This window comes from Trinickia sp. (assembly GCF_035492435.1).
In the GTDB taxonomy this organism is placed as follows: Bacteria; Pseudomonadota; Gammaproteobacteria; order Burkholderiales; family Burkholderiaceae; genus Trinickia.
Window position 1 is genome coordinate 1 of the sequence record NZ_DATJJF010000103.1, and the last position, 51,526, is coordinate 51,526.

Here is a 51,526-nt window from a genome sequence, read left to right on the forward strand (position 1 = left end):
CCAGAGTCATCGCTTGCGAGGCAGCGGCGCCTCTTGCGCCGGTACAATGGGCGTTTCTGAATTCTTCAGGCAGCGCCTTCTTATGTCGCTTTACTCCATCGCCGATGCTCAGCTCGCGTTCGGTCACTTCCCGCTGCTCGATCATGCGGATTTTTCACTCGAAGCAGGCGAGCGGGTCGGACTCATCGGCCGTAATGGCACCGGCAAGTCTTCGCTCCTGGAGATCATCGCGGGCATTGCGCACCTCGACGACGGGCTCGTGACGCGCCAGCAAGATCTTTTGACCGTTTATGTGCCGCAGGAACCCGAGTTCGATTCCGGCGCCACGGTGTTCGATACGGTCGCGCTCGGCCTGGCCGAAGCGCGTGGGGCGCTCGATGAATACGATGTGGTGGTGCACGAGCTCGCGCAGACACCCGAGGGCGCCGCTCACGACGCGCTGCTGGCACGCATGACCACGCTGCAATCGAAGCTCGATGCGACCGACGCCTGGAACTGGCGCACGCGTGTGGCAACGACGCTCGCGCAGTTGAATCTCGATGGCGACGCGCGCATGGGCCAGCTTTCGGGGGGCATGCAAAAGCGCGTGGCGCTTGCCCGAGCGCTGGTTGTCGATCCCGATGTTCTGCTGCTCGACGAGCCGACCAACCACCTCGATTTCGAAGGTATTCGCTGGCTCGAGGATCTGCTCGTCGGCGCGCGGGCTGGCTTGCTTTTCATTACGCACGATCGCGCGTTCCTCGATCGCGTCGCAACGCGTATCGTCGAGCTCGACCGCGGCAGGCTCCTCTCCTATCCGGGTAATTTTTCGGCCTACCAGACTCGCAAGGCGCAGCAACTCGAAATCGAGCGCGTGGAGAACGAAAAGTTCGACAAGCTGCTCGCGCAGGAGGAAGCGTGGATCCGCAAGGGCGTTGAGGCGCGCCGCACGCGCAGCGTCGGGCGCATCGCGCGGCTCGAGCAGATGCGCGGCGAGCGCGCCGAGCGGCGCAACGCGCAGGGCAATGTCAAGCTCGATGTCGGGCAGGGCGAGCGCTCGGGCAAGATCGTCGCCGAGCTCGTCGACGTCAGCAAGCGCTACGACGCGCGAACGGTGGTCGACTGCTTTTCGACGACGGTCATGCGCGGCGACAAAATCGGCTTCGTCGGCCCCAATGGCGCGGGCAAGACGACGCTGCTCAAGCTGATTCTCGGAGAAATCGCACCCGACGAGGGCACGGTGCGCGGGGGCACCAATCTGCAGGTCGCTTACTTCGATCAGATGCGTGCGCAGCTCGATCTCGACAAGAGCCTCGCCGATACGATCAGCCCGGGCAGCGAGTGGATCGAAGTCAATGGCACGCGCAAACACGTGATGAGCTATCTCGGCGACTTCCTCTTCGAGCCCGAACGTGCGCGCTCCCCGGTGAGGTCGTGCTCGGGCGGCGAGCGCAACCGGTTGCTGCTGGCAAGGCTCTTTGCGCGTCCCGCAAACGTGCTCGTGCTCGACGAACCGACCAACGATCTCGACATTCCGACGCTCGAGTTGCTCGAAGAGCTGCTCGGCGACTACGACGGAACGGTACTGCTCGTCAGCCACGACCGCGCGTTCCTCGATAACGTCGCCACTTCGGTGATCGCAGCGGAAGGTGACGGCCGGTGGCGCGAGTCCGTGGGGGGCTTCTCCGATTGGCAGAGGCAAACCGAGCGTGCAGCCCGGCTCGCCGAGGAGGCCGCCAAGAGCGCGCCGAAAGAAGCGCCGCGCGCGGCTGTGGTCGCGCAGAAAGAGAACGCGGCATCACGCAATGCGCAGCGTGCGGCGAAACTCTCGTTCAAGGAGCAGCGCGAGCTCGAAGCGCTGCCTGAACAGATCGCCGCGCTGGAGGCCGAGCAAAAGGCAATTGGCGCACAGCTCGAGGACGGCTCGATCTTCGCCAAGGATGCGCGCGAGGGCGCTCGGCTCACGGAGCGCTATGCCGCGATCGACGACGAGCTCCTCGCCGCGCTCGAGCGATGGGAGTCGCTCGAAGCGAAGCGCAAATGACGACCGATCCGGATGATCTGGCGGTGCGGGTAGAACGCTACCGCTGCGACGTCGCAGCGAGTCGCCCTCAATAGCCCCGTTATCGGCCGTTCGGCCGAATTGCTCATCAGGGCGAAACCAGTAAAATACGCCGCGCGCCGTCTGCGCCCTCTGGCTAGTGGGCGCGGCAGGTCGATGAAGAGCAGAGTGTTCCGGGCTGGGTGCATGAGCGCCGCTATGGCGGTGGCGTTTGCCCATCCCGCTCGTTTCACGGGCATGCCCGTCACACGCTTGTTCTGATTCGCTTTTTTTGAACTTTCAACGCTTTGTCCACGCGGATATCCACATCGGCTGTGGACAACGATGACCAACACGACACGATGGCCACGAAAAAGCCAAGCGCCGCATACAGCGAGGCGTCGATCAAGGTGCTCAAGGGCCTGGAGCCCGTCAAGCAGCGGCCCGGTATGTACACGCGCACCGAGAACCCGCTGCATGTCATCCAGGAAGTCATCGATAACGCGTCCGACGAGGCCCTCGGCGGCTACGGCCGCCAGATTACGGTAACGCTGCACACCGATCACTCGATCTCGGTCGAGGACGACGGCCGCGGCATTCCATTCGGTCTTCACCCCGAAGAAAATGTGCCCGTTGTCGAAATCGTGTTCACGCGCCTGCACGCGGGGGGCAAGTTCGACAAAGCCACAGGCGGCGCCTATTCGTTCTCGGGCGGTCTGCACGGCGTCGGGGTTTCGGTGACCAACGCGCTCGCGTCGCGGCTCGATGTGATGGTGTGGCGGGATGGCAAGGTCGCCGAGCTCGGTTTTGCCGACGGTGATGTCGTTCGCCCTTTGAAAGTCCGTGATGTCGAGAGGGGCGGCAAGCGCTCGGGCACACGCGTCACGGTGCTGCCGAACGCCCAGTACTTCGATTCGCCTAACGTGCCGATCGGCGAGCTGCAACGCCTCTTGCGCTCGAAGGCAGTGCTGCTGCCGGGCGTGGAGGTGGCGCTCGTCATCGAGAAGACGGGCGAGCGCCAACGCTGGAAGTACGAGGACGGTCTGCGCGGCTATCTGCTCGAAGGCATGGGCGGCAGCGAGCTGCTGATCCCGCTCTTCGAGGGCGAGCGCTATGCAGATAGCGCGCGCGCGAGCGAAGATGCATTTGCCGAAGGCGAGGGCGCGGCATGGGTTGTTGCCTGGAGCGAAGAAGGCACGCTCATGCGAGAGTCTTACGTCAACCTGATTCCCACACCGGCGGGCGGCACCCATGAAGCCGGGTTGCGGGACGGGCTTTTTCAGGCCGTCAAAAGCTTCGTCGAATTGCACAATTTGCAGCCGAAGGGCGTCAAGCTGCTGGCCGAAGACGTCTTCGCGCGCGTGTCGTTTGTGCTGTCTGCGAAGGTGCTCGATCCACAGTTCCAAGGGCAGATCAAGGAGCGCTTGAATAGCCGCGATGCAGTCAAGCTCGTCTCCACGTTTGTGAAGCCTGCGCTCGAGCTTTGGCTCAATCAGCATGTCGAATATGGCAAGAAGCTCGCCGAGCTCGCCATCCGGCAGGCCCAGGCCCGCACGCGCGCAGGCCAGAAGATCGAAAAGCGAAAGAGTTCCGGCGTTGCGGTGCTGCCGGGCAAGCTGACCGATTGCGAATCGACCGATACGTCGCGCAACGAGCTCTTTCTCGTCGAAGGCGATTCGGCCGGCGGTTCGGCGAAGATGGGCCGCGACAAGGAGTATCAGGCGATCCTGCCGTTGCGCGGCAAGGTGCTCAATACTTGGGAGACCGAGCGTGACCGGCTCTTCGCAAACAACGAGGTGCATGACATCTCGGTGGCGATCGGCGTGGATCCGCATAATCCCGACGACAGCATCGATCTTTCGAATCTGCGCTACGGGAAGATCTGCATCTTGTCTGATGCGGACGTCGACGGCTCACATATCCAGGTGTTGCTGCTGACGCTGTTCTTCAAGCATTTCCCGCAATTGATCGAACGCGGTCACGTGCACGTGGCGCGGCCGCCGCTATTTCGTGTCGATGCACCCGCACGAGGCAAAAAGCCTGCGCAAAAGCTCTATGCGCTCGACGCAGGCGAGCTTGAGGCAACCCTCGACAAGCTGAAAAAAGACGGTCTGCGCGAGTCGCAGTGGACCATCAGCCGCTTCAAAGGGTTGGGCGAAATGAGTGCCGAACAGCTCTGGGACACGACGATGAACCCCGATACGCGGCGTCTCATGCCCATCGAGCTCGGCGAGCTCGATTACGATACGACCGTCTCGCGCATGACGATGCTGATGGGCAAAGGCGAAGCGGCGGCGCGCCGCAGCTGGCTCGAAGAGAAGGGCAACGAAGTCGAGGCCGACATCTGAGCGGCAGCGACGCAATCGATTGCCCGACTGCCTGACTGTCAACACGCGCCTTTCTGAATACGGACTACCCCCTCGATGGCTCAAGAAGACGATTTGTTTGCCCCGGCCGTCGTACCCGACGGCGAATCCCTGACGCTCGGCCGCTACGCCGAGCGTGCCTATCTCGACTATGCGGTGAGTGTCGTCAAGGGTCGCGCGCTGCCCGATGTGAGCGACGGCCAAAAGCCCGTGCAGCGACGCATCCTTTTTGCGATGAGCGAGATGGGGCTTGCGGCCGACGCAAAGCCGGTGAAGTCGGCGCGCGTCGTTGGTGACGTGCTTGGCAAGTACCATCCGCATGGCGACCAGTCGGCCTACGATGCGCTCGTACGTTTGGCGCAGGGCTTTTCGATGCGCTACCCGCTCATCGACGGTCAGGGCAATTTCGGTTCTCGCGATGGCGACGGCGCTGCGGCAATGCGTTACACGGAGGCGCGCCTCACGCCGATTGCCCGCCTGTTGCTGGAGGAAATCGACGAGGGCACCGTCGATTTCATGCCGAACTACGACGGCTCGTTCCAGGAACCGAAGCTGTTGCCGGCGCGGTTGCCGTTTCTGCTGCTCAACGGGGCATCAGGCATCGCCGTGGGCCTCGCCACAGAGATGCCATCCCACAATTTGCGCGAAGTGGCGACCGCAGCCGTCGCGATGATTCGGCATCCGGACATTTCGCACAGCGAACTGATGACACACCTGCCGGGGCCGGATTTCCCCGGCGGCGGGCAGATCATCTCGAGCGCGGCTGAAATCGCCGCGGCTTACGAGACGGGACGCGGCAGCCTCAAGGTGCGGGCACGCTGGAAAATCGAGGAGCTTGCGCGCGGGCAGTGGCAGCTCGTCGTCACTGAGTTGCCGCCGAACACATCCGGGCAAAAAGTCCTCGAGGAAATCGAGGAGATCACGAACCCGAAGGTGAAGCTCGGCAAAAAGACGCTCACGCCCGAGCAATTGCAACTGAAGCAAACCCTGCTCGCGCTCGTCGATACGGTGCGCGACGAGTCGGGTAAGGATGCGCCTGTGCGGCTCGTCTTCGAGCCCAAATCGAGCCGCATCGATCAGGCAGAGTTCGTTAATTCGTTGCTCGCGCATACGAGTCTCGAATCGAATGCGCCGCTCAACCTCGTGATGATCGGGGCCGACGGGCGGCCGAAGCAGAAGGGTATTGCCGACATCCTGCGGGAATGGATCGGCTTCCGCTTTGCGACAGTGACGCGCCGCACTCGCCATCGGCTGGCGAAAGTCGACGATCGCATCCACATCCTCGAAGGGCGGATGATCGTCTTCCTCAACATCGACGAGGTGATCCGGATCATCCGTGAGTCGGAGGAACCGAAGGCGGCGCTCATCGCGGCGTTCGGTCTTTCGGATCGGCAAGCCGAGGATATTCTCGAAATCCGATTGAGGCAGCTCGCACGGCTCGAAAAGATCAAGATCGAGAAAGAGTTGCAGTCGCTGCGCGATGAAAAGGCGAAGCTCGAGGAGTTGCTCGCGAGCGACACGGTGATGAAACGCCAGATCGTCAAGGAAATCGAAGCCGACGGAAAGCAGTATGGCGACGAGCGACGCACGTTGATTCAGGAAGAAAAGCGCGCGACGGTCGAAGCGCGTGTCGTCGACGAGCCGGTGACCGTCGTTGTGTCGCGCCGTGGCTGGGTGCGCGCGCTCAAAGGCCATGGGCTCGATGCGGCCGGTTTCTCGTTCAAGGATGGCGACGGCCTTTATGCCGCGTTCCAGTGCCGCACGCCCGACATGCTTGTCGCCTGGGGCAGCTCGGGACGCGTCTATTCGGTGGCGGTCGCCGCGCTGCCGGGGGGGCGCGGCGACGGTCATCCGGTCACTTCGTTGATCGAGTTGGAGGCCGGCACGCACCTGCTCCATTACTACGCCGCGAGCGCGGATCAGGCACTCCTGCTCGCGTCGAGCAACGGGTTTGGGTTCATCGCCAAACTCGGCGATATGGTGAGCCGTGTGAAGGCGGGTAAGGCGTTCATGACGATCGACGCGGGGGCCAAGCCGCTCGCGCCGATGCCCGTTCTGCCGGATGCAACGCACGTCGCCTGCCTTTCGAGTGCGGGGCGCCTGCTCGTGTTCGGGCTCGATGAGATGAAGACGCTGTCCGGCGGTGGGCGCGGCATTACGCTCATGATGCTCGACGAGAAGGAGACGCTCGTGCAGGCGCTCGCGATCGGTTCGGCGGGCGTCGTGCTGCTGGGTACCGGGCGTGGCGGCAAGCCGCAAGAGGAGAAGCTTGCAGGCGCTGCGCTCGAGGCGCATATCGGCAAGCGCGCCCGCCGCGGGCGTGCACCCGACACACGCATCAAGATTTTTGATTCGCTGCGTCCCGCGCTCGGCTGATGAAGCGGCGCACCGCGAGTGCGCCGTATCCACCATTATTTGATTAACCCAATTCTTAGCAGCGAATTAGCAAAGAATTAACAGAGAAGCCTCACCATGCCTATTGCCATCAACGTCGCCTTGTTCCTTCATTTGATTGCTGTAATCGTTTGGGTCGGCGGCATGATCTTTGCGCATTTCTGCCTGCGCCCGGCGCTTCTGGACGTGTCGCCGCAGTTGCGCTTGCCGCTCATCGAAGCCGTTTTCGGACGATTCTTGAATTGGGTTGGCGCGGCAGTTGTCGTTATCCTGCTCTCCGGCGGCTTCCTGCTCCATGTATTTGGCGGCGGGCATGCTCCGTGGCCGCTGAATCTGATGGCTGCACTGGGCGTTGTCATGATGCTCGTGTTCGGGCATTTGCGCTTTGCGGTGTTTCCGCGCATCCGTCGCGCCGTGCAGGCACAGGTATGGCTCGATGGCGCCCGATCCGTCGAAACGATGCGCAAGCTCGTGCTCGTGAATCTCGTGCTCGGCGTCGTCACGATTGCTGCTGCGGTCTATTCGCGCGGTTTCTAACCGCGCATAGCCGAGCGGCCGGTCCCTGGCTGTTCTGGTTTTGACATCCTCCCCGCCATGAATGACGGGGATTCCTACTGCGCTTAGGCCGCGAAGGCTGGTGCCTAAGTGGGTTCCTGCTTCACCGGGCGGCCCGACTGCGCCGCTCCTCCACAGGCCATAACAGCGTGCCCCCCCGCTAAAAGTTCAGCACACCGACGTGATCGGCGTTCGCGGTGTGGCCGCACTTCACACACGCGAAGAGCGGGATCAAACTTCAAACGACTGGCCGCGCGTCCGGTTCCGCGTGTCGCCCAGGAGCGCCATCGATTCGCGCATCCCGCATGCGCCGAAGCGCTCGAGGAGGGGAGCGACGCCCTCGGCGGGCACGGGGCGCGAGAACAGAAAGCCTTGCGCCTGAATGTTCCCGAGTGCCGAGAGCCACGCAATCTGCTCTTCGGTTTCAGTGCCTTCGACGACCACCGTGAGTCCGAGTGAACGAGCGAGGTTGACGATCGCGGATACCATGACGCACACGCTGTGGTCAGCGGGAATCGCCTGCACGAACGAGCGGTCGACCTTGAGTGTGTCGACGGAAAAACGGTTCAGGTACGAGAGCGATGAGTACCCCGTTCCAAAGTCGTCAAGCGCAATGGTGACGCCGAGGCCTTTCTTGAGCGCAGCGATTTTTTCGGCCACGAGGTCGGGGTACTCCATCATGGCGGTCTCGGTGATCTCGAGTTCGAGCCGATGGGCTGCGATGCCGGTCTCCCCGATCGTGCGTGCGATGGTTTCATAAAGATCGCCGCGCCAGAACTGCATCGCGGATATGTTGACGGCAAGCGTCAGCGTCTCGAAGCCCTGCTCTTGCCATATTGCCAGCTGCCTGCAGGCTTCGCCGATGACAAAGTCGCCGATCGGCACGATAAGTCCGGTGGATTCGGCAACAGGAATGAAATCGCTGGCTGCAATGAGGCCATGTTGCGGATGGTTCCATCGCACGAGTGCCTCGAAACCGGTGATGCAGCGCCGGGCGAGATCGATTTTGGGTTGATAGACCAGAAAAAGCTGCTGCTCGGCGAGCGCGACGCGAAGCTGCTGCTCCCATTGCATGAGATGGTCGGCGCGATGCGACAAGTGCGGCATATAGAACTGATAGCAGTTCTTGCCGGCATCCTTGGCACTGTACATGGCGAGATCGGCCTTTTTGAGCAGATCGATTTCACTTTCGCTGGCGACCGAATAGAGCGCGATGCCGATGCTCGCATGCAACACGAAGGAGCTGCCGCGGACGTCGAAAGGCTCCTCGAATACGTCGCGCATCTTCTCGGCCAGTTCGACCGCCTGCTGCTCGACGTCGGCGCCCTTGAGCACAACGACGAACTCGTCGCCGCCGATGCGCGAGAGCTCGCCGGAGCTACCGACGGCATTGGCCAGGCGCGACGCCGTCATCTGGAGCACGATGTCGCCGGCGTTGTGACCGAGCGTATCGTTGACCGTCTTGAAGTTGTCGATATCGATGAAAAGGATCGCGAGGTGGCCGACGTTGGCTGGATCGGCAACGTCATGCCGCAAGCTCTGCAGCGTGGCGTACCGGTTGCGCAGGCCGGTCAGCAGGTCGCATTGCACGAGATGCGTCATTTCGCGCTCGCGGCCGAGCAACCTGCCAATGAGCCCCGTTGCTACGGCGAAGAACCCGAGCATCACGAGCGAGATGAACCCTGCCATCAGCAAGTAGATATCGCGTGTGTGGCGATAGTCGGCAAACTCCTCGGTTTTGGACAGGCCGACGAGCACGGCCATCGGATAGCCGTCGATATGGCGGTAGGAAACGATGCGCTTGACGCCATCGATTGGATCGACCAACGTCCCGGACGCCTGCTGCGAGATCGGATAGACGCCGCTTGCCGAAAACGAGCCGAGCGGGTCGTTGACTGCGCCGGTACGGCGAGCGAGTACGGCGCCGCTGTCCGCGATGACCGCGATGACTCCATCCTTGCCAATTGCTGCGTTGTTATAGAAGTCGCCCGTGAAATAGCCTGGGTTCTCGGACACGACCACCACGCCCGCGAATGACCCGTCGCGGTGATTCAGGCGCCGCGTCATTTGCAGGGTCCACTGGCGAGAAACGCGGCCGAGCACCGGCGTGCTGATATAGAGATGGTCGTCGTTTTCATGCTCGTGCACTTTGAAGTGCATGCGATCGGAAAGGTCGACGGGTAAGGGATTCGCCTCCGCCGTTGATGCGATCAAAAGGCCATGTTCGTCGATCAACGAAACTTGTACGAGCGTGTCGCTTTGCACGACGCCCTTTTCGACCGTACTGCGCAAATCAAAGTTGCGGGGGCTTTTCTCAAATTCGAATTTGACAAAGCGTGTGATTTGATCGACTTGGTGTATCGCTTTGATCGTGTGCTGCTCGAGCGCGGCTGAAAGAATGGCAGCCGATGCTGCGGCTTCTCGATTTGTCGATTCGCGCTCGACTGAAAGGCGCGCAGAGATGACGGTCCACAGCAGTACCAGCACGAGCAGACCAAGTACCGGGATTGCGATCAGAGCCCGCCGCCGCGGGTCGTGCCCCGCGCGTGCATCACGGGCTAAATGGGGCCGGGGTAGGTTCATCGGGCGTCAGCGGATGTCGACAATGGGGCTGCGTATATGAGCTGCATGGCGAGCATTGTGCGTGGCCGGGCTGCGGCGCGATTTAAGAATAAGTGCAAAGTTTCCAGGGTTTCCCGGTTTATTCCTCGCCGAACGTTGTTCAGCAGGGATATTACTGAATGGTCAGCGCTTTAGATAGTCTCGCTTAATGGGGTTTACCTGTGGATACCCTGGCATGTTTTCGGCAGAAAGCCAGATTTCTTGACCGAAAGACGCGTGCATTTGATTTCATTTTCTTTCGAGAATACTGTCCGCGTGCTGTATTGCGTGTGCGATTTGAGCATCGGTGGGCGCGGCGAGCGGCCGTCTGGCGCTCGTGGGCGAGCGGCGCAGGAGCGCAGGGTGGGGGAGGGACTGGAGCCGGTGCCGCGACGAGGTGGGCTCGCGACGGCGGCCGGCTGGGACGAAAACAGCAGGCGTGGCGTGAAGGCCGTGCCTGCGGCTTCAGGAGGAGAGCTGAATCGTTCCTGCGACGACCGTAACGGCAGCGCCGCCGATCCAGGTTTTGCCGCGGGCGTCGTCGTAGTCGACGAAAACCCGGCCGTCGCGCCCGAGTGCCGTGCCCTGACGAACGGTGTAACGTGCGCCCGGGCGGCATCCGCACGTTGCAAGCAACGCGGCGAGCCCTGCGTTGGCACTTCCGGTGACCGGGTCTTCGTAAACCGAAGACTGGCCCTCGGCGACAATGCAGCGCACTTCGAGCGTGGCCGGCCCGTCCTCCGGGTGCGGCGCATGAAGCGCAAAGCCCGTTGCGCCGATGCGTTTGGCGAAAGCCAGCAGCGAGGTGGGCTCCGGGTTGACGGCGAGGCAGGCCGCGGGCGATGCCATGCCGACCACGAGCCAGCTCGGCCCGTTGTTGACGACGCTCGGCGCCGCGCGGCTCAAATCGATCGCATCGGTGCCAAGGAGTGCCTTCAGCGTCCCGTACTCGCTTTCGGCCAGCGGCGTCATGCGCGCAGGCGGCGCGGCGAAGGCACGCAGCCCGCCTGCGCGCTCCTCGATTTCGACGAGGCCAACGCCACACTGTTGAACCAGCCTGCCTGCCTGCTTGGGCTGGTAGCCGCTTTCGATCAGGGCGTGAGCCGTGCCGAGAGTCGGGTGGCCCGCGAACGGCAGCTCGGAATCGGGCGTGAAGATGCGCACGAAATAATCAGCAGACGGGTCGGTCGGCTTGCAGATGAACGTGGTTTCCGACAGGTTCGTCCACCGGGCGATGTCCTGCATGGCGTCGGTACTCAACGAGTCAGCGTCGAAAATGACGGCGAGCGGATTACCCTTGAACGGTACAGCCGAAAACACATCGACCTGCTGGAAGCGGACGGGGTGCGAGGGCATCGGCGCGTCTCCTTTATGCCACTTCGGCGATGAGTTCGATTTCGACGCAGGCGCCGGTCGGAATCTGCGCGACGCCGAACGCCGAGCGGGCGTGCTTGCCTGCATCGCCGAACACCTCGACCAGGAACTCCGATGCACCGTTGGTCACGAGGTGCTGCTCGGTGTAGTCGAGCGTCGAATTCACGAGGCTCATGAGCTTGACGATCCGCTTGACGCGATTGAGGTCGCCCGTATGCGCATGGAGCGTGGCGAGCAGATCGATTGCGATTGCGCGGGCGGCTTGTTTGCCTTCATCGGTGGTCATGGTCGCGCCGAGCTTGCCGACCCAGGGCTTGCCGTCCTTCTTCGCAATATGCCCGGATACATAGACCGTGTTGCCCGATTGCGCGGACATCACGTAGGCGGCCGCCGGGCTGCCGGCTTGTGGGAGCTCGATGCCGAGCGTCTCGAGCTTGTCGTAGATGTTGTGCTGAGTCATGGAATGTCCTCGGTGAGTGAATGAACTGAAAAACGTGAACTGAAAATGAATCGAAAGGCATGCTTCGCAATGCGCATAGCCGTTGGCCCACGCCGCCTTGCGACGCGAAGCTCGCCACTAACGCTCGGGACGCACGGTGGCAGGCGTTGGCACTGCCGTGCGCACGCCGGCTTTGCGGCCAACGAGCACCGTCGCGATCACAGCGGCAGCGAAGAGCCATGTTGAAGAATTGACCGATTCGCCAAAGAATAGCGCGGCCAACGCCATTGTGAAGAAGATTTGGAGTAGTTGTACCTGCCCGACGCGCGCGATGCCGCCGCGGGCAAGCCCCGCATACCAGGCGAAAAAGCCGATGAGCTGCGAGAAGAGCGATATGTAGCCGAACGCCAGCCAAGTCTTGAACGCGACGGGGCCTGGGTGATGGAGATGGGCTTGCCAAGCGAGCCAGACGACGGGCAAGAGGATGAACGGTGCGGCGATGACAAGCGTCCAGCAGATTACCTGCCAGCCGCCCATCTGGCGCGCGAGGCGCGCCCCTTCTGCATAGCCGAGCGCGCCGATGGCCACGGAGAGCAGCATCAAGGCGTCGCCGGGCGCCGGTGTTCCGCCGCCTGCATCGATCGCATAGGCGACGACGAGCGCGCTGCCGAGCACCGCGCTCGCCCAAAACCCTGCCGATGGGCGCTCGTGCGCAAGCCATGCCGCATAGACCGCGACGAAGAGCGGCTGCAACCCCATGACGATCGCGCCATGCGACGACGGGACCGTCTTCATCGCCCAGGCCGATAGCACCGGGAAGGCGATGATGACGCCGAGCGCGACGACAGCAAGGCCTTTGAGTTGCACAAGCGTCGGTCGTCTCTCTCGCCGCCATGCGAGCAAGGCGCCTGCCGGCACCGCAGCGACGAGCGCGCGGCCGAGCCCGCTCAGGACGGGTGAAAACTCGTGGACGACGATGCGCGTCATCGGCAACGTCAGGCTGAAAATCAGCACGCCGACGAGACCAAGCATCATGCCCTGCGATTCGCGTGAATTCATCGTATAGCTGACTCCGGTTTGACGTCCGGCCTTGTCCCCTAAGGGACTTCCTTCGAACGTTACCAAGGGGACAACCCTTTGACTTTAATCGCTGCGGCCAGCACAGTAACGGTACAATCGCTGCGATACTTTTCGGTACAGTCGGGGTGTCGGCATGTCAGTTCCACTTGATCTCATTCCCGCGCCGCACGGCACGTCGGCCCTGACGCTGGTCGAACAGCTCGTGCAGTGGGCTCGTCGGCGTATCGAGGAGCGGGTGTTCCGCCCTGGCATGCGCATGCCATCGATCCGCAAGCTCGCGCAGGACAAGGGCATTTCAAGGTTCACCGTCGTCGAGGCTTATGAGCGGCTCGTCGCACAGGGGTATCTGGAGTCCAGGCGCGGCTCGGGCTTCTATGTGCGTGACGGCGCAGCGGGGGACCCCGAGGTGCGGCCCAGGCAGCCGGCGCGCGTCGAGCCGGCTCCGAGCACGATCGATGTTGCCTGGCTCTTGCGCAACACGCTGCACATGAGCAGTCCGGAAAAGGGGCCGGGGCTCGGTCATCTGCCGGGGCGCTGGCTCGATGGCGACCTCGTTGCAAGCGCGCTGCGCACGCTCGGTCGACAAAGCGCCGGGCAGTGGGTCGGCATGGGCACGGCGCAAGGGTTTTTGCCGCTGCGTCAGCAACTGCAAACGCGCCTTGAGGAGCTCGAGATTGGAGCTGCACCCGAGCAGATCGTGCTTGTTTCGGGCATTACACAGGCCATCGATTTGATCGCGCGCCTTTATGTGCAGCCGGGCGATGCCGTGATCGTCGGCGATCCGGCCTGGTTCCAGATGTTCGGCTGTTTTGCTTCGCAGGGCGCGCGGCTCGTCGGCATGCCGTACACCGCGTGCGGTCCCGATGTCGACGCGCTCGAATCGCTCGTCGCCACCTGGCGGCCAAAGATGCTCGTGATCAACTCGATGCTGCACAACCCGACCGGCACGTCGGTGACGCCCGCGCAGGCATTTCGCATCCTGCGGCTCGCGGAAGCGTACGATTTCATCGTTGTCGAGGACGACGTCTCCGGCGATCTGTGCCCACCCGGCTATCCAGCAACGCGCCTTGCCAGCCTCGATCAGTTGAAGCGCGTCATCTACCTCGGCAGTTTTTCGAAGACGCTCGCGGCCAACCTGCGTGTCGGCTTTGCCGCGTGTGCGCTTGACGTGGCGCGTTTGCTTGCTGACCAGAAGCTGCTCGTCGGCATGACGACGCCCGAACTCAACGAGCGCTTGCTCTACAAGGTGCTGACCGAGGGTCACTACCGGCGACATGTCGAACGATTGCGCGCGCGTCTTGATGGCGTGCGCGACAAGTGCGCCCGGATGCTCGAGTCAGCCGGGCTCAAGCTCTTTACCGCACCGACGGCGGGGATGTTCCTATGGGCCGACGCCGGCGTTGACGCGGACTCTTTCGCCGCTGCTGGTCAGGAGGCCGGCTTTTTGCTTGCGCCGGGAAGCCTCTTTTCGCCACACCAGTCGCCCACGTCCTGGATGCGCTTTAACGTTGCCAACTGCGGCGATCCGGCGCTGCCCGGATTCCTGGCCGGCTATCTCGATGGCAACCGCGTCGACGGCAATCGCGTTTCGGGACACTTGAAATCGGTGGCGAGCGTCCCCAATTGAGTGCTCGTTCGCGGCCAGCACGCATCGGCATTGGCGATGCGCTGTCGGGCTGTGGGGCTCGCACGAGCGAGTGCGCCGCGTATCGCACGCGTTACCGTCATCCACCAAGAAACTGGGAACCGAGAGCATGGCACAAGAAACCCTGAGCTTTCAGGCAGAAGTGAAGCAGCTTCTGCAACTGATGATCCATTCGCTTTACAGCAACAAGGAAATTTTCCTGCGAGAGCTGATTTCGAATGCGTCGGACGCTGCCGACAAGCTTCGCTTCGAGGCAATCGCCAAGAGCGAACTGTTCGAGGACGATTCGAATCTGCGCATCCGCGTGTCGTATGACAAAGCCGCGCGCACGGTGATCATTGACGACAACGGTATCGGCATGAGCCGGGATGAGGCAATCTCGCATCTCGGCACGATTGCGCGCTCGGGGACGAAGGAATTCTTCTCGCAACTGTCGGGCGACCAGCAACAGGATGCCGCGCTCATCGGCCAGTTCGGCGTTGGTTTCTACTCCGGCTTCATTGTCGCCGACAAGATCACCGTCGAGACGCGCCGCGCGGGTTTGGCGGCGTCCGAAGGCGTGCGCTGGGTCAGCGCGGGCGAGGGCGACTTCTCGGTGGAGACGATCGAGCGCAAAGCGCGCGGCACGACGATTACGCTGCATTTGCGCGAAGGCGAGGACGAGCTGCTCTCGAGCTACCAGCTGCGCTCGATCATTCGCAAGTATTCCGATCACGTGGCGCTGCCGATCCTCATGAAGAAAGAGGAATGGGACAGCGAAAAGGGCGAGATGGTCGAGAAGGACGAGGACGAGACCGTCAACCAGGCAAGCGCATTGTGGACGCGCCCGAAAAGCGAGATCACGGATGAGCAATACCAGCAGTTCTATCAGCACATCTCGCATGACCACGAGAATCCGCTGACCTGGACCCACAACCGCGTGGAAGGCCGCAGCGAATACGTTCAGCTGCTCTACGTGCCGCAGCGCGCGCCATTCGATCTGTGGAACCGCGATCGCCAGGGCGGGCTCAAGCTCTACGTCAAGCGCGTCTTCATCATGGACGACGCCGAGCAACTGCTGCCGTCGTTTCTGCGCTTCATCAAGGGCGTTGTCGATTCGAGCGATTTGCCGCTCAACGTCTCTCGCGAAATTCTGCAAGAAAGCCGCGACGTGAAGGCGATTCGTGAGGGTGTGACCAAACGCGCACTCTCGATGCTCGAGGAGCTCGCAAACGCCGAGACCGATGAAGGCAAGGCCCAGTATGCGGCGTTCTGGAAGGAGTTCGGGCAGGTTCTGAAGGAAGGGCTTGGCGAAGACTTTGCGAACCGCGAGCGGATCGCGAAGCTTTTGCGCTTTGCCAGCACGCACACCGATTCGGCGGAGCAGACGGTCTCGCTCGCCGAGTACGTCGCGCGCATGAAGCCCGAGCAGACGAAGATTTACTACGTCAGCGCCGACACTTGGCAGGCGGCAAAGAACAGCCCCCATCTTGAGGTGTTCCGCAAGAAAGGGGTCGAGGTCTTGCTGCTGTCCGATCGCGTTGACGAGTGGGCGCTCTCGTACTTCACCGAGTTCGACGGCAAGCCGCTCGCGAGCGTGGCGCGCGGGGACCTCGACCTTGCTGCCTTCGACGATGAGGAAAAGAAGGCGCACGAGCAGCTGGGCGAAACGATGAAGCCGCTCGTCGAGAAGATGAAGGAGGCGTTGAAGGACAAGGCGAAGGACGTGCGGCTCACGTTCCGCCTCACGGATTCGCCTTCGTGCCTCGTCGCCGACGAAGGGGAAATGAGCGGATACCTGCAGCGCATGTTGAAGGCCGCTGGCCAGCAGGCGCCCGATTCCAAGCCGATCCTGGAAGTGAATCCCGAGCACGCGCTCGTCAAGGGCTTGACACCCGAGCATGGGGATTTCGACGACTGGTGTCATCTGTTGTTCGATCAGGCGGTGCTCGCGGAAGGCGGGATGCTCGAAGACCCGGCCAGCTTCGTCAAGCGCACGAACTCGCTGCTGCTTACGCGATGATGCACGCGCGCCCGCTTCGTCTCGCGGCGGCAAGCGCGGCGTGGCGAGCGGCGCTGCGCCCGTCGCTCACCTTCGATCAGAAGGACTGGCTCACGCGTGGCAGCTCCCTCACGGCGCACTTGCGTACGCTCGGCGCTGTGACGGTGCGCGTGACGCGTGAGGCCGTCGCGCCCGCGTGGGCCGATGAGCACACGGCGCTGGGCGTCGCTTTGCGCGAGCCCGTGTGGGTGCGCGAAGTGGTGCTGCTCGTGGACGGCGTGCCGTTCGTCGTAGCGCACAGCGTCGCGCCGCTCGCGACGAGCCGCGGCGTCTGGCAATCGATGCGCCGCCTTTCGGCGCGTCCGCTTGCCGAACTGCTTTACGACGACGGGGCGGTCTCGCGTTCCGGCCTCGTCAGTGCAAGGCATACCGCGCGTCATCCGCTTTTCGCGTTGGCGCGCCGCGAGTTCGCAAGCAAAGTACCCCACGCGCTGCTCGCGCGCCGTTCCGTGTTCATGCGCCATGGGGCGCCGCTGATGGTGACCGAGTGCATGCTGCCGGCGCTGTGGGCGTGTCTCGCTGAGCGGCGCAAGCTGCCAAGCGGGCAGGCGGGGGAGGCGATGGCGCTCGCGCACGATGTCGATCGGGGTGAGTGCTCTTCGCATGTGCCCGATGCGTCGCATCCTCATCCTCCTTCGCTTGCAACATGATGCTCAAGCGCTCGTTCGCGCCTGTCGTCGATGAGCGCACGCGTGTGCTTATTCTCGGCAGCTTGCCCGGCGAGGCGTCGCTCGCGCAGGGACAGTACTACGCGCATCGGCAAAACCGATTTTGGTCGCTGGTCGGCGATGTGATTGGGGCAAACCTGCGGGACATGCCCTACACCGACCGTTTGGAAACCTTGCTCACTCATCGCATCGGGTTATGGGACGTGATCGCCGAGGCGCGTCGTGAGGGCAGCCTCGACAGTCGCATCCGCGATCATGCGAGCAACGACCTCATCACGCTCATCGATACATTGCCGAACCTTGTTGCCGTGGCATTCAATGGTGGCACCGCCGCGAAGATCGGCATGCGTGCGCTCTCAGCGCGCCCGAGCGTGATCGCCTGCTTGATCCTGCCTTCCAGCAGTCCGGCGCATGCGGCCATGCCCTATGTCGACAAGCTACGCGCTTGGGAGACATTGCGCGGGTGGTTGCCAGTCGAGTAGCGGGCAAGCGCAAAAACGGCACGCGAACGGCGCAATGCTATCCTCTCGTCCGTTTCAACCATCGCGCGCCTGACGCGCGACACCACCTAGTCATGACCACTCTCATCAAGCGCGCGTCGGCTGAAGCTCGCGCCTTTAGCAGCAGCGACAAACCGCAAAGCAAGCGCGGCCAGATCGACCGCACCGAAGACGACATCGCCGTGCACCCGGATGCAACGCCTAAGCGAAAGCGGGCGAACGGCAAACACGCACCGGGACTGGAGGATGCGCCGCGCATCGATATCCCGCGCAAACCGCGCTTCGCGCCTGTCACGTTCTCCGAAGAAGGGGGCGTGCGTTATTTGCATTTCGGCACGGAATGGGTACAAGGCGCGATGCGCCTCAAGAAGCCCGATGTGCTCGAGCTCGAGTACGCGCAGCAAATGATGGCCTGGCTGCTTTTTCTCGAGACGCCCAAGCGCATCGTCCAGTTGGGTCTCGGTGCGGCATCCCTGACGAAGTTCGCCTACCGCTTTTTGCCGCGCGCTAGCGTGGAGGCGGTCGAGCTGAACCCGGCTGTCGTCGTCGCCGCGCGCACGATGTTCGCGCTTCCGCCTGACGACGCCCGTCTCACCATCCACGAAGCCGACGCGTGGGATTTCGTCAACGATCGCACTCAGCACGGCACGATCGGTGCGCTTCAGATCGATCTCTATGACGCGACGGCGCGCGGCCCGGTACTCGATACCGTCGCGTTCTACCGCTCCGTGCGCGCGTGTTTGACCGAAGCCGGTGTCGTCACGATCAACCTCTTTGGCGACCATCCGAGCTTCGTGCGCAACATGAAGCATCTGAACACCGCTTTCGATGGCCGCGTCATTGCGCTGCCCGAAGTGCACGATGGCAACCGCATCGCGCTCGCCTTCTCGGGGCCCGCGCTTAGCGTCCCGTTTGCTGCACTCGAGCAACGCGCGAAGCTCGTTGCAAAGACGCTAGGCCTGCCGGCAGGCAAGTGGGTCGAGGGCTTGCGTGCCTCGCTCGACGCCAAGTCCGACACGTTCTCGATCTGACGCCTTCAGGGGCCGTGCCGGCCGCGATGCGTTTACGCGATGCGGCCGGCACAGTGCGCGCGCTCTTACGCCGATGGACGTCTTTTCGGCGCTTGGGCCTCTGACGCCGCTGCTCAGCTCCACCGGGCCCACCGGCCTGCTGACGTAAGCCATGACCTAAGCCATAAGCTTTGCGCCGATCCGGTTTAAAGCTGGAAAGCACGCACAGCCTGCCGGAGCGCCGCGGCCTGTGACTTCAAGGCACCTGCTGCCTGCGCCCCGTCCTGAACAAAGGCGGCATTCTGTTGGGTGACCCGGTCCATCACAACGACCGCAAGGTTGACCTGGTCAATGCCCGCGCTTTGCTCATTGGATGCATCGGCAATCGATTCGACAAGATCGACGACGCCTCGTACAGCACTCAGCAAGTCGACGATCGTCTTCCCGGCAGCCCCCACGGCAACGCCGCTGCGGTCTACCTCGCCCGTCATCTCCTTGATCAGCACGCCAATTTCCTTTGCGGCGCTCGAGCTGCGTTGCGCAAGGGCTCTGACCTCCTGGGCCACCACCGCAAAGCCACGTCCCTCACTGCCCGCACGCGCAGCTTCCACCGCGGCGTTCAGTGCAAGCAGGTTCGTCTGGAACGCGATGCCTTCGATGACCGATGTAATGTCATGGACGCGCGCTGAGCGTTCTGCCAGTGCGCTCATTCGCTCAGTGGCATCCTTTGCCGCGCGGTCGCCGTCACCGGCTTTCTCGGAAGCGATGCCGGCAAGTGCGCGGGCCTGATTGGCATGCTCAGCATTCGCCCTCACCATCGATGCCAGCTCCTCCATGCTGGAAGACGTCTGCTGGATGCTCGCTGCATGCTCGTCGGTGCGGGTGGCGAGGGTGCTGTTGCCCGAGGCGATGTCTGCGCTAGCTTCGGCAATGCCTTCCGCTGAATGGCGGATTTCACCAATCATCAGCGCGAGCCGCTCGCGCATTGCCTTCATGGCGAAAAGCACGCTGTGCTGATCCCCCGGCTTCACCGACACCTCAACGGACAAATCGCCCCCAGCAATGCGCTTTGCAATGTCGGCCGCCGTGCTCGGCTCCCCGCCCAATTCTCGAAAAAGACTTCTGGCCATCGACGCGCACAGGACAGAAACTACCAGCAGTCCGGCGACGATGAAGATGACCATGAGCATTTCGACGACGTGTCCAAGGCTCTTTGCCTGCTCAAATTCGCCCTGAGCGCCGACGAGCTCCATTTTGCGGAGCTCAGCGCCTTGTGCTTTTACGGTTTGGGAAACCTGGTCAATGCTTTGGGTCTCTACCCACTGCGCTTCAGAGAGATTGTTCGCGGTGAGCAGTTGGACGGCGGGTCGAAGGCCCTTGTCACGCAATTGATTCCAGTTGGACGCAAATTCGGATGCACGCTTTCGCTCATCGTCCGAATGGATGCTGGCAAGGTACTCCTTCATGAGCGCGTCGACTTGATCGATGCGATCGGGCGTGCTCGATGCCACGAGCTGCGTCTTCTGAGCCGACGGGTCAAGGATGGCGTCACTCACCGAAAAGGTGGCCTCCGTGACCAACTCGTTGATCGTCGATATCTCCTCAAGAGGTTGCGCCCGTCCTTCGAACATCTGCTGGAGTGCCTGGATCGATTTCACCACGCCAACCAGACCGACCGCACCGACGCCGAGCGAGATGACGGCGACCGCCGAGGCCAAAATGAAAAGACGAGCTTTGATGGTGAGCTTGCGCATCGGAGACCTACTAAAAGATTGCGCCGGCTAGCAGACGTGTCGCAAGGGCGCGGCAAAGACCGCCTTGGGCTGATTCATCTGTTTATATGCTGCTTAAGCGAAGATTGTGTGAAGCCAAGCATCGATGTGGAACTTCTTTTTGCGTGGGACGACAGCTGACACACGTCTTTTCACTTGTGTGCGACACGCTTCGGCCGCGCGTAAGTCCCGGCGCAGCCCGGCTTGACCGGCCGCGCGGCACTCCATTAACCTTGCGAGGCTTTCAGGGCGCTTGCGCACCGCTTAAGGGAAGTGCTTTCGAAGCAAGGGTAAGGACAAGGGCAATGGCAGGGGCAGGGGTATAGGTGGCAGTCACCTGACAACAGCAAAAAGAGAAGGAGGCGTCATGGCTTACGAAGCCGACGCGAACCGAATCGCCAGACGTTGGCTTGGGTTGCTCGTCATCCCCTGGATCGCGATGATCTGGGTGCCGTCCTATAACAGGGTTGACCCTCAACTGTGGGGCTTCCCGTTTTTCTATTGGTATCAGCTTCTTTGGGTGCTCATCGGCGCGGCTATCACCGCGCTCGTCTATTTCAAAACGAAGGACATATCGAAGCGGGGTAGAGGCCAACGCGAGGGGGGCGAACCATGAACGCTGCCGCAACCCCCGTCTTTGTGCTCTTTTTCGTCGGCGTCACGATCCTCGGCTTCTTTGCGGCACGCTGGCGGCGCGGCGATTTGGCTCACCTCGACGAGTGGGGGCTCGGCGGACGACGCTTCGGCACGATCGTCACCTGGTTCCTGCTTGGCGGCGACTTATACACCGCCTACACCTTTGTTGCCGTGCCCGCGCTCGTGTTCGCCGCCGGCGCCACCGGTTTCTTCGCGATTCCCTATACGATCCTCATCTATCCGTTTGCGTTCGCCGTCTTCCCGAAGCTTTGGGCCGTTGCCAAGCGCCATGGCTACGTGACCGCCGCCGACTTCGTGGCCGCCCGCCATGGCAGCAGGTTGCTGGCGCTTGCCGTGGCCGTCACGGGGATTGTCGCAACGTTGCCTTACATTGCGTTGCAACTCGTCGGCATCGAAGTTGTCATCGGCGCCCTCGGCTTCAATACGACGGGCTTCGCCGGCGACTTGCCGCTCATCATCGCGTTCGCGATACTCGCGGCCTACACCTATACGTCAGGGCTGCGAGCGCCGGCGATGATCGCTGTCGTCAAGGACGTGCTGATCTACGTCACCATTGCCGCCGCGGTCATTGTGATTCCCGCCCAACTAGGCGGCTTCGGCCATATCTTCGGCAATGTGCCGCACGACAAGCTGCTGTTGAAGGCGCCTGACACGGCGAGCCTGAACGGCTATAGCGCCTATGCGAGTCTCGCGGTCGGCTCCGCGCTTGCTCTCTTTCTTTATCCGCACTCCGTCACTGCGATGCTGTCCTCATCGTCCGGTGGCAGCATTCGCCGCAACATGGCATTGCTGCCCGCGTACTCGCTGGTGCTCGGGGTGCTTGCATTGCTCGGCTACATGGCGCTTGCGGCTGGCGTCAAGGATATGCCCCAGTACGCGCCATACTTCAAGGTCTACGGTGCCAACTTCGCTGTTCCCGCGCTGTTCCTTCACTTCTTCCCGTCCTGGTTCGTCGGCGTCGCGTTTGCGGCCATCGCCATCGGCGCGCTCGTGCCGGCGGCCATCATGTCGATTGCGGCAGCCAACCTCTATACGCGCAACATTCACCGCGCGTTCGTGAACCGCAACATGACACACGATCAGGAGACACACGTTGCGAAACTCGTCTCGCTGCTTGTGAAGGTGGGGGCGGTTGCGTTCATCATCGGTCTGCCACTCACTTACGCGATCGAACTGCAACTGCTTGGCGGCATCTGGATCATCCAGACGCTGCCCGCCCTTGTGCTCGGCCTTTATACGCGCCTCGACTACCGAGGCCTGTTATCGGGCTGGGCCACCGGCATCGCAGTGGGCACCTGGATGGCAGCTTCGCTCAACCTGAAAAGCTCGATCTACACGGTGCATCTCGGCGGTTACGGCATTCCCGGCTACGCGGCGCTTTGGTCACTGGCCGTGAACGTCATCGTGGCCATCGTCGTCAGCGTGCTTGTGCGCGTGGCCGGCATGGCGGCCGCCGAGGACCGTACGCGACCAGAGGACTATCTGGACACAATCGAGAACTGAGGCATCAACTCGACGACGGCGTTGCTTTCCTCGACAATCAATCGTTATGGCCATGCTTTTACCCATCCGTATTCTTGCCGCGCGTGCCACGCGTGCGCTCGCCTCTCCCTATTACCGTTACCGATACGCGAAGGTCTTGCATGGCGTGCGCGTGGGTCTTGCGATGCTCGTGTCGATTCTCGTGACCACCGGCATCGACGTGCCAAACGGCATCTGGGCCTCCGTGACGGTACTGATCGTGATCGGCGGGCTGCAGCATCACGGCAACATTCGCAAGCGGGCCGCCGAACGTGCGCTCGGCACGGCGTTGGGGGCCATCATCGGTCTCTTGCTGCTGATTCAGCTTGATCTGATCGGATCGCGGCCGCTCACGTATGTGCTGATGTCGGTGGCTGCTGGCATATGCGGTTACTTCGCGATTGGCCGCCCTGGCTATGTAGCATTACTGACGGCGATTACGATCTGCATCGTCGCAGGGCATGGCGACAGCACCATCGCCACGGGCCTTTGGCGCGTGCTCAACGTACTCATCGGCATTGCCATTGCGCTTGCTTTTTCGTTTGCGCTGCCGCTTTACGCCACTTATTCGTGGCGGTACTTGTTGGCGCGCAATCTGCGCGAGTGCGCGCGTGTTTATATGCGAGCGGCAACTGGTGTGCCGATGGAGCCGGACGAGCAATTGGCGACCTTTGCGGCGCTGGGGGAGCGGCTCGTCAAGCTGCGTTCGCTGATGCCTTCCGTGGCAAAGGAGATTGACATCCCGCTTAAGCAGCTCGAGGAGATCCAGCGGCTGCACCGCTCGCTGATCAGTGCGCTCGAGATGATCTCGATGGCGGCTAGCGCCGAACCGGGCCGTACCAGCCTTACCGTCAGCACGGGCAAGCGCAATTCGCAGGCCTACGCGGTTCGGGCGACATTGCTTGTGATGGCGCGTGCGCTGCGATTTGGCGTGCATGCCCGTGACTGGATGCCCGTCGACAGCCGGCAGACGCCGGACTCTGCCTCCACAAGCGCCGCGCTGGATTCGAGCGCGCACAGCGGGCCCGACTGGCTTGCTCAGCGCTTCGCCGAAAAGGTCGAGCGCCTGCGTGCGTTGTTGGGGCAGACTGAGGCGCAGTGGAACATCGAGCACCGGGCGGCACCGGCGGTGCGGCAGCCTTAGGGCGCTGGACGCAGGGCCGCCACGCTTCGCGTCGGACGGCCCTTCTTCAAGTCAGGCCTTGGATTCTTCGTGGGCGACGTTCACCATCCATGGAATGCCGAACTGGTCGGTCAGCATGCCAAAGCCTTCCGTCCAGAAGGTCTTTTGCCATGGGAAGCTGACCTCGCCACCCGTGGCGAGTGCGTCGAACATCCGCTGGCCTTCGGCCGCATCGGTGGCCGAAACCGACAAGCTGAAGCCCGAGTGCGGGGTCGGCGGCTCGTCCGGCTTGCCGTCGCTCGCCATTAGCGTCGTTTCGCCGATACGGAACGACGCGTGCATGATGCGCTCGCCGTGTTCGCCCTCGATCGCGTGGTCACCGGGCGCGTCTTTGGCTCTCAGCTGGAACAGAACCTGCGCGCCAAGCTTTTCCCTGTAGAAGGCCAGTGCTTCCTCGCAGCGGCCATCAAAAAAAAGGTACGGCTGCACAATCATGGTCATCTCCTCAGTTGGACGGATCAACGCAATGATTCAATGAGCTTTTCCAGCTTTACGGCATCGGCGGCGAAGGCACGAATGCCTTCGGCAAGTTTCTCGGTTGCCATCGCATCGTCGTTGAGCTGGTAACGGAACGCGGCCTCGTCGATGGCAAGCCGCTCGATGGGCTCCTGCGCCAGCGCTTGCGCGGAAAGCTTGCGTTGGACCGCCTCCTCGCTCTCCTGCAGCTTTTGCAGCAGATCGGGGCTGATCGTCAGCAGATCGCAACCCGCCAGCTCCAGAATTTGGCTCGTCGTGCGAAAGCTCGCGCCCATCACTTCGGTTTGGTAGCCAAACTTTTTGTAGTACGCATAGATGCGCCTCACCGATTGAACCCCGGGATCGTTGGCGCCCCCCATCGTCGCCTCATCCCATTCGCTGCCGGCTTGCTTCTTGTACCAATCGTAGATGCGGCCGACGAACGGCGAGATCAGCTTGGCGCCGGCTTCGGCGCATGCGGCCGCTTGCACCGGCGAAAAAAGCAGCGTCATGTTGCAGTTGACGCCTTCCTTTTGCAGCACCTCGGCAGCCCGCACGCCTTCCCACGTGGATGCGAGCTTGATCAGCACGCGCTCGCGATCGACGCCCGCTGCTTTATACAGGCCGATCAGTTCATGTGCCTTATCGATCGAGCGCTTTGTATCGAAGGAGAGGCGTGCGTCGACTTCCGTGGATACGCGGCCCGGAATGATCTTAAGGATCTCGCAGCCGAATGCGATCAGCAGGTGATCGATGATCGCGCCGGCCGGCTTGGCGGCGTGCTCGCGCACGGTCTGTTCGAGTAACGGCCTGTACGCGTCCTTCTGCACTGCTTTCAGGATCAGCGACGGGTTGGTGGTCGCATCGCGCGGCTTGTATTGAGCAAGCTGTTGAAAGTCGCCTGTGTCCGCGACGACGATCGTGTACTGCTTCAGTTGGTCGAGAGCGTTTGTCATGGCAGAAGTTGGGGCGCGCTCGCGCCCTTGGCAGAAAAACGGTAAGGGTCGTACGGCGATTGAAGGCCGCTTGCCGCACCGCGGCCTCCGGCATTTACTATTCTATTGCGGCTCGGAGCTATGGTGCGGCTCCCACTCGGGAATGTCGGGTTCGCGCTGACGATGGGGCAGGCACCCCGATATCAACGGCGGGCTAGGCAGCACCTGCCTACTTGCTGAGCAGGCCCATCGCTGCTTCCAGACCCGCGAGCGTCAGCGGGTGCATACGGTCGCCGAGCAACTGGCGGACGATCGCAACCGACTGACGGTACTCCCAAATGCCTCGCGGCTCAGGGTTGAGCCAGACATGATGCGGGAACTGATCGGCGAGGCGACGCAGCCAGACGGCACCCGCTTCCCGGTTGTTGTATTCGACTGATCCGCCCGGCTGCAGCACCTCGTACGGGCCCATGGTGGCGTCGCCGACGAAGATGAGCTTGTAGTCGGAGGTGAACTTGTGAATGATGTCCCACGTCGGCACGCGTTCGACATGGCGACGGCGGTTGTTTTTCCAGAGAAAGTCGTAGACGCAGTTGTGGAAGTAGTAGAACTCGAGATGCTTGAACTCGGCTTTGGCGGCGGAGAAGAGCTCCTCGGTGCGCTGGATGTGGTCGTCCATCGAGCCGCCGACATCGAGCAGCATCAGCACCTTCACCGAATTGTGGCGCTGCGGCACCATCTTGAGATCGAGCCAGCCGGCATTGGCGGCAGTGCTGCGAATCGTGTCGGGCAGGTCCAGCTCTTCGGCCGCGCCTTCGCGCGCGAAGCGGCGCAGCCGCCGCAACGCGACCTTGATGTTGCGCGTGCCGATTTCGACTTGATCGTCGTAGTCGCGGTAGCCGCGCGCCTCCCAGACCTTGACGGCGGTGCGGTTGCCCGCGGACTCGCCGCCGATGCGCACGCCCTCGGGGTGATGGCCGCCGTTGCCGAACGGGGAAGTGCCGCCCGTGCCGATCCATTTGCTGCCGCCCTGGTGACGTTCCTTTTGCTCACGGAAGAGTTCGTTGAGGCGCTCCATCAGCTTGTCGAGTCCGCCCATCGTCTCGATTTGCGCCTTTTCTTCGGGCGTGAGGTCCCGTTCGAGGCGCTTTTTAAGCCACTCAAGGGGGATATCGAACGCACTTTCGGTGAGCTGCTCGACTCCCCTGAAGTAGGCGCCGAAGGCTTGATCGAACTTGTCGAAGTGGCGTTCGTCCTTGATCAGCGTCAAGCGGGCCAAATAGTAGAAATCGTCAAGCGACGGCGCGATCACGCGCTCGCGCAGCGCTTCGACAAGCGTCAAATATTCTTTGACGGAGACGGGCAGGCGCGCGTCGCGCAGCGTGTAGAAAAAGTCGATCAGCATGTGTCACCCGTCCCTCGGTCGTGGCCGGTCTCGTGTACCGTTTGCGGTGTGCCGTAGCGTGTCAACTGCGTTCGAGCTTGAAGCGTAGATGGGCTCGCACGGCCGGCCATTCGGTCTCGATGATGGAGAAAACGACGGTGTCGCGCACCGCCCCGTCGCGCCCGATCTGGTGACTACGCAGAATGCCGTCTTGTTTGGCGCCGAGTCGGGCGATGGCGGCGCGCGACGGGTGATTCATGAAATGAGTGCGGAACTCGACGGCGATCGCCTTCAGCGCTTCGAACGCATGACCGAGCAGCAGCAGCTTCGCCTCAGTATTGAGCGCCGTGCGCTGCACGCGCTGGGCGTACCACGTGTAGCCGATTTCGAGGCGCCGATGGGCAGCTTCGACATTGAAAAAACGTGTGCAGCCGACGATTTCGCCGCTTTTCGCGTCGCGCACGACAAAGGGCATCGCCCCGGTGTCTTCGCGCATCGCAAGCGCCGTCTCGACATAGGCGCGCGTTTGCTCGGGCGCGGGCACGCTCGTGTACCAAAGCTTCCAGAGTTCGCCGTCGGCCGCAGCCTTCGCGAGCGCCGCATCGTGCTCGAGGGCGAGCGGCTCCAACACAACGTGTTTCCCCGTCAACGTCACCGGTTCAATCCAGCGGCTCATGCTCCCGATCTCCTCATGTTGTTATAAACAGCGTTAGCGGCTCTGGCGATTCATGGCGATGAGCCGCTCGAAAAGGCGTAGATCCTGTTCGTTTTTCAACAGCGCGCCTGCAAGCGGCGGAACGAGCGATTCGTGTTCGGACGAGCGCAGGGCTTCAGGGGGAATCTCTTCGGCGAGCAGTAGCTTGAGCCAGTCGAGAAGCTCGGACGTCGATGGCTTTTTCTTCAGCCCGGACACTTGGCGCAGCTCAAAAAAGCTCTCGAGTGCGGCGCGCAGCAAGTCCTTGCGGATGTTCGGGAAGTGGACGTCGACGATTTGCTGCATCGTCGCGGGGTCGGGAAACTGGATGTAGTGGAAGAAGCACCGGCGCAAGAAGGCGTCGGGCAGCTCCTTCTCGTTGTTTGATGTGATGACGACAAGCGGACGGTGCTTCGCGCGCACGACCTCGCGCGTCTCGTAGACATGAAACTCCATGCGATCGAGCTCGCGCAACAAGTCGTTCGGGAATTCGATGTCGGCTTTGTCGATTTCGTCGATGAGCAGCACCGCCGGCACATCGGATTCGAAGGCTTGCCAGAGCACGCCCTTGACGATGTAGTTGGCGATGTCCTGCACCCGAGCGTCGCCGAGCTGCGAGTCGCGCAAGCGCGAAACGGCGTCGTACTCGTAAAGCCCTTGCTGCGCCTTTGTGGTCGATTTGATATGCCACTGAAAGAGCGGCATGCCGAGGGACGCGGCTACCTCCTCCGCGAGCATGGTCTTGCCCGTGCCTGGCTCGCCTTTGATGAGTAGGGGGCGCTTGAGCGTCATCGCGGCGTTGACGGCAAGCTTCAGATCGTCGGTGGTGACGTAGTGCGACGAGCCTTCGAATCGCATGGCGGCATGCTCTCTCGATAAAACTCGAGTATAAGTCGAAGGCATGAAGCGCTGCGGCATGATGACGCGCTTGCGTAGTGTGGCTCGAGAGAACGCGCGAGGCGCGGTGGGGAGGGCGGGCAGGTGGGGGCGCTGGCGCAAGGGCGGGCGTCCCCTTGTGGACCGCGACAGAACGTCGCGGTACAATTGCCGCGATTTTTTGGACCTTTCTCGAGCCCGATCCGATAACGACAAGCCGGCGTAAAGTCGGCGACGAGCAAGCAGGCGATAAGCCGGATGGCGTCGTGACGATGCGCAGATCCATGCCGGCGCCGGTGCAGTGAGCTTCTTTTCCCCCTCAGCCAGGTTACAGGATATGAACTCTTTCGTCGGCAAACGTGTCGTGACCGCAGCGGTGGTGGTGATGTCAGGGTTTGTGCTGAGCGCGCGGGCGGCCGATGTCATCGGCAGTGCCAAGGCGGGTCAGAACAAAGTCGCGATGTGTATCGGCTGTCATGGCATTCCCGACTATCGGACGGCGTATCCCGAGGTGTACGAGGTGCCGAAGCTCGGTGGGCAGAACGCCCAGTATCTCGTGAATGCATTGCAGGGCTACAAGAAGGGCGACCGCCACTTCGACACGATGCATGCGATTGCGTCGTCGCTGTCGGACCAGGACATTGCGGACATCGCGGCCTATTACGCGACGCAGACGCCTTCATCGCCCGTCAATCCCGAAAGGTGAACGCATTCGCGTGCCGCCTTCAGCTCTCTAACTTCGCGGGACAGGAGAATTCATGAACAAGCCTGACCAGGGATTCGGGATGGTCGTCAAGGCTGCGGGGGCAGCCATCGCGTTCGGCGCCGTGTTGCTGGCCTCGAATTCGGCTGTGGCGGCCGACGCGGCAAACGGCAAAGCACTCGTTGAAAGCCACAATTGCGCGGCGTGCCACGGCGTGAAGCTCAACAATCCGGTGAGCTCGGAGTACCCGAAGCTCGCTGGGCAGCACGCGAGCTACATTTATTGGGCGCTGCGTCAGTACCAGATGGGCACCAACAACCCGAACCTGGGGCGTAGCAACCCGATCATGCAGGCGCAGGTGGGGTCGCTCTCGCAAAGCGACATGAAGGATATCGCGGCGTATGTGGAGACGTTGACGGGCGATCTCGTGCAGAAGAAGTAGTTTGCGGCACGGCTGTCCGTAGAGTGCGCTATCCGACACCTCGTCGCCGACTATCCAGCGCTCACGAAGCAGCCCTTCGCATGAAAATCCGAGCCCTTCGAGAAGACGCGCCGAGGCTTCACTGCGGGGTCAATATCCGCCTCAATTCCAACGACACTGGGAAACACGTGAGGATTGGAGAATGCCGCTGCGCCCGGATGAAATTCATATCGAATCACGTCGGCTTTCGATTAGGCCTTTCTCTGCCGGTGACGCCGATGAAACATTTCCATGCATCACCCTTTCGCTTACCCGATGGATGGCGTGGGAGCCGCCAACGGACAGAGAGGGCTTCGATCGCATCTGGCAGGCCTGGTTGCCCGCCATAGCCGAAGGGACGGACTTGGTATTCGCGGTCCGCCAACGTGATAGCGGGAGATTCCTTGGATTGGCCGGACTCCATCACGTCCGGGACGCAAGTGCGGAGTTGGGCATCTGGATTCGCGAAGATTGCCACCGAGAAGGGATTGGGCGTGAAGCGGTCAGTCTGGTGGCGGGATGGGCAAGCCGTGAGATGCACATCGAGCGTTTCACATATCCCGTTGCCGAAGAGAACTACCCGAGCCGACGTATTGCCGAATCTCTCGGTGGTGTCGTCGCGGAGCAACGCGAGACAACAAAATACAAGTCCGTCATTTATCAAATACTGATCCGATGACTGATCCCGGCGAAACCGAAAAGCTGATTCAGGTATTCGCCGAATGGAGGCGGGTCGGCAAGTACTGTGCGAAAGCAGGCAGCCCGTTACCAGATTTTAGTAGTCCCCGAGATTCCACAGGATGAAAGTGATGACAGATCTTTCGAGCTTGTTTAAAAGCCACCGCTCTATTCGCAAGTTCGCAACAAAACCGATCGATTCGACTTTAATTGAAAAAGTATGCGACGAAGCCATAGCTGGAGCATCTTCGTCCGGGAATATGAATAGCGTTTCCATCGTGATAACGCGTGATGAAGATCGGCGTAAGCGTCTGCATGAATTGCATTTCAAACAAGACATGATTCTGTCGGCACCGCTTCTACTTACGTTTTGTGCGGATTTCCATCGCACTCGAGCTTGGCTGGCACGTCGTTCTGCTCGGGATAACTTCGATAACTTGATCGGATATCATGTGGCTGCATTCGACGCCATGATTGTTGCCCAGAACGTGTGCCTCGGCTTTCAGGCGAGGGGCTTGGGTATCTGTTATATGGGATCGACGTTGCATTCGATGACGGAAATCGCCGCGTTCCTGGAGTTACCTGAGACTTGTGTGCCTGTTACGACAATCGTCGTTGGATATCCTGATGAAACCCCGGAAAAACGTGATCGCCTCCCGTTGACTGCGTTTCTTCATGACGAGCGTTATCGCCATCCTGATGGCGAGAGTATCGACGCGATCTATGCCGAGCGTGAGCGCATTGCCTGGGAGCGTTGGACTTCTAACCCTGCCACGCTTGCTCGCTTGGCCGAGCATGGGATAGAGAATGTCGCTCAGGCGTACACATGCAAGATCAAATACGATCGGGATACCTTTCGCAAAGATTCGAAAAAACTCAAACAACTGCTTGAGGCGAAAGGGTTTCTGCAGGACTGACTGGAGCTCGCCTAGCTGCAATGCAGAGTTTTCAGGCGCGTGAATGCAACACCCGGAGTGGGCGAGATTGTTTTGGCCGCGGGAGTGACCGCAGAAGGGCAGTTGTGGGGTCGGATTCAGTCCTTTGCCCTAGTCTCGCTCGAGTGCGTATGTCGGAATTGGGCAGTTCAGCGACGCGAGACAGCCCGGCACGGCTACGGTGAGCCCGAAGACGGCGCTTTCTCGCATGCACTTCGATCGAAGAGTGCTTCTCGACACCTAGGGGAGCCTTTCAATCCCGCGAAGCCCGTCGCTCGATGCGAGCCAGATAAGCCTCAGTATCGGGCGGCGTGTTATTGCGCTGCGCTTCCCAGAGCGTCTCACCGAGGCATTCCATGATGACGTGCTGCGCATCATGCATCGAGCCGAGGCGCGCGGCGAGACGCTCATGGGCGGCACGAATGCCGGGCGGCTGGTCAATCGATAACTGCTCGCTGATCGCAAGGTGCATCGACAGATGCAGAAACGGGTTGGTGCGTCCCGCTTCGGGCAGGTACTCGGCGTGCGATGCTGCTTGCTCATCGGACAACTCGGTCTGGTACTCGGGATGCTCGACGATCCACTCGGCCGCCATTGCTTCGAGCGGTGTCAGAATCCCGCCGGTGCGCTGCTTGCGCCACGTCTCAGTGAAAAAGCGTCGGACTTCTTCGCGGCTGGGATCGAACATCGTTTGCCTAAATTAGCTTGAAGTTTCGCACCTCGGCGGATAGCGCGGAAGGACCGCGCCGCTGTGACGCCGCGTGCAACTTGTCTATTCTACGATGACTACGATGAGCGGCTATCGGCCGGCGTGCTGTCGAAAGCGGCGGGGGAGCGTGGCGCCTAACCGCTGTAGTGCCCGTGGTGAGCCGGTATCGTAGATGCTCGCACCCGCGCCGCAGGCAACGGCTGCGATGCCCCGGCGCCGTGGGGCGGATCAACGGGGCCGGGGCTCTTTGCGCCTACAGCTCCGGCGGCGGTGTTTTCGGCCTGTACTCGCAAAGCGGTTCGATCACACAGTGCCAGCATTCGGGCCGGCGCGCCTTGCAGACATAGCGTCCGTGCAGGATCAGCCAATGGTGGGCGTCGTGCCGGAACTCGGGCGGCGTGAACTTTTCGAGCGCTGTCTCGACAGCGCGCACGTCCTTGCCCGGCGCGAGGCCGGTACGGTTCGCGACTCGGAAAATATGCGTGTCGACGGCAATCGTCGGCTGCCCGAATGCTGTGTTGAGCACCACGTTCGCGGTCTTGCGGCCGACGCCAGGCAGGCTCTCGAGCGCTTCGCGATCGGCCGGCACCTCGCCGCCGTGGCGATCCAGCAGGATGCGGCAGGTGGCGATGACGTTCTTGGCCTTGGTGCGAAAGAGGCCGATCGTCTTGATGTAGTCGGCGACACCTGCTTCACCAAGCTCGAGCATCGCCTGGGGCGTGCGCGCGACCGGAAACATTTTGCGCGTCGCCTTGTTGACCGAGACGTCTGTCGCCTGCGCCGACAACATGACCGCGATCAGCAGCTCAAATGGTGTCGCGTATTCGAGTTCAGTGGTCGGGTGCGGGTTGAGGCTTTGCAGCGTCTCGTAGATTGCGCGGCGTTTGACGGCGTTCATGCGCTCGTTCAGCGTTCATCGATGGGAGGCGCGGCCTCAGGCGTGCGCATTTCCGATTGGCCGTTGCGGCCGGAGCGTACCGGCGAGCCGGCCCCCTCAGCCTCGGCGCGCTCGGACTGCTGCGGCTGCTCTCCCTGCGTTGTTTGAGGCAACTGCGCCTGATGCCCGGTCTCAAAGGACGCTGTGGGCTGCGATAAGCGTTCCGCTTCGGCACCCTCGTCCTGTGCTTCAAGGCCAAGCTGACGGCGGCGGGCGAGCGCGGCGTCGATTTGCGCCTGTACCGCCGGGCTCACGTCAGTGACGTTTTTGGGCGTTACGCCTTGCGCAGCCAACGCTGCCTTCTTTTGCCGTGCACGTTCGAGCGCGGCTTCGATAATGGCTCGCTTTTTGGCTGCTGCGCCGTCCTCGGCGGTAGGCTGGGAGGCAGGTTGATCAACGGGCGTTGCCGCTGCACGTCGCGCGGCCGCCCGCGCTTGCGCGGCTTCGCGCTCACGGGAGAGACGAACGTTGTGCCGATCGTGATGCGCGCGTGCTGCGGCTGCCTGCACATCGCTCCATGCCTGCCAGCCCGTGGCGTCGCCCGTCACGGGTACCATGGCGATGCAGTCGACGGGGCAGGGTGCGACGCACAGGTCGCAGCCTGTGCACCGTTCGGCGAGCACCGTATGCATCAACTTGGGCGCACCGACGATCGCATCGACAGGACACGCTTGCATGCAAAGCGTGCAGCCGATGCAAAGCGATTCGTCAATGACGGCGAGCGGGCGCGGGCGCTCCACGCCGTTGTCGGGGTTGAGCGGTATCACGGGCTTGCCGAGCAGCGCAGCCAGCCGTGCGATGCCTTCGGTGCCGCCCGGCGGACACTGGTTATAGCCGGCCGCGCCGCTCGCGACGGCTTCAGCATAGGGCCGGCAACCGGCATAGCCGCACTTCGTGCATTGGGTTTGCGGCAGCAGATCTTCGATGCGATCCGCGAGGGTCTTTCCGTCAGTCACATTCGATGAGGTGAGGGCACAGCCCGCAGCGCGCGCCACCGCAATCACTGCGGCGCGCTCAAAACCAGCCTGCGGCCAGAGCCGTCTTGCCGTGGGGCGCGCCTCGTGCGTTTGGCCTGCAAACGGACATGCATGCAAAGATCACATTATCGCCGATTTCCCGGATTGCCATCGGCAAGCCATGTGCGCATAATCGAACCGCTTTTCGCTTGACCGCTTCTATGCAAGGGTATTTCCCATAAATAATGGCGCGCCCATTGCACGCACCGGCGTAGGTTCAAGGAGGGGCCGGCGACGTGATGGGGACAACGCGGCTCAACACGCATCACGCCACTATGAATCAGCTCAAGCTAAAAAGGGACCCTGAAGGCACTCGCCGACGCATTCTGCTGGCGGCTGCCGAAGAATTCGCGAATGGTGGCCTGTCCGGGGCGCGCGTCGATCAGATCGCGCGCCGCGCCGAGACCAACGAGCGAATGCTTTACTACTACTTTGGCAGCAAGGAGCAACTTTTCACCGCGGTGCTCGAGCACGCGATCAGCGCGCTCACCGAAGCCGAAAAGGCGCTCGATCTCTCGGGCCTGGCACCCGTCGAGGCGATCACGCAACTGGCCCATTTCGTGTGGGACTACTACCGCGATCACCCGGATCTGCTGCGGCTTCTCAATAACGAGAACTTGCACGAAGCGCGCTATATGCAGAAGGCCACGCATATCCGCGACATGATTTCACCGATTGTCGCAACGCTTTCGTCAATCCTCGAGCGCGGCCAAAAGGCCGGTCTATTCCGCGCGAACGTGGACCCTTTGCGTTTCTATGTGACGCTATCGGGGCTCGGGTATTACATGGTCTCGAACCGCTTTACGCTACAGGCAACGCTGGGCCGTGACTTCAGTGCGTCCGCTGAGCGCAGCGACCTGGTTCGCATGAATACCGAACTGTTGTTGGCGTATCTGATGCAGCGGTAGTTGAAGTAGCGGGTGCCGATGCGAGGCGCGACTCTGAGATGTCAATCCGAGACGCGTATTCGAGCATGGTATGCGAGATGCGTATCCCCGAGATAGTTAGGGGCCGCTTCGATGCTACCCCGTTCGCCGTTTGACGTACCCCGGGGAGCCCGAACGATGCGACACGCGGAGTGCCGCGCGTTGCATCTCATGCCTCAACCGATTGCGGCTCGACGTTCGTTTGCTGATTGTGTTCGAGAATGAAGTCGCGCACCTGCGGATAGATGATCGTGCGCCAGCGCCGCCCCGAGAAAATGCCGTAATGGCCGCACTTTTCGGCCGTGAAGTGCCGCTTCTTCTGCGCTGGAAGACCTTCACAAAGACGATGAGCCGCGCGCGTCTGGCCGCAGCCTGAAATGTCGTCGAGTTCGCCCTCGATAGTGAGCAGCGCCGTGTCCTTGATGTCCTGGGGCCGCACCCGTTCACCGTTGATTTCCCACGTTCCTTCTGCCAGTCGAAAATCCTGGAACACGATGCGAATCGTGTCGAGGTAGTACTCGGCGGCCATGTCGAGCACGGCGTTGTACTCGTCGTAAAAGCGCCGATGCGCTTCGGCGTCTTCCTCGTCGCCTCGCATCAGGCTCTGGTAGAAATCCCAATGCGATGCCGCATGCCGTTCGGGGTTCATCGCGACAAAACCCGCATGTTGCAAAAAGCCCGGATAGACGTGTCGGCCGACGCCCGGATAGTTCGACGGCACGGTGTGAATGACGTTGTTCTCGAACCACTCATAGGAGTGCTGCATCGCGAGGTTGTTCACTGAAGTCGGGCTGCAGCGCGCATCGACTGGGCCGCCCATCATCGTCATCGTCCGCGGTGTGTCTTCGCCCCGGCTCGCCATCAGCGAGACGGCCGCCAGCACGGGCACGGTCGGTTGACAGACGCCGAGCACATGCAGATTTTTCGCGCCAATGTGACGGATGAACTCTTGAACGTAGGCAACGTAGTCGTCGAGGTGGAAGGGACCGTTGTCCACCGGGACCATGCGTGCGTCGATCCAGTCGGTGATGTAGACCTTGTGGTCCTGCAATAGCGTGCGCACCGTATCGCGAAGCAACGTCGAGTGGTGGCCCGAAAGCGGTGCGACGACGAGCACGACCGGCTCGTCCTTCAGTTGAGCGACGGCTTCGCTGTCGTCGGCAAAGCGCTTGAAGCGCAGTAGTCTGCAAAACGGCTTTTCGATGATCGTTTGCTCGACGATCGGAATATTGAAGCCGTCCTTGACGATCTGGTGGATGTTGAATTCGGGCTTTTCGTACTCCTTGCCCAGCCGGTACAACAATTCATAGCCGGCGGAGAAACGCGACGCTGCCGGCACGTAAGCAAGCGGACTCGCCGGGTTGGCGAACGATTTCGATGCAGCCTGAGCCCAGGCCGTCAGCGGGTTTAACAGGGCACGCTGAAATTCATAGAGCTGATAAAGCATGGTCGTGGGCTCCCGCTGGTGGGGGCGAAGCAGTGAAACGGAGCGTGCAGCATCGCGGAAATTGCTTTCCGAAATAAGCCACTCGTTCGATGATAAGGGACAAACATGCCTGGTTGCAACGCAGCAAAACTGGGGGGCGATCAGAAAAATTTTCCGGGTTTGGGATCACGACTGTGAGTCGCGTCCGGAAGCGCAAAACGTGCCGTAATGTCCATCAGTTCGTCAATGCGATACTTCTCAATGTAATTGGATGCCCTTCGTCCCAATTAGTGCTGCACTGCACACAACACCCGCCGTGACCCGATCACGCCGGCGTTGCTTCCGGATGGCCTGTCGCGTGCGTCATCGCCTGCTCGCGGCGCATCAGGTTGAGCCCGGTATTGACCAGTGAAACGTGCGAAAACCCCTGGGGAAAGTTGCCGGTAAAGCGCTTCGCGCGCGGGTCGTATTCCTCTGACAGGAGCCCGACGTCATTGGCGAGTCCGATCAAGCGCTCATACATGGCGTGCGCTTCTTCCAAGCGGCCTTGCAACGCAAGGTTATCGACTAGCCAGAAACTGCAGGCGAGGAATGTCCCTTCGCCAGGCGGAAGCCCATCGTCGACTTCGGACGTGTGATAGCGCAGCACGAGCCCGTCGCGCATAAGGTGGCGTTCGATCGCTTGCACGGTCGACGCAACGCGCGGGTCGCTCGGCGGCAAGAAGCCGAGCAGCGGCATGAGGAGCAAGCTCGCGTCGAGGTCGTCGCTGCCGTAGGTCTGGGTGAAGGCGCCGACTTGGGGGTTCCAGCCGTGCTGGCAGACGTCGGCATGGATTTCGGCGCACAACTCGCGCCAATGATCGACGGGACCGGGCAACTGGAACGATTCCGCTGAGCGCACTGCCCGATCGAACGCGACCCAGGCCATGACTTTCGAGAACGTGAACTGGCGGCGTCCGCTGCGCACTTCCCAGATGCCCTCATCGGGCTCCCGCCAGATTGTCTCGAGGTGCCTGAGCATCGCGGACTGCCCGGACCAGCCGGCTTCGTCGGCATCTAGCCCGCCGACGCGTGCAAGATGGAGCGCGTTCATCACTTCGCCATACACGTCCAGTTGGAGTTGGCCCACGGCATTATTGCCAATGCGCACGGGCTTCGAGCCCTGATAGCCGGGCAGCCAGTCGAGCTCCATTTCGGGCAGACGCCGCTCGCCGGCGAGCCCGTACATGATCTGCACTTGCGAGGGCGCGCCCGCGAGCACGCGTCCGAGCCACTCGCGCCAGGCGCTGGCCTCTTCGTAGTAGCCGCATCGCATCAGTGCAAGTAGCGTAATCGTCGCATCGCGCAGCCAGCAGTAGCGGTAATCCCAATTGCGCGTGCCGCCGATCAGCTCGGGAAGCGACGTGGTGGGCGCGGCGACGATGCCGCCCGTCGGCGCGTAGGCAAGCGCCTTCAGCGTAATCAGCGAGCGGTGGATCGGCGCCGCGTACCGCCCCACCTTGATCTTGGTGCGGGCTGACCATTCCTGCCAGTGCGTCTGTGTGCGCGCGAGCGCCGAGAAGGGATCGTCGGCGGGAGGCAGATGCTGATGCGACGATGAATAGGCGAGCGTAAACGGCACGTGCTGCCCCTCAGACACGACGAAATCGGCTTCGGTGTGCATGTTCGCGCCGCGTAGCTCGATATCTGTACGCAGCACGACTGTATCGGGGCCGACGACGGCTTTGATGCCGTTGCCATGGGCAAGCCGCGTCACCCACGGTACTGAGAAGCCGTAATCGAAGCGTAGGGTCAGCGCCATGTGCATCGGCACTGTGCCACGCCGCCCGACGACGATGCGCACGAGCTCGGACCAGCCGTTGCCGGGCGGCATGAAATCGATGATCGTGACCGCGCCCTCCGGCGTTTCGAAGTCGGTCTCGAGAATCAGGGTGCCGTCACGATACCGGCGTGTGGTCTTGGTCGGCGCCGCGGTGACGGGCGCAAGGCGCCAGCAGCCATTCTCCGGCTTGCCGAGCAATGCGGCGAAGCAGGCGCCGGAATCGAAGCGTGGCCAGCACAGCCAGTCGACCGAGCCGTTGCGCGAAATGAGGGCCGCCGTGTGTCCGTCACCGACCAATGCGTAGTCTTCGATGCGGGCAGGTTGGTTATCGACTGCTGAATCGGATTCGATTGTCATGCTCGAAGGTCGCTGGCTAAAATGCGAGTTCGGAAATTCGGGCCGTGCTTCCCATATTGTGGGAGTGACAACGACGCGAGCGTAACGTTCTCATCAAGCCGCCCGTGTTCGGCCAGCCATGCTTCTGTGACGTTCATTCACTATGAGGATAACGCCATGCAGCACCCGTCGAAAACCGATTGCATCACCATCCTTGCCGCCGCAAGCAAGCTCGACGACGACACCTTGCTTGCCCTCGATCCGCAAGCGCTGGGCCTTTCGCGCAACGGTATGGACACAGCCGCCGCGTTTCTGATCGAGCGTGCGTGCTTCAAGCGGCACCGCGACGGCGATGGCTATTATGCGGTCGGTGGGCTTTCGTTGCAGGGCAAATTGCGTCTGGAGCAGCTTAGGCACGGCTGAGCTGGCCGACTGAGCGGTTCAAAGCCGCAGATGCGGGGAATTCGTGCCGATCAGCCCGAGAATGCCGATGATGATGAGGTAAAGCGCGACGATGTAGTTCAGCAGTCGCGGCACGGCCAGGATCAAAAAGCCAGCGATCAATGCGGCGAGCGGCCCCACGCTCAGCGAGATATTCATGGCGATTCCTTTTTCTTGGTTGTAAAGCTGACCCCGGTTTGCAACACGGTCCGTTCTCTCGGTCCCCCAATTCCCGATCCCCAAGGGGACTTCCTTCGGGGCGCCGGGTGGTGGTTGGCAGCGCGGCCTGAAGGCTCGTTTTGGAAACTTGCTGGAAACGGGTGGGATCTTGCTCGCGGCTGGGTGAGCCTTTGCCGACGTCGCGAAATTCCGCAATGTGCGATCGACCACGCATGTGCTAAATCCGCATTTCGGCATGTCCAGGCTAGCCGAGGAAGCGCAACTCACGGGCTCGAATACAAAGAGAGCCTACGCGTCAGAGCAAATCACGTAGGCCCGAAGCTACCGCCTCACGGGGGCGGGGCGGCAGGGGATGCAATATGATCAATATGCGGCTTGCCTCGCGCGCCGCTGTGACCGCACCGCAGGGTGAGCTCGCGGCCGGCTTCTCATCTCCGGGTCCAGCAATGACCATGCCGATAGGCAATCTCCGGCACTTGGAGTCGGCCTTCGAGCCGGCCGATGATGCAACGCACGACCGCTACGACTACTTCTTGCAATCCGTGAGCAGGATTTACGTAGAGGCGCAATCGGTGCTCATTGCTCGGGGCCTGGTGGCGCCAGCACTTCTCGGCTGCCGTTGATGCTCATCGACGAAACGAGCCCAGCCGCTTCCATCTGCTCGACGAGCCGCGCCGCGCGGTTGTAACCGATGCGCAACTGGCGCTGCACGGCCGAGATCGAAGCGCGGCGCGTGCGCACGACGAAGGCAACGGCCTCGTCGTAGAGCGGATCGGCCTCGGCGTCCGGCGATTCGCCGAATAGGTCCTGGCCGACGCCGCCCTCCGTGGCGGGCCCGTCAAGGATGCCTTCCTCGTATTGCGGCTCGCCGAATTGCTTCAAATGCTCGACGATGCGATGCACCTCCTCGTCAGCGACGAATGCGCCGTGTACGCGCTGCGGGTAGCCTGTGCCGGGCGGCAGGAACAGCATGTCGCCCTGGCCGAGCAGCGACTCGGCGCCCATCTGATCGAGAATCGTCCGTGAATCGATCTTCGAGGAGACCTGAAACGCGACGCGTGTCGGGATGTTGGCCTTGATGAGCCCCGTGATCACGTCCACCGAGGGACGCTGTGTCGCGAGGATCAGGTGAATGCCGGCAGCGCGTGCCTTTTGCGCGAGACGGGCAATGAGTTCTTCGATCTTCTTGCCCGCGACCATCATCAAGTCGGCGAGCTCGTCGATAACGACGACGATGAGCGGCAGCGACGAGAGGGGTTCAGGCGCTTCTGGCGTCAGTGAGAACGGGTTTGTCAGCTTCTTTTCCGCAGCCTCGGCGTCGCGCACTTTCTGGTTGAAGCCCGCGAGATTGCGAACGCCGACGGCCGACATCAGCCGATAACGCTTTTCCATCTCGCCGACACACCAGTTCAGCGCGTTGGCGGCAAGCTTCATGTCGGTGACGACGGGCGCGAGCAGATGCGGGATGCCCTCGTACACCGACAGCTCGAGCATCTTCGGGTCGATCATGATGAGGCGCACATCCTCGGGCGCCGCCTTGTAGAGCAACGAGACGATCATCGCGTTGATGGCCACCGATTTGCCCGACCCGGTGGTGCCGGCGACGAGCATGTGCGGGGCCTTCGCCAGATCGGTGACGACGGGCTGGCCTGTGATGTCTTTTCCCATCGCAATGGTCAGCTTCGACGCGCAAGTGCGGTAGGCGTCGGCCTCGAGGATTTCAGACAGGCGAATCGTCTGGCGCTTCGCGTTCGGCAGCTCGAGCCCCATGCAGGTTTTGCCTGGAATCGTCTCGACAACGCGAATCGACGTGAGGCCGAGACCGCGCGACAAATCCTTCATCAGCCCGACGATCTGGCTGCCCCGCACGCCAAGCGCGGGATCGACCTCGAAGCGCGTGATGACCGGGCCGGCCGATGCGCCCACCACCGTCACGGGCACCTTGAATTCCTGCAAGCGCTGCTCAATCAACTGGCCCGTTTGTGCGAGCTGCTCGGCCGGGATCGGGGCGGCGTCCGGTGAGGCTGGCTCGAGCAGGTCCAACGACGGCAGCTCGACGGCAGCAGCAGCCGGCGCGTGAAAGGCAAACTCGGTCGCGGCATGGCCGCGTATTGCGGGCCGCGCGGGGTAGGCATCCGCGGTGACGAACTCGTCGGCCGGCACGGGCTCGCTGGCGCCCGCCGATGCGTCGGTCGCATCGACAGCCGCATCGACAGCTGTTGGGCCGGCTGTCGTTGTGGGCATGGGAGCAACGGCAAGTGGGGCGGCGACGGGCGATGGAATTTGCGTTGGCGCTAGCTCGGCGAGCGCTGTATCGCTGCGATGATTTTCGGTTGCTGGCGGAATGTCTGCGCTCGACGGCAGAGCAGCTTGCTCGGCGATAGGTGCCGGTTGGGCAGCGGACTCTGTCCACGGCGCAGGCGTGTTGGGTTGGGCGGGCTCGAACCCATCTGGGGAGTGTGCCGGGTAGGCGGACTCCGTCGTAGAAGGGAGGGGCTCATGGAAAGTGAACGCGCTTCTGTCGGTGGCGTCCATTACATCAGCTGGCGATGCTTCAACGGCCTCCGGTTCGTTGGCGGCCGTCTGGAGCAGGGCGTCCTCGTCTTGCGAGTCATCCGTCCGATGGGTAGGTCCGGGGTTGTTCGTCAACGCTATCGAATCGGCAAGCTCAGTGGCGCCGGCGAGCTCGCTTGCATCAGTGGGCGCCGTGCACTCGGTCAGCTCCGGTCGCTCCGTTCGCGGGGCGGACTCCGTCCAATGCGTTGTGGGCTGAACGCCGTTGAGCGATTCCAGCCGTGCGATGGGCTGAGCTGGCTCTGAGTCGTCCTGCGGCTGCGTGGGCGCGAAAGCTAACGGTGCCGCCGTGGGCTGCTGCTCGGCGGACGATAGGCTGTCCGGCGCGTCAGCGTCAGGTTGCGTTTCGTCTTTCACGTTGTGCGGCAGCACGGCGTGTCCGCTCGACATTTCGGCGGTGGCCGATGCCGTAGCAGCATCGGCATCGGCATCGGCATCGGCATCGGCATCGACATCGACATCGACATCGACATCGACATCGACATCGGTCCGAGGGGCGTTCGCGGCGCTCGGGAGCGCATCCGAAGCCGTTTGGGCCGGCGCAGTGGCTTCTTGCCTGACGACCGGATTCGACGAAGACGAGTCTGTCGATGCCTGCTCGACCTGCTCCGCGTACGGCTCGCCCGCTCCGACGTGCGCTGCTATGCCCGGCGTGTCCTGGGCCGGCACGACGCCTCGCCGATCGAGGTCGATACCGGCGAGCGTTGCCCACTTTGCCGTGTTCGCGTCAATGGCCCGCAACGTTGCCAGCATATGCGGCGATGGCACGACGTTCGCGCTGGCAGGTGCCGCTGCCTGCGCTTGCACCTCGGCGACCGGCCGCTTGGGCAGGGGCTGGGGGGGGAGGGGTGACGGCTGCCAGGCTTGGTTCTTCGTCGACGTCGGCCTGCTCGGTGAGACGCTCGCACGCCAACTTGCGCGTGTGCGTAGCGGCGTGGGCTTGTTCGCCACGGTATTGACCGTCGGCGTGGGTCTTGCCATCCCGGTACTCGATGCTTTGAGTGCCGCCACCGGTCCGGCCTCGAGCGCCGGCGCGCGTTTCGCCATGCCCGTGCCGACAGTCGGCGTGAAGGTGGGCAACGGCCGTGCGGCGCGTGTCTGCGCAACGGCGGGCATGCCCGCGGCGGGCGACTGCGGCTCGACGGGCAGGGGCCGTGCGGTGCGTGTCTGCACCGCGACGGGCGTGGCCGCAGCGGGCCACTGCGGCTCGATTTCGCATGGGACGGCGGGCGGCGTGCCAGCCGCGTCGTGGGCATTACCGAGCGCCTTCGCGTCGGGCGCGCGTCGGGTGATGGAAGGGGGGCGCCAGACAGGCGGCCGTTCATAGCGACCGCCGGATTTCGGCGCCATCGTATTGACTGTCACGGCCGTATGGGTTGTCGTCACGTGCACCGAGCCCAAGGCGGACGTTCGCGCTCGCGCATCGTCATCGACGGCGACCGTGCGCGCCGGGCTTTCTTGCCGGTTCGCGCCCCCCGCGGCACGCGGTATCCCGAGGCCGAGCCCGAATGCGCGGTCCGCTGCGGCGAGCGCGTCTTGCCAATCGAAGCCGAGCAACCATGGAAGGCCCGCAAGCAGGATCAGGAGTGCGGCAACCGAAACAGCCATTCGACCGGGTGCACTAAGGGTATGGCTTGCGCCCCCTATGAAGGTATGGCCGAGCGCGTTGCCGGAAGACGGCGCCAGCACGGCCTCAAGTGTGCAACTGGCCGCGAGCACGCAAACGAAGCCGAGCCAAAGGCGGATCGTGCCGGGCCCGCGCAAGCCAGAGCCGCTGGGCAGGGCGGCTTTTGCGAGGCGCCACGCAAGAGGAACGAACCAGACGGCGGAGACGCCGAACCAGCCGGAAACGACCGTATGCATGCTAGAACTAGGACTAGAGCGACAAACAGGAGGAGGGGCGCGGGTGAAACGACGCGGCGAGTGTACCCGTTAGGGCGACGCAGGGTTGTCGTAACGGCATAGCTTGTCCGGCTAGACCATCAACAGCGCAACCCTGCCTGGACGATGCGTGACGCATCGCCTTCAACGGCCTGCGGAGACGAAGCGCAGCGTCGTACCGTCTTCGGTGACAAGTTCGAGCTGCTGGCGTGGGCTCCATTGCACGCCCGTTTTGTTGACATGAGCGAGCGCGTCGAGGTACGCGCGCTCGAGCTCGCCTTCTGCGCCGGGGCAAGGCAGGCCCGTGGCCGCGAGCGGTCCGAACGCGAGCTTACCGGCCTTGAGCGAATAAGGCCCGCTGAACCGGTTGCAGCCCGCAACCCCGCTTGCGAGACGTTGGCCTGTCGCGGTCGAGAAAACAAGCGTGGGCACACCGCCGGCTTCGTCGCGCTTCGCGCCGTCTGCTGCGGGGAGCGCGCGCGAAGTCCCGCCGGAGGTTTGCCAGCTGGTGAGCGTCCACGCTGTGTCATCGAGCAACTGCGGCGCGGCGGGGTTGAACGGATTGCTCGGCGGCGCGGACGTGTCGGGGTGGGTCGGGATCGCGCACGCGGCGACGAGCGCGGCTGCACCCAGCGCGACCGCGCAGCGGGCCGAACGGGTGTGCAAAGCCGCACGCCGCGGCGCGCTGAACTGTTTCGACATGAGCTCGTTCCTTCGTCAACCTGGCAAAGGCATAAGCGTAACGCACTCAGCCCACCGTGCGCGAGCGAACGTCAACGTGCCTTCCCTTTCGAGCGTTGCCGATAGAGGCCGCGAAGCGAGGAGCAGCACGCGTGGCGCGTGCTAGCATCGCGCCTTCATTTCAGCTTCTCCAAACGGAATTCGTTATGCAGATCGGTCAACGAATCGGCACGCCGCTCGCGCCGTCGGCCACGCGCGTCATGCTGCTGGGCGCAGGCGAGCTCGGCAAGGAAGTCATCATCGCGCTCCAACGGCTTGGCGTCGAAACCATCGCCGTCGATCGCTATCCGAACGCACCCGGTCATCAGGTCGCGCATCGCTCGCACGTCATCGACATGACCGATCCGGTTGCACTCGCCGAACTCGTGCGCTCAGAGCGGCCGCACCTCATCTTGCCCGAGATCGAGGCCATCGCCACCGAGGCATTGGCGGACATCGAGGCGGCCGGCGTTGCCGAAGTCATTCCGACCGCGCGTGCGACGCAACTCACGATGAACCGGGAGGGCATCCGGCGCCTTGCCTCCGAAACGCTGGGGCTCCCGACTTCCGAGTATGCGTTTGCGCAGTCGTATGACGATTTCAAGGCGGCGATCGCGCGCATTGGCTACCCGTGCGTCGTCAAGCCCGTCATGTCGTCTTCGGGCAAAGGGCAGTCGGTGCTCAAGAGCGACGCCGACATCGATGCCGCCTGGCAGCACGCCACGGCTGGCGCGCGGGTGAACATGGGGCGGGTCATCGTCGAAGGATTTGTCCGCTTCGATTACGAAATCACCCTGCTGACTGTGCGCGCGGTCGATCCCGCCACGGGTAGCATCGAGACTTATTTCTGCGAGCCGATTGGGCACGTGCAGGCAGGGGGCGACTACGTCGAATCGTGGCAACCGCACCCGATGCCCGATCTTGCGCTCGAGCGCTCGCGTGAGATCGCGCGCAAGGTGACGGGCGCGTTGGGCGGCCGCGGCGTGTTCGGCGTCGAGCTCTTCGTCCGCGGCGACGACGTCTGGTTTTCCGAAGTGAGCCCACGTCCCCACGATACGGGGCTCGTGACGCTGCACTCGCAGCGGCTCTCGGAGTTCGAGTTGCACGCGCGCGCCGTGCTTGGATTGCCAGTCGATACCTCGCTCGCGGCCCCAGGGGCTTCGGCGGTGATCTATGGCGGACTTGACGAAGCAGGCGTCGCATTTGAAGGCGTGCGCGAAGCGCTCGCCGTGCCCGCTGCCGATGTGCGCCTGTTCGGCAAGCCCGAGAGTTTCAAAAAGCGTCGCATGGGCGTGGCCGTCGCAACGGGCGCCGATATCGACGAAGCGCGCACGCGGGCAAAGGCCGCGGCAGCCGCGGTGCGGCCGGTCTCGGGGCGCTGAAGCGGCCGGGCGTTGCTCGCCGAATGGGCGCGGGAGGCGCCAAAGTCGAGCGCGCGCATGAATCGCCGCGGCTGATGAAGAAGAGGACGGGCGCGGCGCAGCGGGTCCGTCAGCGGCGACTCGCGAATGTGGCCGTTTTGATCGGCCCTGCCCGGAGCCTGCGTTGCGTCATCAATTCGTCGTAAGCCGCGCGCATCATGCCTCAATGGGGCCCGTGCGCCGAAGGGCGCAACGATGCGTCGGACCGGGCTCCGTTGCTAGTCGCACTGCGGTGCTACAATACCGGCCTTTCCGGCGGCGCAGGATCAGGCCCAGCCGAGTCGACGCAGTGGGCAGCCGCCGCCGCAGGTGGCAATCGAAGCCGGCAAGTCGCGCTCGGTCGGTGCAGAAGGGGTCACAAGGTTGACAGCCTATTGACGTATCCTGGCGCCGAGGCTGCCGTGCGACTTTTGCGGCAGCCGCGTGCCGACGCGCTGCATAGGGCTGGCCGTCGCCGCGCAGCCAATTGTGAATCCGCGGCTGCTAACGACGCGACGCCCCGCGACGCCATTTTTGCGAACGCCATTATGTCAGACCCCGCAGTGAAGCCCGCCGAGGCCACCACGACCACTACCGCGACTTTCGATCAGTTCGGCCTTGCCGCCGACGTTCTCAGAGCCATTGCCGAGCAGGGCTACACAACGCCGACGCCGATTCAGGCGGAGGCGATCCCCGTTGTGCTATCGGGCCGGGATGTCATGGGGGCCGCCCAGACCGGTACCGGCAAGACGGCCAGCTTTTCGCTGCCGATCATCCAGCGTTTGCTGCCACATGCGAGCACGAGCGCTTCGCCCGCACGCCATCCGGTGCGCGCGCTGATTCTCACGCCGACGCGTGAGCTTGCCGATCAGGTGGCCGCGAACGTTCAGGCGTACGCCTCGCACACACCGCTGCGCAGCGCGGTTGTGTTCGGGGGCGTCGATATGAACCCGCAGGAAGCCGAGTTACGGCGCGGCGTCGAAATTCTGATCGCAACGCCTGGGCGTCTGCTCGATCACGTGCAGCAAAAGACGACGAATCTCGGCCAAGTGCAGATGTTGGTGCTCGACGAGGCCGACCGCATGCTCGACATGGGCTTTTTGCCCGATCTGCAACGCATCCTGAACTTGCTGCCGAAGGAGCGCCAGACACTGCTTTTCTCCGCGACGTTCTCGCCCGAGATCAAGAAGCTTGCGGCGACTTATCTGCGCACGCCGCAGACGATCGAAGTCGCGCGCAGCAATTCAACGGCGACCAACGTCACGCAGATCGTCTACGAAGTCGCCGAAGGCGACAAGCAGAGCGCCGTCGTGCAGTTGATCCGTGAGCGCAGCCTGAAGCAGGTCATCGTCTTTTGCAACAGCAAGATTGGTGCGAGCCGCCTTGCACGGCAACTCGAGCGCGACGGTGTCGTCGCCTCGGCGATTCATGGCGACAAGACGCAGTCGGAGCGGATGCAGGCGCTTGACGCCTTCAAGCGCGGTGAAATCGAGGCGCTGGTTGCCACTGATGTTGCCGCGCGCGGGCTCGACATCGCCGAGTTGCCGGCTGTGATCAATTTCGATCTGCCCTTCAATGCCGAAGATTACGTGCACCGCATCGGCCGCACCGGCCGCGCAGGCGCGTCGGGTGACGCGTTGTCGCTGTGCAGCCCCAACGAGCGCAAGCAGCTCACCGATATCGAAAAGCTGATCAAGCGTCCGCTCGAGGTGAAGTCACTCTTCGTCGAGGCTCCGGTTCGCCACCATCGCGAAGAACACGGCCACCGCGATCGAGACGAGCGATCTGGCCGACGCCGCGGCGCCGGAGCCCACGAGCGTCCCGCGCATCGTTCGGCACCCGTGGACGACTTCTTCCTCAAGCCCTATGTGCCGTCGCCCACCGCACGTAGGGACGACGAGCCGAGAGAGACCGTGGCGGATTCGACGAAATCTGCGCCGAAACGACCGCTCGCCGCGTTGCTTGGCGGTTTCGGCATGCCGCGCCGCAATCCGGCTTCGTCCTGATTGCGGCCAGTACGCGAGACGCCTGGGCCGCTCATGTCTGACGACGGCAATGGTGTGGAGTTCGCGTAAAACGAGAACGGCGTCGTCGAGAGGTTTTCGTTTCTTTGCGCTAAAAAACTGCGTATCTGCGGGCAATGTCTGCAGATTGCGCCGGGGCCGCGTGCAGCCGGTTGATTTGAAGAAACCGCGTTGACGACAGTTCGTTGAGGAAAGTGCGCGCTATCGCAGGACGCGCACCTTACCGCGGCTCATGGCAAAAACTCGCACGCCATGCAGCGATCGCTGCGTCGTAGAACGCGGCGAGCGTCGAGCACGATGCAGAATCGCCCGCGAGTGGGAGGCCCAGATGGCGCGCAGCCGCTTGCAGTGCCGGCAGCGGCTGACTGGCATCGAGCGCCGTGGCACCCGTTTGCTTGCTCAGCTTTTCCCCGTGCGCGTCCACGACAACAGGCACGTGCAGGTAAGCCGGCGTCGGCAAACCAAGGCAGCGCTGCAAATAGATCTGGCGTGCGGTGGAATCGAGCAGATCGGCGCCGCGCACGACATGGGTCATGTCTTGCTCGGCATCGTCGATGACGACTGCGAGTTGATAGGCCCACTGGCCGTCTGCGCGTTTGAGGACGAAGTCGCCGACCTCCGTTGCGAGATTTTGCGTCTGCGTGCCTTGCCATCGATCGTCGAACGCGATGAGCGCGTCGTTGCCGTCCGGTACGCGCAGGCGCCAAGCCCGTGCGGGTTTGCCCGCAAGTCCCTGCCGGCACGTGCCCGGATAGGCAAGCGTACTGTGCCGCGCGTGGGCGCGCACGAGCGAATCGGCAATCTCTTTGCGCGTGCAGCCGCACGGATAGACCAAGCCAGCCTTTTCAAGCTGCTCCAAGGCGCTTGCATAGCGGGTCGTACGCGTGCTTTGCCAGACAGGCGGCTCGTCGGGTTGCATGCCGAAGCGGTCCAACGTGGCGAGAATCTCCTGATCTGCCCCTGGCACTGAACGCGGCCCGTCGATGTCTTCGATGCGCACGAGCCAGATGCCGCCATGGGCACGAGCGTCGAGATAGCTCGCCAGTGCGCCGACGAGCGAGCCGAAATGGAGCGGGCCCGTCGGCGACGGCGCGAAACGGCCGCGATAGACGTTTGCCGTTTGGTCTTTACGAGCGTCACCGAGCAAGCTGCTCATTGCAATTAAAACAGCGGCGGAAAGTGCATGCGGGCGCTCGCCTTCGTCACAACGCGACTTGCTCGCGCACGCGTTCCGGATGGCAAGCGGGACACGTCTTGCCCGGCGTATAGAGCGGCGAGCGCTGCGCCTCGGGCGTCACAACGGCTCGGCAGCCAAAGCATTGCGCGGTGGCCGTAGGCTCGAGTTGCGGATTGAGCGCCGTGCGGTAGTCGAAGACGAAGCATTCGCCGCGATAGTGGCTGCCGCCCACCTCCTCGAAATACTTGAGGATGCCGCCTTCGAGCTGATAGACGTGCTCCATGCCGACCTCCTTCATGTGGATGGCGGCCTTCTCGCAGCGGATGCCACCCGTGCAGAACGAGACGATCGTCTTGTCCTCGAGTTCGGCACGATGCGCTTCGATCACGTCGGGAAACTCGCTGAACTTCGTGATGCGGTAGTCGATGGCGTTCTCGAACGTGCCGACATCGACTTCGAACGCATTGCGCGTGTCGAGCATCACCACGGGGCGTCCCGCGTCGTCATGGCCGCAATCGAGCCAGCGCTTCACCGTGGCTGCATCAACGGCGGGCGCGCGGCCCTCCTCGGGCCGGATCGCCGGCTTTTTCATGGTGATGATTTCGCGCTTGAGCTTGACGAGCATGCGGCGGAACGGCTGCGTCGGCGAGATGCTTTCCTTGAATTGCAGCGCCGCGAACTTGCCTTCGAAAAGCGGATCGTGGCGGATGTAATCGATGAACGCGCGCGCCGACTCGGGCGTGCCCGCCACGAACAGATTGATCCCCTCAGGCGCGAGCAGGATCGTGCCGCGCAGTCCGAGCGCGTTGCAGCGCTCGGTAACGAGCGGGCGCCAGGCGTGAATGGCGTCAAGCGTGGCGAATTGATAGGCGGCGAGATTGACTGTGCTCATAGGGCGAGGCTCAAGCGACGCAAGACGTACCGGATGGGCGCGCGCCGCGGCCATGCCGCGCGGTGCGCGGGCGGACGCGTCGACGCGACAAGCAAACGAAACTGCGTCGCGCAAAAACGATAAACGCGTATTATCCCGCAAACGGGCGCGGGGCCGGTGCCTCGCCGCGAATACCCCGGATGTACAATACCGCCCATGCCAGATCCTCGCTTCGTCCATCTCCGAGTCCATTCCGAATTTTCGATCGCCGACGGCATCGTTCGCCTTGACGACGTTGTCCAGGCCGCCGCTGACGACGGCCAAGGCGCGCTTGCACTGACCGACCTCGCCAATGCGTTCGGTCTCGTGCGCTTTTACAAGGAAGCGCGCGGCAAGGGCTTGAAGCCTATTGCCGGTTGCGACGTCTGGATAGCGAACCCCGACGATCGCGACAAGCCCTCCCGTTTGCTGCTGCTCGTCAAAGACCGCCGCGGCTACCTGAACCTGTGCGAGTTGCTGACGAAGGCTTGGCTCACGAACCAGCACCGTGGCCGCGCTGAAGTCGATGCGCAATGGCTCGAAGGGCCGCTGCGCGAAGGGCTCATTGCGCTCTCGGGCGCGCAGCAGGGCGACATCGGCTTGGCGCTTGCAGCCGGCAACCAGGAAGCCGCGAAGCGCCACGCCGAGCGCTGGGCCGAGTACTTTCCGAACGCCTTTTACATCGAACTGCAACGCTGCGGCCAGCCGGGTGGCGAGACCTATGTGCAGGAGGCGGTCGCGCTCGCGGCGGCGCTCCGGCTGCCCGTCGTCGCAACGCATGCCGTGCAGTTCATGACGTCCGACGATTACACGGCGCACGAGGCGCGGGTCTGCATCTCGGAAGGCGACATTCTCGCCAATCCGCGCCGCCCGAAGCGCTTCGCCACCGAGCAGAATTTCCGGACCCAAGACGAGATGGCCGCGCTTTTTGCCGACATCCCGTCCGCTCTCGCGAACACGGTCGAGATCGCGAAGCGCTGCAATCTGACGCTCGAACTCGGCAAGCCGAAGCTGCCTCTTTTCCCGACGCCGGATGGCCTCTCGCTCGATGATTACCTCGTGCAGCTCTCGAAGGAAGGTCTCGAGCGGCGCCTCGTCGAGCTGTTCTCCGACGCAGCCGTGCGCGACGCGGAGCGGCCGAAGTATTACGAGCGTCTCGAGTTCGAGTGCGGCACGATCATCAAGATGGGCTTTCCCGGCTACTTTTTGATCGTTGCTGACTTCATCAACTGGGCGAAGAACAACGGCGTACCGGTCGGCCCAGGCCGAGGCTCGGGCGCGGGCTCGCTCGTCGCCTATGCGCTCGGCATCACCGATCTCGATCCACTGCGCTACAACCTGCTCTTCGAGCGCTTCCTGAACCCTGAGCGGGTGTCGATGCCAGATTTCGACATCGACTTCTGTCAGGAAGGGCGCGACCGCGTGATCCAGTACGTCAAGGGCAAGTACGGTGCGGCGGCCGTCTCGCAGATCGCGACGTTCGGCACGATGGCGGCAAAGGCGGCGGTGCGCGACATCGGCCGCGTGCTGGATCTCGGCTACAACTTCACGGACGGCATTGCGAAACTGATCCCCTTCAAGCCCGGCAAGCACGTGACGATTGCCGACGCGATGAAGGAGGAGCCGCTGCTTCAGGAGCGCTACGACAACGAAGACGAGGTGCGGCAGCTGCTCGATCTCGCACAGCGCGTCGAAGGCTTGACGCGCAACGTCGGCATGCACGCAGGTGGCGTGCTGATAGCGCCGGGCAAGCTCACCGACTTCTGTCCGCTCTACATGCAGGGCGAGGATGGCGGGGTCGTGAGCCAGTACGACAAGGATGACGTCGAAGCCGTCGGCCTCGTGAAGTTCGACTTTCTCGGCTTGACGACGCTGACCATTCTCGACTGGGCTGAGCGCTACATTCGCCGGCTCGATCCGTCCAAGGCCGACTGGTCGCTCGCGCAGGTGCCGCTCGATGATCAGGCCGCGTTCTCGATCCTGAAAAAAGCGAACACGGTCGCCGTATTCCAGCTGGAAAGCCGCGGGATGCAGGGCATGCTGAAGGATGCGCAGCCCGACCGTTTCGAGGACATCATCGCGCTCGTTGCGCTCTACCGT

At 62.7% G+C, this 51,526-nt stretch carries 41 protein-coding genes and 1 pseudogene; 21 read left to right on the forward strand and 21 right to left on the reverse strand.

Going from position 1 to position 51,526, the window contains the following annotated elements:
- The first annotated feature begins 82 nt into the window (after window positions 1-82).
- From VL598_RS07550 to VL598_RS07565, 4 genes are all read left to right on the forward strand, one after another.
- The gene (locus VL598_RS07550; RefSeq protein ID WP_422664563.1) at window positions 83-2,023 is read left to right on the forward strand and encodes an ATP-binding cassette domain-containing protein; all 1,941 of its coding nucleotides are present in this window, start codon (window positions 83-85) and stop codon (window positions 2,021-2,023) included.
- 359 nt (window positions 2,024-2,382) lie between these two features.
- Entirely contained in the window at window positions 2,383-4,368 is a 1,986-nt protein-coding gene (locus VL598_RS07555; RefSeq protein ID WP_325326081.1) for a DNA topoisomerase IV subunit B, read from the forward strand.
- Between the two features lie 75 nt (window positions 4,369-4,443).
- The gene (parC, locus tag VL598_RS07560; protein WP_325326082.1) at window positions 4,444-6,762 is read left to right on the forward strand and encodes a DNA topoisomerase IV subunit A; all 2,319 of its coding nucleotides are present in this window, start codon (window positions 4,444-4,446) and stop codon (window positions 6,760-6,762) included.
- A 96-nt stretch (window positions 6,763-6,858) separates the two neighbouring features.
- A complete protein-coding gene (locus VL598_RS07565; RefSeq protein WP_325326083.1) occupies window positions 6,859-7,317 on the forward strand; it encodes a CopD family protein in 459 nt (152 codons plus the stop codon).
- 249 nt (window positions 7,318-7,566) lie between these two features.
- Here VL598_RS07565 and VL598_RS07570 read toward each other — a convergent pair whose 3' ends face one another.
- The 4 genes from VL598_RS07570 to VL598_RS07585 all read right to left on the reverse strand — a co-directional run bounded on the left by VL598_RS07570 (window position 7,567) and on the right by VL598_RS07585 (window position 12,808).
- Window positions 7,567-9,918 carry a bifunctional diguanylate cyclase/phosphodiesterase gene (locus VL598_RS07570; protein WP_325326084.1) on the reverse strand — a complete coding sequence of 784 codons (2,352 nt, stop codon included), beginning with the start codon at window positions 9,916-9,918 and terminating at the stop codon, window positions 7,567-7,569.
- Between the two features lie 483 nt (window positions 9,919-10,401).
- Window positions 10,402-11,292, reverse strand: coding sequence for a PhzF family phenazine biosynthesis protein (locus VL598_RS07575; RefSeq protein ID WP_325326085.1), 891 nt, complete (start codon window positions 11,290-11,292; stop codon window positions 10,402-10,404).
- Between the two features lie 13 nt (window positions 11,293-11,305).
- Window positions 11,306-11,770 carry a RidA family protein gene (locus tag VL598_RS07580; protein WP_325326086.1) on the reverse strand — a complete coding sequence of 155 codons (465 nt, stop codon included), beginning with the start codon at window positions 11,768-11,770 and terminating at the stop codon, window positions 11,306-11,308.
- 117 nt (window positions 11,771-11,887) lie between these two features.
- Window positions 11,888-12,808 carry a DMT family transporter gene (locus VL598_RS07585; protein ID WP_325326087.1) on the reverse strand — a complete coding sequence of 307 codons (921 nt, stop codon included), beginning with the start codon at window positions 12,806-12,808 and terminating at the stop codon, window positions 11,888-11,890.
- Window positions 12,809-12,962: 154 nt separating this feature from the next.
- Between VL598_RS07585 and VL598_RS07590 the strand changes: the two genes are divergently transcribed.
- The 5 genes from VL598_RS07590 to VL598_RS07610 all read left to right on the forward strand — a co-directional run bounded on the left by VL598_RS07590 (window position 12,963) and on the right by VL598_RS07610 (window position 18,714).
- Window positions 12,963-14,456: a PLP-dependent aminotransferase family protein gene (locus VL598_RS07590; protein WP_325326088.1), complete on the forward strand. Its 1,494-nt coding sequence runs from the start codon at window positions 12,963-12,965 to the stop codon at window positions 14,454-14,456.
- Between the two features lie 127 nt (window positions 14,457-14,583).
- Complete coding sequence (htpG, locus tag VL598_RS07595) at window positions 14,584-16,476, forward strand: molecular chaperone HtpG (protein ID WP_325326089.1); 1,893 nt, start codon at window positions 14,584-14,586, stop codon at window positions 16,474-16,476.
- Window positions 16,473-17,165, forward strand: a complete 693-nt coding sequence (locus VL598_RS07600) for a chorismate--pyruvate lyase family protein (protein ID WP_325326090.1) — start codon at window positions 16,473-16,475, stop codon at window positions 17,163-17,165. Before htpG ends, VL598_RS07600 begins: the two co-directional genes overlap by 4 nt.
- Window positions 17,162-17,665, forward strand: a complete 504-nt coding sequence (locus VL598_RS07605) for a DNA-deoxyinosine glycosylase (protein WP_325326091.1) — start codon at window positions 17,162-17,164, stop codon at window positions 17,663-17,665. The genes VL598_RS07600 and VL598_RS07605 overlap by 4 nt, the downstream gene beginning before the upstream one ends.
- Before the next feature lie 92 nt (window positions 17,666-17,757).
- On the forward strand, window positions 17,758-18,714 hold the full coding sequence (locus VL598_RS07610; protein ID WP_325326092.1) for a spermidine synthase: 957 nt from the start codon (window positions 17,758-17,760) through the stop codon (window positions 18,712-18,714).
- A 185-nt stretch (window positions 18,715-18,899) separates the two neighbouring features.
- On the opposite strand, the gene VL598_RS07615 is transcribed toward VL598_RS07610, so the two are convergent.
- On the reverse strand, window positions 18,900-20,447 hold the full coding sequence (locus VL598_RS07615; protein WP_325326093.1) for a methyl-accepting chemotaxis protein: 1,548 nt from the start codon (window positions 20,445-20,447) through the stop codon (window positions 18,900-18,902).
- 385 nt (window positions 20,448-20,832) lie between these two features.
- Here VL598_RS07615 and VL598_RS07620 point away from each other — a divergent pair, with 385 nt between their 5' ends.
- The 3 genes from VL598_RS07620 to VL598_RS07630 are packed head-to-tail and all read left to right on the forward strand — an operon-like array spanning window position 20,833 to window position 23,787.
- A complete protein-coding gene (locus VL598_RS07620) occupies window positions 20,833-21,081 on the forward strand; it encodes a DUF3311 domain-containing protein (RefSeq protein WP_325326094.1) in 249 nt (82 codons plus the stop codon).
- On the forward strand, window positions 21,078-22,625 hold the full coding sequence (mctP, locus tag VL598_RS07625; protein WP_325326095.1) for a monocarboxylate uptake permease MctP: 1,548 nt from the start codon (window positions 21,078-21,080) through the stop codon (window positions 22,623-22,625). The genes VL598_RS07620 and mctP overlap by 4 nt, the downstream gene beginning before the upstream one ends.
- Before the next feature lie 46 nt (window positions 22,626-22,671).
- Window positions 22,672-23,787 (forward strand): FUSC family protein, encoded by a 1,116-nt coding sequence (locus tag VL598_RS07630; RefSeq protein WP_325326096.1) that lies wholly within the window; start codon window positions 22,672-22,674, stop codon window positions 23,785-23,787.
- 51 nt (window positions 23,788-23,838) lie between these two features.
- On the opposite strand, the gene VL598_RS07635 is transcribed toward VL598_RS07630, so the two are convergent.
- The 5 genes from VL598_RS07635 to VL598_RS07655 all read right to left on the reverse strand — a co-directional run bounded on the left by VL598_RS07635 (window position 23,839) and on the right by VL598_RS07655 (window position 28,153).
- Window positions 23,839-24,261 (reverse strand): VOC family protein, encoded by a 423-nt coding sequence (locus VL598_RS07635; protein WP_325326097.1) that lies wholly within the window; start codon window positions 24,259-24,261, stop codon window positions 23,839-23,841.
- A gap of 23 nt (window positions 24,262-24,284) precedes the next feature.
- Window positions 24,285-25,238 carry a transaldolase gene (tal, locus tag VL598_RS07640; RefSeq protein WP_325326098.1) on the reverse strand — a complete coding sequence of 318 codons (954 nt, stop codon included), beginning with the start codon at window positions 25,236-25,238 and terminating at the stop codon, window positions 24,285-24,287.
- 208 nt (window positions 25,239-25,446) lie between these two features.
- Window positions 25,447-26,622 (reverse strand): VWA domain-containing protein, encoded by a 1,176-nt coding sequence (locus VL598_RS07645; RefSeq protein WP_325326099.1) that lies wholly within the window; start codon window positions 26,620-26,622, stop codon window positions 25,447-25,449.
- A 61-nt stretch (window positions 26,623-26,683) separates the two neighbouring features.
- Window positions 26,684-27,277, reverse strand: a complete 594-nt coding sequence (locus VL598_RS07650; RefSeq protein ID WP_325326100.1) for a GNAT family protein — start codon at window positions 27,275-27,277, stop codon at window positions 26,684-26,686.
- Window positions 27,278-27,310: 33 nt separating this feature from the next.
- A complete protein-coding gene (locus tag VL598_RS07655) occupies window positions 27,311-28,153 on the reverse strand; it encodes a MoxR family ATPase (RefSeq protein ID WP_325326101.1) in 843 nt (280 codons plus the stop codon).
- 355 nt (window positions 28,154-28,508) lie between these two features.
- Here VL598_RS07655 and VL598_RS07660 point away from each other — a divergent pair, with 355 nt between their 5' ends.
- Both VL598_RS07660 and VL598_RS07665 read left to right on the forward strand, forming a co-directional pair.
- Window positions 28,509-28,877: a cytochrome c gene (locus tag VL598_RS07660; RefSeq protein WP_325326102.1), complete on the forward strand. Its 369-nt coding sequence runs from the start codon at window positions 28,509-28,511 to the stop codon at window positions 28,875-28,877.
- Between the two features lie 52 nt (window positions 28,878-28,929).
- Complete coding sequence (locus VL598_RS07665) at window positions 28,930-29,316, forward strand: c-type cytochrome (protein WP_414718675.1); 387 nt, start codon at window positions 28,930-28,932, stop codon at window positions 29,314-29,316.
- Between the two features lie 15 nt (window positions 29,317-29,331).
- On the opposite strand, the pseudogene VL598_RS07670 reads toward VL598_RS07665, so the two are convergent.
- Window positions 29,332-29,445 (reverse strand): annotated as a pseudogene (locus VL598_RS07670) (N-acetyltransferase); the annotation flags it as partial.
- 52 nt (window positions 29,446-29,497) lie between these two features.
- Between VL598_RS07670 and VL598_RS07675 the strand changes: the two are divergent.
- Together VL598_RS07675 and VL598_RS07680 are read left to right on the forward strand one after the other, a co-directional pair.
- Window positions 29,498-30,013 carry a GNAT family N-acetyltransferase gene (locus VL598_RS07675; RefSeq protein ID WP_325326103.1) on the forward strand — a complete coding sequence of 172 codons (516 nt, stop codon included), beginning with the start codon at window positions 29,498-29,500 and terminating at the stop codon, window positions 30,011-30,013.
- Window positions 30,014-30,143: 130 nt separating this feature from the next.
- Window positions 30,144-30,929 carry a nitroreductase family protein gene (locus VL598_RS07680; RefSeq protein ID WP_325326104.1) on the forward strand — a complete coding sequence of 262 codons (786 nt, stop codon included), beginning with the start codon at window positions 30,144-30,146 and terminating at the stop codon, window positions 30,927-30,929.
- Window positions 30,930-31,200: 271 nt separating this feature from the next.
- Here the strand turns inward: VL598_RS07680 and VL598_RS07685 are convergent, their stop codons facing one another.
- The 3 genes from VL598_RS07685 to rsxB form a co-directional block, all read right to left on the reverse strand.
- Window positions 31,201-31,635, reverse strand: coding sequence for a DUF1841 family protein (locus VL598_RS07685; RefSeq protein WP_325326105.1), 435 nt, complete (start codon window positions 31,633-31,635; stop codon window positions 31,201-31,203).
- Between the two features lie 274 nt (window positions 31,636-31,909).
- Window positions 31,910-32,554, reverse strand: coding sequence for an endonuclease III (gene nth / locus VL598_RS07690; RefSeq protein WP_325326106.1), 645 nt, complete (start codon window positions 32,552-32,554; stop codon window positions 31,910-31,912).
- An 8-nt stretch (window positions 32,555-32,562) separates the two neighbouring features.
- Entirely contained in the window at window positions 32,563-33,549 is a 987-nt protein-coding gene (rsxB, locus tag VL598_RS07695; RefSeq protein WP_414718676.1) for an electron transport complex subunit RsxB, read from the reverse strand.
- A 335-nt stretch (window positions 33,550-33,884) separates the two neighbouring features.
- On the opposite strand from rsxB, the gene VL598_RS07700 reads away from it, so the two are divergent.
- Window positions 33,885-34,517 carry a TetR family transcriptional regulator gene (locus VL598_RS07700; RefSeq protein ID WP_325326120.1) on the forward strand — a complete coding sequence of 211 codons (633 nt, stop codon included), beginning with the start codon at window positions 33,885-33,887 and terminating at the stop codon, window positions 34,515-34,517.
- A gap of 187 nt (window positions 34,518-34,704) precedes the next feature.
- Here VL598_RS07700 and VL598_RS07705 read toward each other — a convergent pair whose 3' ends face one another.
- Both VL598_RS07705 and VL598_RS07710 read right to left on the reverse strand, forming a co-directional pair.
- A complete protein-coding gene (locus VL598_RS07705; RefSeq protein ID WP_325326107.1) occupies window positions 34,705-35,982 on the reverse strand; it encodes a polyhydroxyalkanoate depolymerase in 1,278 nt (425 codons plus the stop codon).
- Between the two features lie 304 nt (window positions 35,983-36,286).
- Window positions 36,287-38,140: a glycoside hydrolase family 15 protein gene (locus VL598_RS07710; protein ID WP_325326108.1), complete on the reverse strand. Its 1,854-nt coding sequence runs from the start codon at window positions 38,138-38,140 to the stop codon at window positions 36,287-36,289.
- Between the two features lie 156 nt (window positions 38,141-38,296).
- Between VL598_RS07710 and VL598_RS07715 the strand changes: the two genes are divergently transcribed.
- Window positions 38,297-38,542 (forward strand): hypothetical protein, encoded by a 246-nt coding sequence (locus VL598_RS07715; protein WP_325326109.1) that lies wholly within the window; start codon window positions 38,297-38,299, stop codon window positions 38,540-38,542.
- An 18-nt stretch (window positions 38,543-38,560) separates the two neighbouring features.
- Here the strand turns inward: VL598_RS07715 and VL598_RS07720 are convergent, their stop codons facing one another.
- From VL598_RS07720 to VL598_RS07730, 3 genes are all read right to left on the reverse strand, one after another.
- The gene (locus VL598_RS07720) at window positions 38,561-38,719 is read right to left on the reverse strand and encodes a DUF3096 domain-containing protein (protein ID WP_325326110.1); all 159 of its coding nucleotides are present in this window, start codon (window positions 38,717-38,719) and stop codon (window positions 38,561-38,563) included.
- Window positions 38,720-39,316: 597 nt separating this feature from the next.
- Window positions 39,317-43,177, reverse strand: coding sequence for an FtsK/SpoIIIE family DNA translocase (locus tag VL598_RS07725; protein ID WP_325326111.1), 3,861 nt, complete (start codon window positions 43,175-43,177; stop codon window positions 39,317-39,319).
- 162 nt (window positions 43,178-43,339) lie between these two features.
- On the reverse strand, window positions 43,340-43,897 hold the full coding sequence (locus VL598_RS07730; protein ID WP_325326112.1) for an META domain-containing protein: 558 nt from the start codon (window positions 43,895-43,897) through the stop codon (window positions 43,340-43,342).
- Window positions 43,898-44,082: 185 nt separating this feature from the next.
- Between VL598_RS07730 and purT the strand changes: the two genes are divergently transcribed.
- Together purT and VL598_RS07740 are read left to right on the forward strand one after the other, a co-directional pair.
- Entirely contained in the window at window positions 44,083-45,297 is a 1,215-nt protein-coding gene (gene purT / locus VL598_RS07735; protein ID WP_325326113.1) for a formate-dependent phosphoribosylglycinamide formyltransferase, read from the forward strand.
- A gap of 566 nt (window positions 45,298-45,863) precedes the next feature.
- On the forward strand, window positions 45,864-47,321 hold the full coding sequence (locus VL598_RS07740; RefSeq protein WP_325326114.1) for a DEAD/DEAH box helicase: 1,458 nt from the start codon (window positions 45,864-45,866) through the stop codon (window positions 47,319-47,321).
- 238 nt (window positions 47,322-47,559) lie between these two features.
- On the opposite strand, the gene gluQRS is transcribed toward VL598_RS07740, so the two are convergent.
- Both gluQRS and VL598_RS07750 read right to left on the reverse strand, forming a co-directional pair.
- Complete coding sequence (gluQRS, locus tag VL598_RS07745; protein ID WP_325326115.1) at window positions 47,560-48,495, reverse strand: tRNA glutamyl-Q(34) synthetase GluQRS; 936 nt, start codon at window positions 48,493-48,495, stop codon at window positions 47,560-47,562.
- Between the two features lie 46 nt (window positions 48,496-48,541).
- Window positions 48,542-49,408 carry a sulfurtransferase gene (locus tag VL598_RS07750; RefSeq protein WP_325326116.1) on the reverse strand — a complete coding sequence of 289 codons (867 nt, stop codon included), beginning with the start codon at window positions 49,406-49,408 and terminating at the stop codon, window positions 48,542-48,544.
- A 195-nt stretch (window positions 49,409-49,603) separates the two neighbouring features.
- On the opposite strand from VL598_RS07750, the gene dnaE reads away from it, so the two are divergent.
- Window positions 49,604-51,526 (forward strand): DNA polymerase III subunit alpha (dnaE, locus tag VL598_RS07755; RefSeq protein ID WP_325326117.1); only part of this gene is annotated, 1,923 nt, incomplete at its 3' end.

Bases quoted from the DNA above. Each gene is read 5' to 3' on its own strand.
- VL598_RS07590 (WP_325326088.1), top strand. From the start codon at position 12,963: ATGTCAGTTCCACTTGATCTCATTCCCGCGCCGCACGGCACGTCGGCC.
- VL598_RS07700 (WP_325326120.1), top strand. From the start codon at position 33,885: ATGAATCAGCTCAAGCTAAAAAGGGACCCTGAAGGCACTCGCCGACGC.
- VL598_RS07725 (WP_325326111.1), bottom strand. From the start codon at position 43,177: ATGCATACGGTCGTTTCCGGCTGGTTCGGCGTCTCCGCCGTCTGGTTC.
- nth (WP_325326106.1), bottom strand. From the start codon at position 32,554: ATGAACGCCGTCAAACGCCGCGCAATCTACGAGACGCTGCAAAGCCTC.
- VL598_RS07635 (WP_325326097.1), bottom strand. From the start codon at position 24,261: ATGATTGTGCAGCCGTACCTTTTTTTTGATGGCCGCTGCGAGGAAGCA.
- VL598_RS07610 (WP_325326092.1), top strand. From the start codon at position 17,758: ATGACCACTCTCATCAAGCGCGCGTCGGCTGAAGCTCGCGCCTTTAGC.
- VL598_RS07630 (WP_325326096.1), top strand. From the start codon at position 22,672: ATGGCCATGCTTTTACCCATCCGTATTCTTGCCGCGCGTGCCACGCGT.
- VL598_RS07620 (WP_325326094.1), top strand. From the start codon at position 20,833: ATGGCTTACGAAGCCGACGCGAACCGAATCGCCAGACGTTGGCTTGGG.
- tal (WP_325326098.1), bottom strand. From the start codon at position 25,238: ATGACAAACGCTCTCGACCAACTGAAGCAGTACACGATCGTCGTCGCG.
- VL598_RS07650 (WP_325326100.1), bottom strand. From the start codon at position 27,277: ATGAGCCGCTGGATTGAACCGGTGACGTTGACGGGGAAACACGTTGTG.
- VL598_RS07750 (WP_325326116.1), bottom strand. From the start codon at position 49,408: ATGAGCACAGTCAATCTCGCCGCCTATCAATTCGCCACGCTTGACGCC.
- VL598_RS07600 (WP_325326090.1), top strand. From the start codon at position 16,473: ATGATGCACGCGCGCCCGCTTCGTCTCGCGGCGGCAAGCGCGGCGTGG.
- VL598_RS07570 (WP_325326084.1), bottom strand. From the start codon at position 9,918: ATGAACCTACCCCGGCCCCATTTAGCCCGTGATGCACGCGCGGGGCAC.
- VL598_RS07605 (WP_325326091.1), top strand. From the start codon at position 17,162: ATGATGCTCAAGCGCTCGTTCGCGCCTGTCGTCGATGAGCGCACGCGT.
- VL598_RS07555 (WP_325326081.1), top strand. From the start codon at position 2,383: ATGGCCACGAAAAAGCCAAGCGCCGCATACAGCGAGGCGTCGATCAAG.
- VL598_RS07645 (WP_325326099.1), bottom strand. From the start codon at position 26,622: ATGCTGATCGACTTTTTCTACACGCTGCGCGACGCGCGCCTGCCCGTC.
- VL598_RS07575 (WP_325326085.1), bottom strand. From the start codon at position 11,292: ATGCCCTCGCACCCCGTCCGCTTCCAGCAGGTCGATGTGTTTTCGGCT.
- mctP (WP_325326095.1), top strand. From the start codon at position 21,078: ATGAACGCTGCCGCAACCCCCGTCTTTGTGCTCTTTTTCGTCGGCGTC.
- htpG (WP_325326089.1), top strand. From the start codon at position 14,584: ATGGCACAAGAAACCCTGAGCTTTCAGGCAGAAGTGAAGCAGCTTCTG.
- VL598_RS07685 (WP_325326105.1), bottom strand. From the start codon at position 31,635: ATGTTCGATCCCAGCCGCGAAGAAGTCCGACGCTTTTTCACTGAGACG.
- VL598_RS07705 (WP_325326107.1), bottom strand. From the start codon at position 35,982: ATGCTTTATCAGCTCTATGAATTTCAGCGTGCCCTGTTAAACCCGCTG.
- VL598_RS07615 (WP_325326093.1), bottom strand. From the start codon at position 20,447: ATGCGCAAGCTCACCATCAAAGCTCGTCTTTTCATTTTGGCCTCGGCG.
- VL598_RS07710 (WP_325326108.1), bottom strand. From the start codon at position 38,140: ATGACAATCGAATCCGATTCAGCAGTCGATAACCAACCTGCCCGCATC.
- VL598_RS07740 (WP_325326114.1), top strand. From the start codon at position 45,864: ATGTCAGACCCCGCAGTGAAGCCCGCCGAGGCCACCACGACCACTACC.
- VL598_RS07565 (WP_325326083.1), top strand. From the start codon at position 6,859: ATGCCTATTGCCATCAACGTCGCCTTGTTCCTTCATTTGATTGCTGTA.
- VL598_RS07655 (WP_325326101.1), bottom strand. From the start codon at position 28,153: ATGCGATTCGAAGGCTCGTCGCACTACGTCACCACCGACGATCTGAAG.
- VL598_RS07730 (WP_325326112.1), bottom strand. From the start codon at position 43,897: ATGTCGAAACAGTTCAGCGCGCCGCGGCGTGCGGCTTTGCACACCCGT.
- VL598_RS07715 (WP_325326109.1), top strand. From the start codon at position 38,297: ATGCAGCACCCGTCGAAAACCGATTGCATCACCATCCTTGCCGCCGCA.
- VL598_RS07585 (WP_325326087.1), bottom strand. From the start codon at position 12,808: ATGAATTCACGCGAATCGCAGGGCATGATGCTTGGTCTCGTCGGCGTG.
- VL598_RS07660 (WP_325326102.1), top strand. From the start codon at position 28,509: ATGAACTCTTTCGTCGGCAAACGTGTCGTGACCGCAGCGGTGGTGGTG.
- VL598_RS07580 (WP_325326086.1), bottom strand. From the start codon at position 11,770: ATGACTCAGCACAACATCTACGACAAGCTCGAGACGCTCGGCATCGAG.
- parC (WP_325326082.1), top strand. From the start codon at position 4,444: ATGGCTCAAGAAGACGATTTGTTTGCCCCGGCCGTCGTACCCGACGGC.
- gluQRS (WP_325326115.1), bottom strand. From the start codon at position 48,495: ATGAGCAGCTTGCTCGGTGACGCTCGTAAAGACCAAACGGCAAACGTC.
- purT (WP_325326113.1), top strand. From the start codon at position 44,083: ATGCAGATCGGTCAACGAATCGGCACGCCGCTCGCGCCGTCGGCCACG.
- VL598_RS07720 (WP_325326110.1), bottom strand. From the start codon at position 38,719: ATGAATATCTCGCTGAGCGTGGGGCCGCTCGCCGCATTGATCGCTGGC.
- VL598_RS07675 (WP_325326103.1), top strand. From the start codon at position 29,498: ATGCCGCTGCGCCCGGATGAAATTCATATCGAATCACGTCGGCTTTCG.
- VL598_RS07665 (WP_414718675.1), top strand. From the start codon at position 28,930: ATGAACAAGCCTGACCAGGGATTCGGGATGGTCGTCAAGGCTGCGGGG.
- VL598_RS07680 (WP_325326104.1), top strand. From the start codon at position 30,144: ATGACAGATCTTTCGAGCTTGTTTAAAAGCCACCGCTCTATTCGCAAG.
- VL598_RS07550 (WP_422664563.1), top strand. From the start codon at position 83: ATGTCGCTTTACTCCATCGCCGATGCTCAGCTCGCGTTCGGTCACTTC.